Annotated in this window: 48 protein-coding genes and 1 pseudogene (2 of these 49 cut by a window edge); 46 read left to right on the top strand and 3 right to left on the bottom strand. The window is 39.0% G+C overall.

The window, feature by feature from the left end:
- The 10 genes in view from priA to rpe are tightly spaced (at most 30 nt apart) and all read left to right on the top strand, a layout consistent with a single transcriptional unit that may run on beyond the window.
- A protein-coding gene (priA, locus tag DW963_RS07815) for a replication restart helicase PriA (RefSeq protein WP_117914842.1) crosses the window boundary here: on the top strand, positions 1–1,070 show its 3' end. The gene continues 1,147 nt to the left of window position 1, outside the view; 1,070 of the gene's 2,217 nt are visible here — the last part of the coding sequence; its start codon lies beyond the left edge, outside the window; it ends in the stop codon at positions 1,068–1,070.
- Positions 1,071–1,086: 16 nt separating this feature from the next.
- On the top strand, positions 1,087–1,560 hold the full coding sequence (gene def, locus DW963_RS07810; protein ID WP_022097799.1) for a peptide deformylase: 474 nt from the start codon (positions 1,087–1,089) through the stop codon (positions 1,558–1,560).
- Between the two features lie 20 nt (positions 1,561–1,580).
- Positions 1,581–2,528 carry a methionyl-tRNA formyltransferase gene (gene fmt / locus DW963_RS07805; protein WP_055286138.1) on the top strand — a complete coding sequence of 316 codons (948 nt, stop codon included), beginning with the start codon at positions 1,581–1,583 and terminating at the stop codon, positions 2,526–2,528.
- 12 nt (positions 2,529–2,540) lie between these two features.
- Complete coding sequence (locus DW963_RS07800; protein WP_022097801.1) at positions 2,541–3,281, top strand: zinc metallopeptidase; 741 nt, start codon at positions 2,541–2,543, stop codon at positions 3,279–3,281.
- Positions 3,274–4,578: a 16S rRNA (cytosine(967)-C(5))-methyltransferase RsmB gene (rsmB, locus tag DW963_RS07795; protein ID WP_117914841.1), complete on the top strand. Its 1,305-nt coding sequence runs from the start codon at positions 3,274–3,276 to the stop codon at positions 4,576–4,578. Before DW963_RS07800 ends, rsmB begins: the two co-directional genes overlap by 8 nt.
- Positions 4,579–4,580: 2 nt before the next feature.
- Entirely contained in the window at positions 4,581–5,633 is a 1,053-nt protein-coding gene (gene rlmN / locus DW963_RS07790) for a dual-specificity RNA methyltransferase RlmN (protein WP_117914839.1), read from the top strand.
- Positions 5,611–6,333, top strand: coding sequence for a Stp1/IreP family PP2C-type Ser/Thr phosphatase (locus DW963_RS07785; RefSeq protein WP_117914838.1), 723 nt, complete (start codon positions 5,611–5,613; stop codon positions 6,331–6,333). The genes rlmN and DW963_RS07785 overlap by 23 nt, the downstream gene beginning before the upstream one ends.
- 16 nt (positions 6,334–6,349) lie before the next feature.
- Positions 6,350–8,260, top strand: a complete 1,911-nt coding sequence (pknB, locus tag DW963_RS07780; RefSeq protein ID WP_117914836.1) for a Stk1 family PASTA domain-containing Ser/Thr kinase — start codon at positions 6,350–6,352, stop codon at positions 8,258–8,260.
- An 18-nt stretch (positions 8,261–8,278) separates the two neighbouring features.
- Positions 8,279–9,169: a ribosome small subunit-dependent GTPase A gene (gene rsgA, locus DW963_RS07775; RefSeq protein ID WP_117914834.1), complete on the top strand. Its 891-nt coding sequence runs from the start codon at positions 8,279–8,281 to the stop codon at positions 9,167–9,169.
- A 30-nt stretch (positions 9,170–9,199) separates the two neighbouring features.
- Positions 9,200–9,868 (top strand): ribulose-phosphate 3-epimerase, encoded by a 669-nt coding sequence (gene rpe / locus DW963_RS07770; protein WP_117914878.1) that lies wholly within the window; start codon positions 9,200–9,202, stop codon positions 9,866–9,868.
- A gap of 19 nt (positions 9,869–9,887) precedes the next feature.
- Here the strand turns inward: rpe and ychF are convergent, their stop codons facing one another.
- On the bottom strand, positions 9,888–10,985 hold the full coding sequence (ychF, locus tag DW963_RS07765; protein ID WP_117914832.1) for a redox-regulated ATPase YchF: 1,098 nt from the start codon (positions 10,983–10,985) through the stop codon (positions 9,888–9,890).
- 360 nt (positions 10,986–11,345) lie between these two features.
- Between ychF and mraZ the strand changes: the two genes are divergently transcribed.
- The 14 genes from mraZ (at position 11,346) to hemW (ending at position 27,245) form a co-directional block, all read left to right on the top strand.
- On the top strand, positions 11,346–11,783 hold the full coding sequence (gene mraZ / locus DW963_RS07760; RefSeq protein WP_117914876.1) for a division/cell wall cluster transcriptional repressor MraZ: 438 nt from the start codon (positions 11,346–11,348) through the stop codon (positions 11,781–11,783).
- A gap of 21 nt (positions 11,784–11,804) precedes the next feature.
- The gene (gene rsmH, locus DW963_RS07755; RefSeq protein ID WP_117914830.1) at positions 11,805–12,740 is read left to right on the top strand and encodes a 16S rRNA (cytosine(1402)-N(4))-methyltransferase RsmH; all 936 of its coding nucleotides are present in this window, start codon (positions 11,805–11,807) and stop codon (positions 12,738–12,740) included.
- Positions 12,741–12,761: 21 nt separating this feature from the next.
- Positions 12,762–13,277: a septum formation initiator family protein gene (locus DW963_RS07750; protein WP_158567470.1), complete on the top strand. Its 516-nt coding sequence runs from the start codon at positions 12,762–12,764 to the stop codon at positions 13,275–13,277.
- A 41-nt stretch (positions 13,278–13,318) separates the two neighbouring features.
- Positions 13,319–15,253 carry a peptidoglycan D,D-transpeptidase FtsI family protein gene (locus tag DW963_RS07745; RefSeq protein ID WP_117914826.1) on the top strand — a complete coding sequence of 645 codons (1,935 nt, stop codon included), beginning with the start codon at positions 13,319–13,321 and terminating at the stop codon, positions 15,251–15,253.
- 71 nt (positions 15,254–15,324) lie between these two features.
- The gene (locus tag DW963_RS07740; protein ID WP_117914824.1) at positions 15,325–17,091 is read left to right on the top strand and encodes a peptidoglycan D,D-transpeptidase FtsI family protein; all 1,767 of its coding nucleotides are present in this window, start codon (positions 15,325–15,327) and stop codon (positions 17,089–17,091) included.
- Between the two features lie 48 nt (positions 17,092–17,139).
- Positions 17,140–18,492, top strand: a complete 1,353-nt coding sequence (gene murD / locus DW963_RS07735; protein ID WP_117914822.1) for a UDP-N-acetylmuramoyl-L-alanine--D-glutamate ligase — start codon at positions 17,140–17,142, stop codon at positions 18,490–18,492.
- Between the two features lie 14 nt (positions 18,493–18,506).
- On the top strand, positions 18,507–19,670 hold the full coding sequence (locus DW963_RS07730) for an FtsW/RodA/SpoVE family cell cycle protein (protein ID WP_286169178.1): 1,164 nt from the start codon (positions 18,507–18,509) through the stop codon (positions 19,668–19,670).
- 25 nt (positions 19,671–19,695) lie between these two features.
- Entirely contained in the window at positions 19,696–20,412 is a 717-nt protein-coding gene (locus DW963_RS07725; RefSeq protein WP_117914820.1) for a cell division protein FtsQ/DivIB, read from the top strand.
- Between the two features lie 79 nt (positions 20,413–20,491).
- Complete coding sequence (ftsZ, locus tag DW963_RS07720; RefSeq protein ID WP_117914818.1) at positions 20,492–21,661, top strand: cell division protein FtsZ; 1,170 nt, start codon at positions 20,492–20,494, stop codon at positions 21,659–21,661.
- Between the two features lie 142 nt (positions 21,662–21,803).
- Positions 21,804–22,670, top strand: a complete 867-nt coding sequence (locus DW963_RS07715) for a sigma-E processing peptidase SpoIIGA (protein ID WP_158568661.1) — start codon at positions 21,804–21,806, stop codon at positions 22,668–22,670.
- Positions 22,671–22,712: 42 nt separating this feature from the next.
- On the top strand, positions 22,713–23,453 hold the full coding sequence (sigE, locus tag DW963_RS07710) for an RNA polymerase sporulation sigma factor SigE (protein WP_117914874.1): 741 nt from the start codon (positions 22,713–22,715) through the stop codon (positions 23,451–23,453).
- A 54-nt stretch (positions 23,454–23,507) separates the two neighbouring features.
- Positions 23,508–24,284, top strand: coding sequence for an N-acetylmuramoyl-L-alanine amidase family protein (locus tag DW963_RS07705; protein WP_117914814.1), 777 nt, complete (start codon positions 23,508–23,510; stop codon positions 24,282–24,284).
- Positions 24,284–26,098, top strand: coding sequence for a translation elongation factor 4 (gene lepA, locus DW963_RS07700; RefSeq protein WP_117914812.1), 1,815 nt, complete (start codon positions 24,284–24,286; stop codon positions 26,096–26,098). The genes DW963_RS07705 and lepA overlap by 1 nt, the downstream gene beginning before the upstream one ends.
- Positions 26,088–27,245 carry a radical SAM family heme chaperone HemW gene (gene hemW, locus DW963_RS07695; RefSeq protein ID WP_117914810.1) on the top strand — a complete coding sequence of 386 codons (1,158 nt, stop codon included), beginning with the start codon at positions 26,088–26,090 and terminating at the stop codon, positions 27,243–27,245. Before lepA ends, hemW begins: the two co-directional genes overlap by 11 nt.
- Positions 27,246–27,298: 53 nt before the next feature.
- Here hemW and DW963_RS07690 read toward each other — a convergent pair whose 3' ends face one another.
- The gene (locus DW963_RS07690) at positions 27,299–28,090 is read right to left on the bottom strand and encodes a helix-turn-helix domain-containing protein (protein ID WP_117914809.1); all 792 of its coding nucleotides are present in this window, start codon (positions 28,088–28,090) and stop codon (positions 27,299–27,301) included.
- Positions 28,091–28,363: 273 nt separating this feature from the next.
- Between DW963_RS07690 and DW963_RS07685 the strand changes: the two genes are divergently transcribed.
- The 15 genes from DW963_RS07685 (at position 28,364) to DW963_RS07615 (ending at position 47,996) form a co-directional block, all read left to right on the top strand.
- Entirely contained in the window at positions 28,364–30,106 is a 1,743-nt protein-coding gene (locus DW963_RS07685; RefSeq protein WP_353652790.1) for an ammonium transporter, read from the top strand.
- A gap of 277 nt (positions 30,107–30,383) precedes the next feature.
- Entirely contained in the window at positions 30,384–33,944 is a 3,561-nt protein-coding gene (gene nifJ / locus DW963_RS07680) for a pyruvate:ferredoxin (flavodoxin) oxidoreductase (RefSeq protein WP_117914805.1), read from the top strand.
- A 201-nt stretch (positions 33,945–34,145) separates the two neighbouring features.
- Complete coding sequence (locus DW963_RS07675; protein WP_117914804.1) at positions 34,146–34,544, top strand: hypothetical protein; 399 nt, start codon at positions 34,146–34,148, stop codon at positions 34,542–34,544.
- A gap of 58 nt (positions 34,545–34,602) precedes the next feature.
- Positions 34,603–35,337, top strand: a complete 735-nt coding sequence (locus tag DW963_RS07670; RefSeq protein WP_117914802.1) for a Pr6Pr family membrane protein — start codon at positions 34,603–34,605, stop codon at positions 35,335–35,337.
- A 210-nt stretch (positions 35,338–35,547) separates the two neighbouring features.
- The gene (locus tag DW963_RS07665; protein ID WP_022097827.1) at positions 35,548–37,284 is read left to right on the top strand and encodes an ABC transporter ATP-binding protein; all 1,737 of its coding nucleotides are present in this window, start codon (positions 35,548–35,550) and stop codon (positions 37,282–37,284) included.
- Between the two features lie 67 nt (positions 37,285–37,351).
- Positions 37,352–38,317 (top strand): porphobilinogen synthase, encoded by a 966-nt coding sequence (gene hemB / locus DW963_RS07660; RefSeq protein ID WP_117914800.1) that lies wholly within the window; start codon positions 37,352–37,354, stop codon positions 38,315–38,317.
- Positions 38,318–38,358: 41 nt separating this feature from the next.
- Positions 38,359–39,633 (top strand): glutamate-1-semialdehyde 2,1-aminomutase, encoded by a 1,275-nt coding sequence (gene hemL, locus DW963_RS07655; RefSeq protein ID WP_117914798.1) that lies wholly within the window; start codon positions 38,359–38,361, stop codon positions 39,631–39,633.
- Positions 39,634–39,657: 24 nt separating this feature from the next.
- A complete protein-coding gene (gene hemA, locus DW963_RS07650; RefSeq protein WP_117914796.1) occupies positions 39,658–40,875 on the top strand; it encodes a glutamyl-tRNA reductase in 1,218 nt (405 codons plus the stop codon).
- Between the two features lie 8 nt (positions 40,876–40,883).
- Positions 40,884–41,879 (top strand): hydroxymethylbilane synthase, encoded by a 996-nt coding sequence (gene hemC, locus DW963_RS07645; protein WP_286169175.1) that lies wholly within the window; start codon positions 40,884–40,886, stop codon positions 41,877–41,879.
- Entirely contained in the window at positions 41,813–42,517 is a 705-nt protein-coding gene (locus DW963_RS07640; protein WP_286169174.1) for a uroporphyrinogen-III synthase, read from the top strand. Before hemC ends, DW963_RS07640 begins: the two co-directional genes overlap by 67 nt.
- Positions 42,518–42,796: 279 nt before the next feature.
- Entirely contained in the window at positions 42,797–43,729 is a 933-nt protein-coding gene (gene cysK / locus DW963_RS07635; protein WP_117914792.1) for a cysteine synthase A, read from the top strand.
- Positions 43,730–43,879: 150 nt separating this feature from the next.
- The gene (locus DW963_RS07630) at positions 43,880–45,295 is read left to right on the top strand and encodes a spore germination protein (RefSeq protein ID WP_117914790.1); all 1,416 of its coding nucleotides are present in this window, start codon (positions 43,880–43,882) and stop codon (positions 45,293–45,295) included.
- Between the two features lie 132 nt (positions 45,296–45,427).
- Positions 45,428–45,742, top strand: coding sequence for a helix-turn-helix domain-containing protein (locus DW963_RS07625; RefSeq protein ID WP_012738998.1), 315 nt, complete (start codon positions 45,428–45,430; stop codon positions 45,740–45,742).
- The gene (locus tag DW963_RS07620) at positions 45,739–47,046 is read left to right on the top strand and encodes a type II toxin-antitoxin system HipA family toxin (protein ID WP_117914788.1); all 1,308 of its coding nucleotides are present in this window, start codon (positions 45,739–45,741) and stop codon (positions 47,044–47,046) included. The genes DW963_RS07625 and DW963_RS07620 overlap by 4 nt, the downstream gene beginning before the upstream one ends.
- A 2-nt stretch (positions 47,047–47,048) precedes the next feature.
- Positions 47,049–47,996, top strand: a complete 948-nt coding sequence (locus DW963_RS07615) for a DMT family transporter (RefSeq protein WP_117914786.1) — start codon at positions 47,049–47,051, stop codon at positions 47,994–47,996.
- Positions 47,997–48,181: 185 nt separating this feature from the next.
- On the opposite strand, the pseudogene dnaK reads toward DW963_RS07615, so the two are convergent.
- A pseudogene (gene dnaK, locus DW963_RS07610) lies at positions 48,182–49,925 on the bottom strand (molecular chaperone DnaK).
- A gap of 169 nt (positions 49,926–50,094) precedes the next feature.
- On the opposite strand from dnaK, the gene aroC reads away from it, so the two are divergent.
- The 7 genes from aroC to serC form a co-directional block, all read left to right on the top strand.
- Positions 50,095–51,195: a chorismate synthase gene (gene aroC / locus DW963_RS07605; RefSeq protein ID WP_117914784.1), complete on the top strand. Its 1,101-nt coding sequence runs from the start codon at positions 50,095–50,097 to the stop codon at positions 51,193–51,195.
- Positions 51,196–51,206: 11 nt separating this feature from the next.
- Positions 51,207–52,343: a tRNA guanosine(34) transglycosylase Tgt gene (tgt, locus tag DW963_RS07600; protein ID WP_117914782.1), complete on the top strand. Its 1,137-nt coding sequence runs from the start codon at positions 51,207–51,209 to the stop codon at positions 52,341–52,343.
- A 112-nt stretch (positions 52,344–52,455) separates the two neighbouring features.
- Positions 52,456–52,743 carry a preprotein translocase subunit YajC gene (gene yajC, locus DW963_RS07595; protein WP_012739004.1) on the top strand — a complete coding sequence of 96 codons (288 nt, stop codon included), beginning with the start codon at positions 52,456–52,458 and terminating at the stop codon, positions 52,741–52,743.
- A 136-nt stretch (positions 52,744–52,879) separates the two neighbouring features.
- Entirely contained in the window at positions 52,880–53,962 is a 1,083-nt protein-coding gene (gene leuB / locus DW963_RS07590; RefSeq protein ID WP_022097842.1) for a 3-isopropylmalate dehydrogenase, read from the top strand.
- Positions 53,963–53,998: 36 nt separating this feature from the next.
- Positions 53,999–55,672, top strand: a complete 1,674-nt coding sequence (gene ilvD / locus DW963_RS07585) for a dihydroxy-acid dehydratase (protein ID WP_022097843.1) — start codon at positions 53,999–54,001, stop codon at positions 55,670–55,672.
- 50 nt (positions 55,673–55,722) lie between these two features.
- Entirely contained in the window at positions 55,723–57,405 is a 1,683-nt protein-coding gene (ilvB, locus tag DW963_RS07580; RefSeq protein ID WP_117914780.1) for a biosynthetic-type acetolactate synthase large subunit, read from the top strand.
- 73 nt (positions 57,406–57,478) lie between these two features.
- A protein-coding gene (gene serC, locus DW963_RS07575) for a 3-phosphoserine/phosphohydroxythreonine transaminase (RefSeq protein ID WP_012739008.1) crosses the window boundary here: on the top strand, positions 57,479–57,671 show its beginning. Its footprint extends 908 nt past the window's final position; 193 of the gene's 1,101 nt are visible here — the first part of the coding sequence; the start codon lies at positions 57,479–57,481; the stop codon falls past the right edge of the window.

The following is a 57,671-nucleotide window of genomic DNA, read 5'->3' as shown; positions in this document are numbered from 1 at the left end:
TTACACTTGACAGCCGGGCGGGAAGCGGAGGGCTTCCAGCGGTTGACATTGTTGATCTGAGAGAAGAATTAAGGCTTGGAAACAGGACGATATTCAGCAACAGGTTAAGAGAACTGATGAGTGACAGACTTGCAAAGCATGAGCAGATAATGCTTTTCCTTAATAAGAGAGGCGTGGCTGGCTTTATATCATGCCGTTCATGCGGAAAGGTTATGAAATGCCCGCACTGTGATGTTTCACTTACGGAGCATGCGAATGGAAGGCTGATGTGTCATTACTGCGGATATACAACACCTAAGATAACTGTATGTCCTTCATGCGGTTCAAGATATGTTTCGGGCTTCAGGGCAGGAACAGAAGGTGTTGAAGCACAGGTTAAGAAAACATTTCCACAGGCGAGAGTGCTAAGAATGGATATGGACACTACAAGAGGCAAGGATGGACATGAAAAGATTCTGTCGGAATTCGCCAATGGTAATGCGGATATTCTTATTGGAACTCAGATGATTGTTAAAGGACATGATTTTCCAAATGTAACGCTTATGGGAGTGCTTGCGGCAGACATGTCACTTTATTCCAGTGATTACAGGGCTTCTGAGAGAACTTTCCAGCTTCTTACACAGGCGGCTGGAAGGGCAGGAAGAGCAGAAAAAAGCGGCAATGTAGTTATACAGACTTATACGCCGGAGCATTTTAGTATTGTTAGTGCGGCTAATCAGGATTATAATGCTTTCTATGAGCAGGAAATTGCTTACAGAAAGCTGTGTGGATATCCGCCGGCGGATAATCTTATGAAGATTATGTTATCTTCACCAGATGAGATGTTATTGACAAAGAGTGCAGCGTGGGTTAAAGCATTTGTGGATAACAACTGTAAGTATAAAGGACTTATGTGTATAGGTCCGGCAGATGCACCTATATATAGGATTAAAGATGTGTATAGTAAGATAATCTATGTAAAACATAAAGACAGGGAAGTTCTTAACAGTATACATGAAAAGCTTGATGTTAATATTGTTGGAAATCAGGCTTTTAAGAATATTAATGTACAATACGATATTAATGGATGATTGCGAGGAGGAATATATGGCAATAAGAAATATTAGAACACTTGGAGATGATATACTAAGAGCCAAGGCAAAAGAGATTACAGAGATGACACCAAGAATTGAAGAGCTTATTGATGATATGTTTGATACAATGTATGAGGCTAACGGTGTAGGTCTTGCAGCACCTCAGGTTGGAATCAGAAAGAGACTTGTTGTTATTGACTGTGGAGATGATCCTATTGTTCTTATCAATCCTGTTGTATTAGAGACAAGCGGAAGTCAGACAGGGCTTGAAGGATGCCTAAGTGTACCTGGAAAGACAGGTGAGGTTACAAGACCTAATTATGCCAAGGTTAAGGCTCTTAATGAGAATATGGAAGAGATTATAGTAGAAGGAGAGGAGCTTCTTGCAAGATGCCTTCTTCATGAGATTGACCATCTTGATGGTATAATGTATGTTGATAAAGTAGAAGGAGAACTTCTCTCTACAGATGACATTGAAGAAGAATAATTAATGAAAAGGGGAACAGAATGCGAGTAGTATTTATGGGTACACCCGATTTTGCTGTAGGGACACTTAAAGCAATAATCGAAGCAGGACATGATGTGGCAGCAGTTGTTACACAGCCTGATAAGCCAAGAGGAAGAAGCAAATCACTTGTTTTCTCTCCAGTTAAGGAGGAAGCTGTGGCGCATGGAATCACAGTGTTACAGCCGGAGAGAGCAAGAGATGAAGCATTTGTAGAAGAATTAAGAACATATAATGCAGATGTAATTGTTGTCGTTGCATTTGGACAGTTACTGCCGGCAAGTATTATTAACATGCCAAGATACGGTTGTATCAATGTTCATGCATCACTTCTTCCTAAGTACAGAGGTGCATCGCCAATCCAGTGGGCAGTTATTGATGGCTGTGAGTATTCAGGTGTTACAACCATGAAGATGGATGAAGGCCTTGATACAGGAGATATCCTGATGGTTGAAAAGGTGAAGCTTGATGCTAAAGAGACGGGCGGAAGTCTTTTTGACAGATTAAGTGATGTCGGTGCGCATCTTTTGGTTAAGACACTTGAAGGACTTGAAGCTGGAACTATTACTCCTGTTAAGCAGGATGATTCAGAAAGCACTTATGTAAAAATGCTTCATAAGTCATTTGGTAAGATGGATTTCAATAAGAGTGCAGCTGAACTTGAAAGACTTATAAGAGGACTTAATCCATGGCCTAGTGCATTTACTTATATAGACGGTAAAATGTTAAAGATATGGGATGCAGATGTTGCAGATAATATCAGTGAAGTACAGACAGAAGAAGTTAAGCCGGGACAGGTTGTTACGGTAGGAAAGAACACATTTACAATAGCCTGTGGACAGGGGTATTTAGTTGTTAATGAGGTTCAGTTAGAAGGTAAGAAGAGAATGGACAGTGGTTCGTTCTTAAGAGGCAACCAGTTAGAAGCAGGTGTAATGTTAGGAGAATAAGCAGAATCTTAAATGGTTCAGAAAAGAGGTATTATGGTAGCTTTATATGGTTATTATGGATATGGATATTACTATGATCCAATGTACATTCTGATAATAATATCATGCGTTATTGCACTGATAGCACAGGTAAAGGTAAAAAGCACATTTAACAAGTATTCCAAGGTGTCATCTTCAAAAGGAATGACAGGCGCAATGGTCGCAGAGCAGCTTTTAAGAAGCCAGGGAATATACGATGTATCTATTCAGAGAGTATCAGGAAGCCTGACAGATAATTATAATCCAAGAAATAAGACACTTAACCTGTCAGATTCTGTTTATAATTCAACATCTGTTGCTGCTATCGGAGTTGCAGCCCATGAAACAGGACATGCAATACAGCATGCTTACGGATATGGTCCTTTAAGCTTCAGAACAGCACTTTTTCCGTTAGCCAGTGTCGGTTCGCAGGTATCATGGATACTTATTGTGCTTGGACTTATATTTGGCTCAACTAATATACTTATAGATATTGGTATTCTTATGTTCAGTCTGGCAGTACTTTTCCAGCTTGTAACATTACCGGTTGAGTTTAATGCTTCGGCAAGAGCATTACAGCTTCTTGAATCAGAAGGATTCCTATATGGAGATGAGAACAGACAGGCAAGAAAAGTGCTTTCAGCAGCAGCCATGACATATGTTGCGGCAGCAGCCACAGCAATTTTACAGCTTTTAAGACTGATTTATTTATTTGGAGGAAGACGCCGTGACTGATTCGGTGAATTTAAGGGCAGTTGTACTGGATATACTTATGGAAATCAATGAGAAGGGTGAATTTTCACACCTTCTCATTAATAATGCACTGACAAAGTACCAATATCTTGATAAGAATAAGAGAGCATTTATAAGCAGATTATCACTAGGAACGATTGAGAACAGAATTGAACTTGACTATATAATAGACCAGTTTTCAAAGACTCCTGTAAGAAAGATGAAACCACTAATAAGAAATATATGTGAAATGTCTGTATACCAGATAATATATATGGATAATATTCCGGATTCAGCAGTGTGCAATGAGGCTGTAAAACTGGCTGTAAAACGTGGATTCACAGGGCTTAAGGGTTTTGTGAACGGAGTCTTAAGAAACATTGCAAGAAATAAGGATAATATTACATATCCTGACAGGAATAAGGATATTGAACAGTACCTTTCTGTAAAATACTCAATGCCATTATGGATAGTTAAAATGTGGCACAGTCAGCTGGGCATTGATAAGACCGAGGAAATTCTTGCAGGTTTTAAGCAGGAAAAAAAGACTTATGTAAGATGTAACACAGCAAAGGCACCAGTTGAAGAGATAAAGAAGATTCTTTTACAGGAAAACGTATCTGTGGCAGATGTTGAAGGTATACCATATGCTTTAGAGATTAAGGACTATGATTATATAGCCGGACTTAAGAGTTTCAGGGATGGTCTGTACCAGATACAGGATATAAGTTCCATGACAGCAGGATATATGACTGGATTTAAGGCTGGTGATACAGTAATTGATGTGTGTGCAGCGCCGGGAGGAAAGAGTGTTAATGCTGCAATAAGTGTTGGCACTGATGGTAAAGTATACTCAAGGGATGTATCAGATTATAAGGCTGGTCTTATTGATGAAAATGTATCAAGGCTCGGACTTAATAATATAGAAGTCCAGGTAAAAGATGCACTTGTTATGGATGAATCCATGAAAGAGAAGGCAGATGTTGTTATAGCAGACCTTCCATGCTCAGGACTCGGCGTTATGGGAAGAAAGCCTGATATCAGATATAATATAACAGAGGATAAGCTGATTTCATTAAAGAAGCTGCAACAGAGCATACTTTCTGTAGTACAGGCATATGTTAAGCAGGGCGGTATAATGATGTACAGCACATGTACAATTAATTCAGAAGAGAATGAAGCCAATGCTGACTGGTTATGCAAAGAGTATGGCTTTAAGAAGATAGAATCCAGACAGATTCTGCCGGGAAAGAATGGCGGAACAGATGGATTCTTTGTTGCAAAACTTAGGAGAGAATAGACATGACAGATATTAAGTCACTTAATTATGACGAACTTGTAACATATATGGCTGGATTTGGTGAGAAGAAGTTCAGGGCTTCGCAGCTATATCAGTGGATGCATGAAAAACTGGCAGACAGCTTTGATGAATGCACCAACCTTTCCAATGCATTAAGGCAGAAGTTAAAGGAAACATCAGAATATGTATGCTTAGAGCCTGTCAGGGTACAGCGTTCCAAGCTTGACGGAACAGAAAAATATCTGTTCAGATTAACGGATGGTAATTATGTTGAAAGTGTACTTATGAAATATCATCATGGTAATTCAGTATGTATATCCTCACAGGTCGGATGCCGTATGGGATGCCGTTTCTGTGCATCTACACTTAACGGCAAAGTCAGGGATTTAAAGCCATCTGAAATGCTTGACCAGATATACAGAATACAGAAGATTTCAGGTGAGCGAGTAAGCAATGTTGTAGTTATGGGTTCAGGAGAGCCAATGGATAACTATGATAATCTTATTAAGTTCATAGAACTTCTCAATGATGAGAGAGGGCTTAATATAAGCCAGAGAAATATTACTGTATCATCATGTGGAATAGTACCTAAGTTAAAGGAACTTGCTGACCTTAAGCTGCAGATTACTCTTGCAATTTCACTTCATGCGCCTAATGATGAACTAAGAAAAACAATGATGCCTATAGCTAACAAATATTCAATAGAAGAGATAATGGATGTATGCAGGTATTATATAGAATGTACAGGCAGAAGAATCTCATTTGAATACAGTCTTGTTAAAGGTGTCAATGATTCAATGGAATGTGCAAAGCAGTTGATTGAACTTGTTAAGGGTATGAACTGCCACGTTAATCTTATACCTGTTAATCCTATCAAGGAGCGTGATTATAAGCAGACAGGTAAGGATGAAGTGTACGCATTTAAAAATAAACTTGAAAAGAACGGAATAAATGTTACAATTAGAAGGGAAATGGGCAGAGATATTGATGGTGCCTGTGGACAGTTAAGGAATAAGTATATGGAGGATGTTGATGAAAGCAACGGCGATTACTGATATAGGCAAGACGCGTGCCGTTAATCAGGATTATATATATACATCTGTTGACAGGGTTGGATGCCTGCCTAATCTGTTTATTGTAGCAGATGGAATGGGTGGTCATAAAGCTGGTGATACAGCTTCACGATTTACAGTTGAAACTATTAAAACTCTTATAGAACAATCACAGGAAAAAGATGCAATATCTGTTATTAATGATTCGGTTAAGATGGTTAATAGTCTGCTTTTACAGAAGGCATCTGAATCAGAGGATTATTACGGTATGGGAACAACGCTTGTTATTGCGACCATATATGATAATGTATTAAGGGTTGCTAATGTAGGAGACAGCAGATTATATGTAATAGATGACAATGATATAACTCAGATAACAAGAGATCATTCACTTGTTGAAGAGATGGTTCTTGCAGGACAGTTAAGTAAAAGCGAGGCAAGAACACATGCCAGAAAGAATGTCATAACAAGGGCAATCGGAGGAGAGGAACAAGTTGAACCAGAGATGTTTTCAATAGATATCAAAGAAAACAGCAAGATTCTTATGTGTTCCGATGGTCTTACCAATATGCTAGAAGATGCAGAAATATTAAGCATAGTAAGGAACAATGATAATATAGAAGATGCGGCGAGACTGCTTATTGACAGAGCAAACGAGAATGGCGGCAAGGATAATATTTCAGTTATAATTGTAGAACTGTAAGTGAAAGGGATAGGTTATGTTAAGAAAAGGAATGTTTTTAGCTGACAGATACGAGATAATCGAGCAGATTGGCACAGGCGGAATGTCAGATGTTTACAAAGCGAAGTGCCATAAACTCAACAGATATGTTGCTATTAAGGTTATGAAGTCAGAGTTTAGTGAAGACAAGACATTTGTATCTAAGTTCAGGGCAGAGGCACAGTCTGTAGCAGGATTTACACATCCTAATGTAGTTAATGTATATGATGTCGGCGATGAGAACGGAATATACTATATTGTAATGGAACTTGTAGAAGGAATAACTCTTAAGAAGTACATTGAGAAGCGAGGCAAGCTTCCGTTCAAAGAAGCAGTAAGCATAGCAATTCAGGTTGCTAATGGTCTAGATGCAGCACATAAGCATCATATTGTTCACAGGGATATCAAGCCTCAGAACATTATTATATCTAAGGAAGGCAAGGTTAAGGTTACAGACTTCGGAATTGCCAAGGTTGCTTCATCAAGCACAATCAATTCATCTTCTACAATGGGCTCTGTTCATTATATTTCGCCAGAACAGGCAAGAGGTGGATATTCAGATGAGAGAAGTGATATATACTCACTTGGTATTACAATATTCGAGATGTTAACAGGAACTGTTCCTTTTGACGGGGATTCTACAGTTGCAGTTGCTGTACAGCATATTCAGGATGAGATACCTGCTCCTTCTACAGTGGCAGCAGATATTCCGGTCAGCATTGATAAAATAGTCCTTAAGTGTACGCAGAAGAAGCCTGACAGAAGATATCAGTCAGCAGCAGAGCTTATAACAGATCTTAAGAAGTCACTTGTTATGCCCGATGAAGATTTTGTTGTAATGGCTCCTATGTATGCAGCTTCTGGTACAGCAGCATCAGTTACAGCGGATGCACTTAATGCCAAAGAAGTCAGGGCAGAAGAGGAAGATGACATATTATCAGATGATGACGATATGTTCATTGAAGATGATGATAATAAAGAAGAAACAGAGAATAATATAGAAGAATCTGAAGAAGATGATGATGTAGATATTGATGATGAGAGTAATGATAAGCTTGATCTTATAATGAAAATAATCGGTATCGGAATTGCTGTTATTATTCTTATTGTCACAATATTTGTTATTGTCAAGCTTGTTGGAAGTACAAGATCTTCTAAGAATGATAATACAGAGACAACTTCAAGCATTGAAGAAACAATATCAACAGAAGCAGGTAAGAATACAGTAACAGTTCCTAAGGTTGAGGGCATGACTAAGGATGATGCTGTTAAGGCTCTTAATGAGGTAGGACTTGGTTATAAGCAGGTTGTACAGAGCTCTAAGACAGTTGCCAAGGATACAGTTATATCACAGGGAACGAAGGCTGGTGCCAAGGTTGCCAAGAATACACAGATTATACTTACTATAAGTGGTGGAGAAGATGTTGTTAATACAACAGTTCCATCAGTTACAGGAGAAACAGAAGATGATGCCAGAGAAAAGCTCGAAGCAGCAGGATTTAAGGTTACAGTAGATTATGATTACAGCAGCACAGTTGCAGAGGGCAAAGTAATTAAGGCTTCTCCATCAGGAAGTGTTGCAAAGGGAACAACAGTTACAATTACTGTAAGCCGTGGAAAGCAGATTCAGAATGTTACAATGGCTAACCTTGTTGGAATGACAGAGTCAGACGCAAGTCAGTGGCTTCAAAATAATGGACTTTCTGTTTATACTATATATGATGATTCAAAGGGTGAGTATGGTAAGGTTATAGCATGTAAATATTCAGAAGGAACTTCTGTTCCAGAGGGAACAACAGTTACAATTACTGTAAGCCATAAGCCGGAACCTACAACAAAGGCTACAGAGGCACCGACTAAACCTTCAGAAGCAACATCACAGCCATCTTCAGATGCAGCACAGAATTAATCAGGTATAATTATTTATATGCAGGGAAAGATAATTAAGGGTATCGCTGGTTTCTACTATATACATGTAGAAGCCAACGGTATTTATGAATGTAAGGCAAAGGGAATATTCAGGAACCGTCACATTAAGCCGCTTGTTGGTGATAATGTGGAGATTGAGGTTATTGATAAGGATAATTTCAAAGGAAATGTGGTGGATATTCTCCCAAGAAAGAATGAATTAATAAGACCGGCTTCTGCTAATATCGACCAGGCAATGGTTATATTTGCAGTAAAGACACCAGAGCCTAATTTTAATCTCCTTGATAAATTCATCCTTATGATGAATTATCAGGATGTGCCAACAGTTGTATGCTTCAATAAAGAAGAACTGGCGGATGATGAATATAAGAATGAATTAAAGAAGAAATATGAAGGCTGTGGCTGTGAGTGCATATTCATAAGTGCAAAGAATAATATTGGCATTGACAGGGTAATGGAAGTGCTGAAAGGAAAGACTACAGTTCTTGCAGGTCCATCAGGAGTCGGCAAGTCGACACTTACCAATCTGCTTATACCGGAAATGGAGGAGCAGGAAGAAGTCAGCCAGACAGGTGAAGTGAGCAGGATAGGACGTGGAAGGCATACTACGAGACATTCCGAAATCTATAATATATGCACAGAAACATATATATGTGATACGCCGGGATTTACATCACTTAATCTTCCGGATGTTGAGAAAGAAGACTTGAGATTCTATTTTGAAGAATTCACACCATTCGAGGGACAGTGCAGATTCAATGGCTGCATGCATGTGAGTGAACCTGGATGTGCGGTAAAACAGGCAGTCGAAGATGGAATTATCAATTATGACAGATATAAGTCATATACAGATATATTTGAAGAAATAAAGAACAAGAAGAAGTACTAAATGTACTTGAAAACAGAAAGGTTGTTAATTATGAGTGGTTTAAAGAAAATTTTGTCACCATCAATATTATCGGCAGACTTCAAGAAATTAGGAGAAGAGCTTGAAACAATTGATAAGGCAGGAGCTGAATATGTTCATGTAGATGTTATGGACGGACTTTTTGTAAAGAGTATTTCATTCGGAATGCCGGTTATTAAGTCAGCAAGAAGTGCGACTGACAAGGTTTTTGATGTACATCTTATGATTGAAGAGCCTATAAGATATATAGAAGACTTTGTTAAGGCAGGAGCTGATATAATTACAGTTCATGTTGAAGCGTGTAAGGATGTTGTCGCTACATTAGAAAAGATTAAGGAATGTGGCGTAAAAGCAGCTATAACACTTAATCCTCCGACACCGGTATCAGCAATTGAGCCTTATCTTGATAAAGTAGATATGGTTCTTGTAATGAGTGTTAATCCAGGATTTGGGGGACAGAAGTTCATACCGGAATCACTTGATAAAGTAAAAGAAATCAGAAGATTATTAGATGCCAGGGGATTAGATACAGATATTGAGATTGATGGTGGAGTGAATGCCGGGAATCTTGCATCGGTTCTTGAGGCAGGTGCTAATGTGATAGTAGCAGGTTCAGCAATCTTTTCTGGAGATGTAGCTGATAATGTTAAAAAGTTTAAAGAAATAATGGGCGCGTGGTAAAACCACACGCCCATTAATATTATACGTTGAATCTGAAAAGAATTACATCGCCATCTTTAACGACATACTCTTTACCTTCCATTCTTACAAGACCTTTCTCTTTAGCTCCGTTATATGAACCACAATCAAGTAAATCCTGATAGTAAACAACTTCTGCTTTAATGAAGCCTCTTTCGAAATCACTGTGAATCTTGCCGGCAGCCTGAGGAGCTTTAGTTCCCTTAGTGATTGTCCATGCTCTTGTCTCTGTCTCACCTGCTGTTAAGTAACTGATAAGACCAAGGATACGGTAGCTTGCTGCGATAAGCTTATCAAGACCTGAAGAACTTATACCAAGGTCTTCAAGGAACATCTTCTTCTCATCTTCGTCTAATTCAGAAATTTCCTGCTCAATCTGAGCACAGATAACGAATACTTCACAGTTATCCTTCTTAGAATATTCTCTTACTCTTGCAACATATTCATTGTCAGCACCATCATTAGCAAGGTCATCTTCTGATACATTAGCTGCAAAGATTACAGGCTTAGCTGTAAGAAGATTGTATTCCTTCATGAAAGCTTCTTCATCTTCATCCTGACATTCAAAGTTTTTGGCTAAATTACCTTCCTCAAGGAATGCCTTAAGTCTTTCAAGGAGGTCACATTCTTTAGCAATATCCTTGTTGTTATATGAAGCACGCTTCTGCTTAGCGAGTCTTCTGTCTAATACTTCAATATCTGAGAAAATAAGCTCAAGATTGATAGTTTCAATATCTCTTATTGGGTCAATAGAACCATCAACATGAACGATGTTAGAATCTTCAAAACATCTTACAACATGAACGATAGCATCAACCTCACGGATGTTGGCAAGGAACTGGTTTCCAAGACCTTCACCCTTAGATGCACCTTTAACAAGACCGGCAATATCAACGAATTCGATAACAGCAGGTGTTATCTTGGCTGAATTATATAAAGCGGCAAGCTTGTCAAGTCTGTCATCCGGAACTGCAACTACACCGACATTAGGATCGATAGTACAGAAAGGGTAGTTAGCTGACTCTGCTCCTGCCTTAGTAAGTGAATTAAAAAGGGTACTTTTGCCGACATTAGGCAAACCCACGATACCAAGCTTCATAATAGAATCTCCTCATTATTTATTCTTATGATTATTCGTTCTGGAAGTCTTTAAAAACATAAAAAGAATCCAGTACAAAATAATATTATACAAAAATTTTCCTTTAAAAACAACACATAATTTATTTATTAAAATAATTTATATATGAGTATGAGAATATAACCATATATTGTGTTAATAATGATGAGAAAACACTATATAAGCAATCAAAACAAGAAACGGAGAAAAAGACTGTTATTAACTGTTTTCTGACATTAAATAAACTAAAAAAAGGCTTGTTTTTTATACACTTTAAGTATAAAATTGACCTTAAAGTGGTGGAAAGTGGAGCCTAATGGTAGAAAGTGGGGTGCGATAGTTATGTTGATGGGCGAATACAACCATACAATAGATGCTAAAGGCAGACTAATCGTACCAGCTAAGTTCCGTGAGGTTCTGGGAGATGAATTTGTGGTTACCAAAGGTCTTGATAACTGCCTGTTTGTTTACCCGAATGATGAATGGCAGAAATTTGAAGAAAAGTTACAGACATTACCACTTACCAATAAGAATGCAAGACAGTTTACAAGATTTTTTCTTGCAGGAGCAGCAAGCGTAGAGGTGGATAAGCAGGGCAGAATACTTCTTCCATCAGTTTTACGTGAATTTGCAGGATTAGAAAAAGATGTAGTTTTAGTGGGCGTTGCAAGCAGAATAGAAATATGGAGCAAGGACCGCTGGATGCAGAGTATCAGTGCCTATGATGATGATATGGATGAAGTAGCATCTAATATGGAGAGCCTTGGATTCTCTATATAATATGCAGACATGAGGTTTATTATGGAATTTAAACACAAATCAGTTCTTTTAGAAGAGACAATTGACAATCTGAATATTAAACCTGATGGAATCTATGTTGATGGAACACTTGGTGGAGCCGGGCATTCATATCAGATAGCAAAGAAACTTACCGATGGTGGCAGACTAATAGGTATAGATCAGGACGCAGATGCAATTGCGGCTGCAACAGAAAGACTTAAAGAATATGAAGAACGCGTAACAATAGTAAGAAATAATTATTGCAATATGGACAAGGTTCTTGATGAACTTGGAATTGATAAGGTAGATGGAATACTTCTTGATATCGGAGTTTCATCTTATCAGTTAGATACAGCAAGCAGAGGATTTACCTATAATGTAGATACTGCACTTGATATGAGAATGGATCAGAGACAGGAGATGACAGCTAAGGACCTTGTTAATACATACAGTGAAATGGAACTTTTCAGAATCATAAGAGATTATGGAGAGGACAGATTCGCCAAGAATATTGCCAAGCATATAGTTGCGGCAAGAAAAGAGAAGCCTATAGAGACAACATTTGAACTGAATGAGATAATAAAGGCTTCGATTCCAGCCAAGGTGAGGGCAACAGGCGGTCACCCATCAAAAAGAACATATCAGGCTATCAGAATTGAACTGAACAGAGAACTTGATGTCTTAGAGAATTCAATTGATATGATGATAGACAGACTTAATCCAGGCGGACGTCTCTGCATCATAACATTTCATTCACTTGAGGACAGAATAGTTAAGGCAAGATTTAAGAATAACGAGAACCCATGTACATGTCCACCGGACTTCCCGGTATGTGTATGTGGTAAAAAATCAAAGGGGAAGGTTATAACAAGAAAACCTATAGTCCCAAGTGATGAGGAACTTAATGAGAACCAGCGGTCGAAAAGCTCTAAACTGAGAGTGTTTGAAAGAATCTAGAACATATGGGAGGGGAAAGTTTTGGAGAATAGAAGCAGAGTAGTAAACAATAGAACGAACAGAACTAATAAAACTAACAAAGCAGCCGAATACCAGTATGGAAGTGCTGTAAGAAAATTACAGGCAGTGCCTGAGGTTCGTACATATGAACCAAAGAGACGTGATGAGGAAAGAGAGCAGGAGAGAAGATTAAGAAGAAGAGAGATAAGAAGGAATAACAGAGTTAATCTTATCTATACAACGGTTCTTGTATCCTGTGCAGCAGCTGTATTTGCAATCTGCTACCAGTATCTTAATGTGCAGTCAGCAATTAAGACTAATAGTCAGACAGTTGTAGAATTACAGAACCAGCTTAACTCATTAAAGGCTGAGAATAACAGCCATGAGTCTGAGATTAATGCAGGCATAGATTATGATGCAATATACGATACAGCAGTCAACGAACTTGGTATGGTATATCCAAGCAGAAGCCAGGTTGTTGGCTATGACTCTAAAGAGAGTGAATATGTAAAGCAGTATAAGGATATTTCCAAATAACTATAATGTGTGGCAGTGTGATATAAAGGATTGATAAATTTATGGACAATACCAGCGAAGCAATAAGAAAGAAAAAAATGCGCCGTAAGCGTGCTATGCTTAAGAGAACACACAGAAGAATAAATGTAGCATTTATAATAGTTTTCGTAATGCTTCTGGCTCTCGGAGTCAGGATATTTATGATTAATTATACACATGGAGAGGAGTATTCACAGGCGGTACTTAACCATCAGACATATACTTCAACAACTATTCCGTATATGAGAGGCAACATTACATCAAGTGATGGAACTATCCTTGCATATAGTGAGAAAGTGTATAATCTCATACTTGATGTTAAGAGTGTTACATCAGAGGATGGAAAGTACATTAACAATACTATTGATGCTTTGGTTAAATGCTTTAATCTTGATAGAGATAATATTAAGAAAGTAATTAATGATAATCCTACAAGCCAGTATCAGAAACTTCTTAAGGAACTGACATCAGATGAGATAGCTGAATTCAATGAGCTTAAAGCACAGAAGAACAGCAATATATATGGTGTATGGTTTGAGGAGAGCTATGTGAGAAAATATCCGTTCAGTACACTTGCGTGTGATGTTATAGGATTTTCATCCAATGTCAATGGTGGTGAGCTTGGCCTTGAAAGCCAGTATGATGATGAACTTTCAGGAACAGACGGAGTTACATACAGCTATGTTGATGAAGACCTTAACGCAGTAGAGACAACTAAGGCAGCAGTTAATGGTAATAATATTATTACAACAATTGATTATAATGTTCAGTCCATAATAGAGAAATATATGGTTGCGTATAATCAGGAAAAACCATCTAAGAATACAGCGATTGTTGTTATGAATCCTAAGAATGGCGAGATTCTTGGAATGGCAAGTTATCCACAGTTTGATCTTAATAATCCGAGAAATCTTGAAAATGTATATTCTGCGGAGCAGTTAGCTTCAATGTCTGATACAGATATAACTAACTCATTATATCAGCTCTGGACTAATTACTGTGTATCACAGTCATATGAGCCGGGTTCAACTTATAAGCCATTCACTATTGCAGCGGGTCTTGAAGAAGGCGTTGTACATGATGGGGATACATATGAATGTAAGGGATATGAGTATGTCGGACCTGACATGATTAAATGTCATTCATACTCTTCAATAGGAAGCCACGGTGTGCTTACATTGTCGCAGGCACTGGAAAATTCATGTAATCCATACATGATTAATATTGCGATAAAACTTGGTAATGTAAGGTTTGCACAGTATCAGAAAATGTTTGGATTTGGTGCAAAAACTGGTGTAGACCTTCCAGGTGAAGCAACAGGTATTATGTATGATGAGAATAAGATAACTACGATAGATGCAGCAACCAATTCATTTGGACAGAATATCAATGTTAACATGATTCAGATGATTTCAGCATATAGTTCACTTATTAATGATGGTAAGTATTATCAGCCACATATTGTTAAGAGAATAGAATCGGCTAATGGAGAAGTTGTTAAAGAAAATTCGCCGGTTCTTGTAAGACAGACGGTAACAGCTTCAACATCAAAATATCTCAGAAAATATCTTGAAAATACAGTCGAGTTAGGAACTGCACATAAGGCTTATATAGAGGGGTATTCAATTGCGGGAAAGACAGGTACTGCACAGAAGATACCAAGAGCTGACCTTAAGTGGGTTATCTCATTTATAGGGCACGCTCCGGCAGATGATCCTAAGTTTGCAATATATATTGTTCTTGATGAACCTGATGGAACGACTGGTACATCAGGGAGTACATCAGATGCACTTATCCTTGCAAAAGATATTTTGACGGAGCTGATGCCTTATATGAATGTGTATAAGGACACGGATGAGCCATATGTTGATCCGGGAAATGCACCAGAGGAATCAGGTGTTTCAGATGTTCCAGTTACATCAGCAGAGAGTAATACATCAGGCAATACGGACAATTAAGTAATAATAAGTAGAATAACCCTGCTTTGCTTCTCATAAAATGTAGAAGACTAAAGCGGGGTTATTTATTAATGAAAGATGGTATGGGATTTGGGTGGCTTAATACTGGTCACAGAAAAAAACTGGTATTTATGATAGTAGCAGTATTACTTGTCAGTATTTTTGAGTGTGTCAGACTGGGAATTATTATGACAGCAAAGTCTGAGTATTATATGCAGAAGGCAGATGAACTTCACCAGCGTGAGAGAAAGATAAAAGCTAAGCGGGGAAGAATACTTGACAGGAACGGGACAGTGCTTGCAGCCAATGAAGTTGTATGTACAGTTTCTGTAATACACAGCCAGATAGAAGATGAAGAGAAGGTGATAAAAGTTCTTGCTGGTGAGCTTGATATAGATGTGGAAGAAGTTACAAAGAAGGTTAAGAAGGTATCTTCCATGGAATATATTAAGACAAATGTGGCAAAAGAAATAGGGGATGAAATAAGAAAATATAATCTTGCTGGTGTCAAGGTTGATGAAGACTATAAGAGAGTATATCCGTATGATGAACTGGCATCCAAGGTGCTTGGCTTTACAGGTGCTGATAATCAGGGAATACTGGGTCTTGAAGCCAAGTATGACACATATCTGGCAGGCACTAACGGACAGATTCTTACGTTGTCTGATGCAGGTGGGATAGAGATAAAGGGCAGTTATGAAGATCGTGTTCTCCCGGTTGACGGACTGGATCTGTATACAACACTTGATGTTAATATACAGAAATATGCAACCCAGCTTGCGTGGGAGACAATGGTCAAGAAAGAGGCAAAACAGGTAAGCATAATTGTAATGCGTCCGGATAATGGCGAGATACTTGCTATGGCAAATGTTCCTGAATATAACCTTAATTCTCCGTATGAGCTTAATTATGAACCGGACGAAGAAGATGCACAGAAGGATAAGATGGATCTTCTTAATAATATGTGGCGGAATTTCTGCATTAATGATACATACGAGCCGGGTTCAATATTTAAGACTGTTACAGCAACAGCGGCACTTGAAACGGGCGTGGTGGGTTTAAATGATTCTTTCACATGTTCAGGTGCAACGGTTGTTTCTGACAGAAGAATAAGATGCCACAAAACAACAGGGCATGGAACACAGGATTTTACACATACAGTGTATAATTCGTGCAATCCGGCATTTGTTGAATGGGGCAGAAGAGTCGGTACTGATAATATGTATCTGTACATGGGTAAGCTTGGACTTCTTGCAAAGACAGGTATAGATCTGTCAGGAGAGGCAGGAACGATTATTCATAAGCAGGAAAATGTAGGTGCGGTTGAGCTTGCCACAATGTCATTCGGACAGTCTTTCCAGATAACACCTGTTCAGATGTTAAGAGCTGTTTCGGCGATTGTAAATGGAGGAAGACTTGTTACACCACATTTTGGACTGTATACAAGTTCATCTGACGGTTCAGTGGTAAATGAATTTGCATATTCAACACAGGATGAGGCAATATCATCTCAAACGAGTGAAACGATGAAAAAGATTCTTGAGGGAGTAGTGTCAGAAGGCGGAGGAACGAAAGCGTATATTGATGGCTATTCAATAGGGGGAAAAACAGCAACATCACAGAAGCTGCCAAGAGGTTCAGGAAAGTATATTTCATCATTCATAGGCTTTGCTCCAGCTGATAATCCACAGGTTATAGCCATGTGCTTAATTGATGAACCGAAAGGCGTATATTATGGAGGAACAATTGCAGCTCCTGTTGTTAAGACACTATATGAAAATATATTGCCGTATATTGGCATTGAGAGGACAGTTCAACTTGAAAAAAACGATGATTGATAGTAATATATTTTAGTATACATTTTGTATGAAAGGAAGTAAACGACGATGGATTTAAAGAATAAGACGGTAATGGTCGTGGGAACAGGTATAAGTGGTATTGGAGCCGTAGACCTTTTGAATAAAGTTGGTGCTGACTGCATACTGTATGATGGCAATGAAAAGCTTGACAGACAGAAGGTGCAGGAGAAGTTAGGAGATAACAAGGCAGAGATTATCATTGGAGCATTTGATGAGGCACTTCTTTCCAGGATAGACCTGCTTGTAATAAGTCCGGGTGTTCCTATTGACAGTTCGATAGTGCTTACATTTAAGAATGCCGGTATTCCTGTATGGGGCGAGATTGAGCTTGCATATAATTATGATAAGGGTAAGATTATTGCAATTACAGGAACTAACGGAAAGACAACAACTACAGCACTTGTTGGACAGATAATTGCTGCATATAATGAGAAAACATTTGTCGTTGGTAATATAGGCAATTCATATACAGGTGAAGTGTTAAAGACAAGTGAGGATTCATATACAGTTGCTGAGATAAGCAGCTTCCAGTTAGAGACAGTACATGAATTCCATCCGATTGTATCTGCAATTCTTAATATTACACCTGACCATCTTAACAGACACCATACAATGGAATGCTATGCATGGACCAAGGAAAGAATAAGTGAGAACCAGACTAAGGCAGATACATGTGTGCTTAATCTTGAGGATAAGTATCTTACAGACTTTGCACCTGAGTGTAAGGCTGATGTTGTGTGGTTTTCAAGTGAAAGAAAGCCATCAGTCGGAGCATATGTAGATGGTGAGATGATTAAGTATACAGATGGAACTAATGATTATGACATGTTGAATGTTCATGACATGAATCTTTTAGGAAAGCATAACTATGAAAATGTATGTGCAGCAATTGCAATGACTAAGGCTGCCGGAATTCCTGATGATATTATAATAGAACAGGTTAAGAAATTTAAGGCTGTTGAACACAGAATTGAATACGTTGCAACCAAGAATGGCGTTGATTACTATAATGATTCCAAGGGAACTAACCCAGAGGCAGCAGTTAAGGCTATTGAAGCTATGATTAAGCCTACAATTCTCATCGGCGGAGGTTATGATAAAGGCTCAGAATTCGACCTTTATGTAAAGGCGTTTAAGGATAAGGTTAAGCTTCTTGTACTTATAGGACAGACAAGTGCCAAGATTGCTGATACATGTAAGAAATACGGCTTTGAGAATATTGAATATGCTGATTCAATGGAACAGGTAGTAGATATATGTGCTAAAAATGCGGTAAGTGGAGACGCGGTTCTTTTATCTCCTGCATGTGCAAGCTGGGGAATGTTCGATAATTATGAACAGAGAGGAAGAATATTCAAGGATCTTGTTAATAATCTGTAAAAAGGCGGTGCTATATGCCGGGGAATAATAGAAATAATAAGAATAGAAGAACGAGAAAAAAAGAAAAACAATACGGATTTTACTTTGATTATACGCTTCTGTTTGTACTGGTATTCATAGTTGGATTTGGTCTTACCATGATTTACAGTACGAGCTCATATACGGCTCAGATTGAAGAAGGTGATCCTGAGTTTTATTTCAGGAAACAGCTTATATTTACAATACTTGGCCTGATTGTTATGGCATTTGAAACGAAATTCTTTGATTATCATTATTTTAAAAAGTTCGGACTTGTAATATATTTCGTGGGTCTGGCCTGCATGTTTCTTTTAAAGACACCTCTTGGTATTACAAGAAATGGTGCAACAAGATGGATCAGGATTCCAGGAGGACAGTTCCAGCCGGCAGAGCTTGTTAAGATTGGAACCATTGCGATGACGGCGTGGCTTATTATAAGGGCTGGACAGAATATCAAGAAATTCAGGACAGTTATTGTAATATGTATTATTGCAGGAATTTTACCGGCAGGGCTGGTGTATCTTTTGTCATCTAACTTAAGTAGTGCACTCATTGTCGCATTGATATCGGTTGTCATGACATTTGTAGCTTATCCTGGATATAAGATATATATTATACTGACAGGACTTGCTGCAGCGGCATTTACCGGATTCTATTCATGGATCAAAAGAATGGCTGCGTCAGGCAATATGACAGGTAAATTCAGACTTAATAGAATACTTGTATGGCTTAATCCAGAAAAGTACATTGATGATAAGGGATATCAGACTGTTCAGGCTTTGTATGCTATAGGTTCAGGCGGATTATTTGGAAAAGGACTTGGAAAGAGTCTCCAGAAGCTTGGCTACATACCTGAATCACAGAATGATATGATATTTTCAGTTATATGTGAGGAACTAGGACTGTTTGGCGCTTTCTGTCTTATTGCACTTTTTGTGGTTATGTTATGGAGAATTAATCATATAGCGCAGAATGCACCTGATCTTTATGGCTCAATGCTTGCAGCTGGTGTATTTGCACATATTGCAATACAGGTAATACTTAATATTGCAGTAGTAACTAACACAATACCTAATACAGGTGTGTCACTTCCGTTCATCAGTTATGGAGCACGTCGGCGGTATTCCTGTTCGCAGAGATGGGTGTGGTGTTTAACATAAGTAGTCAGATTAAGTTGGAAAGATAATGGGTAAGAAGAAAAGAAAGAAAGCATTAATTATCATTATTATAATTTTTGCCCTGGCTGGAACAACAGCTGGTGTTACATATAAGGTTTTTGAGGCTGAAACAATAGAGTTTGTCGGCTCTGTACACTACTCTGATGACGAACTTAAAAAGTATATATTCGGTAGCAGATATGTCAATGTTCTGTATTATAAAATGTTTGGGAAAAAGGATAACAAGATACCTTTTATCCAGAAATATGATGTAGAGACTGACTGGCCTGATAAGTTGTATGTTACAATATACGAAAAGGCTATAGTTGGTTATGTAAAATACATGGGATGTAACATGTATTTTGATAAAGATGGAATAGTTGTAGAAAGTTCAACGGATGTATACGAGAATGTGCCTGAGATTGATGGACTGAAGTTTGATTCAATAGTGATTAACAATAAACTTGATGTAGGTAATTCAGAAATATACAATACGATACTTGATCTTACACAGAGCTTTGATAAGTATGATATTAATGTGGATAAGGTGTATTTTGATGCCTCTTATAATATTACGCTTTATATGGGCGACGTTAAGGTAAGCCTTGGAAACAGCAAGGATTTTACGGACAGGCTTTTTGAATTGAAACAGTTGTCAGCAAGATTCGGAACACTTAAAGGAACACTGTATCTTGATGATTATAATGGTGATGAAAGTTCTATAATTTTTAAACGTGAAAAGTAAAAAAACGGTTGATATTTTACACGAAAGATTATAATATATTATGTAGTGCAATTTTCAGATATTAAAGGAGGCAGCAACCTTGTTAGAGATAATGACTAATGACCAGGAGTCATCAGCAAAGATTATAGTTGTTGGTGTAGGTGGAGCAGGTAATAATGCAGTTAATAGAATGATAGATGAGAATATTGGAGGAGTTGAATTTATCGGTATTAATACTGATAGTCAGGCACTTACTTTATGTAAGGCTCCAACAGCTATCCAGATTGGTGAAAAGCTCACTAAGGGACTTGGAGCGGGCGCACAGCCTGAGATTGGTGAGAAGGCAGCAGAGGAGAATGTTGAAGAACTTACACAGGCAATTAAAGGTGCTGATATGGTATTCGTTACCTGTGGTATGGGTGGCGGAACCGGTACAGGTGCAGCTCCAGTTGTAGCTAAGATTTCCAAAGATATGGGAATTCTTACAGTTGGTGTTGTTACTAAACCTTTCAAGTTTGAAGCAAGAACAAGAATGGCTAATGCTGAATCAGGAATTGAGAAGCTTAAGGAGAACGTAGATACACTTATTGTTATTCCGAATGACAAGCTTTTAGAGATAGTAGACAGAAGAACAACTATGCCAGAGGCATTAAAGAAGGCTGATGAAGTGTTACAGCAGGCTGTTCAGGGAATTACAGACCTTATTAATGTACCGGGTCTTATTAACCTTGATTTTGCTGATGTTAAGACTGTTATGGTGGACAAGGGTGTTGCACATATCGGTATCGGTACAGCTACAGGCGATGATAAGGCTATAGAAGCTGTTAAGCAGGCTGTTACAAGCCCACTTCTTGAGACAACTATTGAGGGTGCATCTCATGTTATCATCAATATCTCAGGTGATATCAGTCTTATTGAAGCTAATGAAGCTGCAAGCTACGTTCAGGAACTTGCAGGAGATAATGCTAACATAATCTTTGGTGCTATGTATGATGAGAGCGTTACAGATCAGGCTACAATCACTGTTATTGCAACAGGTCTTGAAGATGGTAACGTTAATAAGGCTATGGCAGGATTTGCAGGTATGGCACAGGCAACAAGACCAACTGTTAATGTAAAGCCACAGTATACATATTCACAGCCAGCTAGAACATCTTCTGTATCAAATGATGTTCCACTTCCAGGACTTAAGCAGCCATCACCTGTTACACCACAGGTTAAGGACAGAGGAATCACAATTCCAACATTCTTACAGAAGAATAAGAAGTAATAATTTAATATAAGTATATTTAACACCGTCAGTCTGCTGGCGGTGTTTTTTTGTACCCACTCTGTCGTTTTGACAAATTTTGCATATCATGTCGTATATAATTCCACTTGTAACAAAGAAACAGATTCAAAACAAGGAGGTGATGTACGAAACGGTTATATATGCAGATGTTCTGTTTGGAATAAACTTTGTGGCAAACCTGTGCGTGCTGCTTATAACAGACTGGATATTTAAATTTTCTGCCAGAATATCCAGAATGATTATTTCTGCCACTTTAGGAGCTGCATGGGCTGTCATATGCGTGTGTATTCCACTAAGATTTGCACTGCTTGAAAAGTTCATTACATATGGTCCGGTAACATTAATCATGGCAATTATAATGCTTTCGGGAAATAAGAACTTTAAGCAGAAAACATCAAAACAATTAAAGCTTTATATGAGGAATCTGTTGAAAGCAGGTGCAGGAATGATTCTTACTGCACTTTTTGCAGGTGGGATAATGCATTGGTTAAAGTACACATTTGCAGGGTATTTTATTGAAAATGTAATTCTGTCTGACAGTGAGCTTGTAATCTTTCTTACTGTGACGGTTATAGTTGTTGTCATTGTGCTTAAGACACTTAAAACTATCAGGATAACAGATGGTTTGAAAAGACACATTGTGATTGGCGTAGCAGAACGGGAATTTGAAATGGACGCAATAATTGATACAGGCAACAGCCTTATTGATTATGTTGGGAAAAGACCTGTTACAGTGGTTGAAAGAACGTATTTCAGCGATATTCTCAGTGACATAGATAACTTACAAAAGCTTGGATATCATCTGATTCCATATAACAGTGTGGGAAATTCAGGTGGGATGATGGAAATCATAACAGCAGATTATATACATATATACGAGGGAGAAAATGTTGTGAAAAGGGAGCATGCGGCTATAGGCATGTCTCTTAGGCAGATTAATAAGAATGGGGATTATCATGCCCTTTTGGGGAAGGACATGATTATGTAGAAGAATCGGAAGTTTGAAGAAAATAAAAGGATGGATAGAAATATGGTAGTAAAGGTTGCAATGGCGGATCATTTTCAGTTTAAGGTAATGCCTTCTATAAAGAATTTTTGTTTATTAAAGCAGGGTGACGTACATTATATAGGTGGGACAGATATATTGCCGGCACCACTTGGGGCAAGTGAGGAACAGAACGCAATAGAAGCACTGGGGACAGCTTCTGATGCTGAAGCAAAACACACTCTGATAGAACATAATTTAAGACTGGTAGTATATATTGCGAAGAAATTCGACAATACCGGGGTTGGAGTAGAGGATTTAATATCAATTGGAACAATAGGACTTATCAAGGCAATTAATTCGTATGATAAAGACAAGAATATCAAACTCGCGACATATGCCTCAAGATGCATAGAAAACGAGATTCTTATGTATCTTAGAAGAAACAGTAAGATTAAGGCGGAAGTCTCAATAGATGAACCTCTTAATGTTGACTGGGATGGCAATGAACTGCTGCTGTCAGATATTATTGGAACTGACGAGGATATTATATATAAGGATATTGAGACAGAGGTCGAGTGTAAAATGCTTAAAAGAGCTATAAATCAGCTTCCGGAGCGTGAAAGAATAATAGTTGATTTAAGATTTGGTTTAAGCTCAGAGAATGGAGAGGAGAAGACACAAAAAGAAGTGGCTGACATGTTAGGTATTTCACAATCATATATTTCAAGGCTTGAAAAGAAAATAATGCGTCAGTTAAGAAAAGAAATGGTTAAAAGTTGTTGACATTTGCCCCTTCCTTATGGACAATAGTACAAGAAATATTAATGGAGTACTATAATGAAACATCGCAGAACATTTAGAATAGATAAATTATTCGGACTGGCTACACTTGTCTGCTTGCTGGTTATCACTTTAATGGTGTATAATGATTTCTTTAAGGATACTGTAAGTGAAGGAAACGTTATTGGCAAGGAAACCGAGAGTGAAACCAGAACAAGCGGATATCTTAACGATAATAAGAATGTTGAATCTAAAAGGGCGTCTTCAAAGGCTGTAGTCTGTCTTGATCCATCAAAAGGTGGAAAGGATACGGGTGTGTCGTCATCAGGCAGGAAGGAAAAGGATATAAATCTTGAAATGGCTCTTGATATTAAGTCAAAGCTTGAATCAGATGGGATTGAGGTTGTCATGACAAGAACATCAGATAGGGATGTTACAGACGAAGAACGTGTAAAGATATGTAATTCGTCAAATGCATATATATGTGTGTCGCTTAGAATGAATTCATATAATGCAGATACATCAGTTTCCGGTGCTGAGAGTTATATTTACACGACAAAGCCTGTTGAGGCAGCAGAACTTTCAAGGATTATTCTTAAGAGCATTGAAAAAAGTACTGGAATTAAGAATCGTGGAGTGAAAACCGGTACAGTTGCAGATGCAAAGGATAATTATTATATTAACGCCCATAGCAAATGTACAAGCACAATAATAGATATGGGCTTTATAACTAATGTGTCAGATTTAAAGAAAGTAACAACTGATAAAACTAAGACAGCACAAGCCATAGCAGATGGCATAAAAGATTATTTAAAACAAGCGGGGTTATACTAATGGCAGGAATTAATCAGAAGAACATAAGAAATTTTTGTATTATTGCACATATTGATCATGGTAAGTCAACACTGGCTGACAGAATTATTGAAAAAACCGGACTTCTCACATCAAGAGAGATGCAGGAACAGATTCTTGATAACATGGATCTTGAGAGAGAAAGAGGAATTACAATTAAAGCACAGACAGTAAGAACTGTATATAAGGCATCAGATGGACAGGAATATATATTTAATCTTATCGATACTCCAGGACATGTCGACTTTAATTATGAGGTGTCAAGAGCACTTGCGGCCTGTGATGGTGCAATACTTGTAGTAGATGCCGCACAGGGAATTGAGGCACAGACACTGGCTAATGTATATCTTGCATTGGACCATGACCTTGATGTATTTCCGGTAATTAATAAGATAGACCTTCCAAGTGCAGAACCTGAAAGAGTTATTGAAGAAATTGAGGACGTTATAGGAATCGAGGCACAGGATGCACCGCTTATATCAGCCAAGAACGGAATTAATATTGAAGAGGTTCTTGAACAGATTGTAACTAAGATTCCGGCACCATCAGGAGATGCTTCCGCACCACTTTCAGCACTTATATTTGATTCGTTATATGATGCATATAAAGGTGTTATCATATTTGTAAGAATCAAAGAGGGTACTGTCAAGAAGGGTACTAAGATAAGAATGATGGCAACTGGAGCTGTGGAAGAGGTCGTTGAGGTTGGATATTTCGGTGCAGGCCGTTTTATCCCATGTGATGAGCTTACAGCCGGAATGGTTGGTTATATTACAGCAAGTATCAAGAATGTAAGAGATACAAGAGTTGGTGATACAGTTACTGACAATGACAGACCGTGTGCAGAGCCGCTTCCGGGTTACAAGAAGGTTAATCCTATGGTTTACTGCGGACTATATCCGGCAGATGGTGCTAAGTATCAGGATCTGAGGGATGCACTTGAAAAGCTGCAGCTTAATGATGCAGCCCTGCAGTTTGAGCCGGAGACATCTATTGCACTCGGATTTGGCTTCAGATGTGGATTCTTAGGACTTCTTCATTTAGAGATTATACAGGAGAGACTTGAAAGAGAATATAATCTTGACCTTGTAACAACAGCACCGGGCGTTATATATAAGGTTCACAAGACTAACGGAGATGTAATTGACCTTACTAATCCGTCTAATATGCCGGATCCTTCTGAAATTGATTATATGGAAGAGCCTATGGTAAGTGCTGAGATTATGGTTACAACAGAATTCGTCGGACCTATTATGAAGCTTTGTCAGGAAAGACGGGGCATATATAATGGAATGGAATATATTGAGCAGACAAGGGCACTGCTTAAGTATGACCTTCCTCTTAATGAGATTATATATGATTTCTTTGATGCACTTAAATCCCGCTCAAGGGGTTATGCGTCATTTGATTATGAGATGAAGGGCTATGAACGCTCTAAGCTTGTCAAGCTTGATATTCTTATCAACAAGGAAGAGGTTGATGCACTTTCATTCATTGTATTTGCGGGTAATGCTGAGGAGAGAGGCCGTAAAATGTGTGAGAAGCTCAAGGAAGAGATTCCAAGACAGCAGTTTGAGATTCCTATTCAGGCAGCTATCGGAAGCAAGGTAATTGCAAGAGAAACTGTCAAGGCACTCAGAAAAGATGTACTTGCAAAATGTTACGGTGGTGATATCTCAAGAAAGAAGAAACTCCTTGAGAAGCAGAAGGAAGGAAAGAAGCGTATGCGCCAGATTGGTAATGTAGAGATACCACAGAAGGCGTTTATGAGCGTATTAAAGTTAGATGATGAATAAAACATATGAAAAAGGGATATATATACATATCCCTTTTTGTGTACACAAATGTATATATTGTGACTTTCTGTCTGCTCCGGCTGGTGATGCTGTAAAATATGCTTACACTAAGGCACTTATTAATGAAATCAGAAATACAGCAGATGGGCAGGTAAAAGATAAGATAACATCCATATTCTTTGGCGGAGGTACTCCGTCTGTACTGCCTGATGGCTGTATAGCTGATATATTAACTACTGTAAGAGATTGCTTTGATATCTCGGATGATGCCGAGATAACAATGGAATGTAATCCGGGAACAGTTAATGAAAGCAGGCTTTCAGAATACAGGAAGGCAGGCGTTAACAGGTTAAGCTTTGGCTTACAGTCTGCTGATAATAATGAATTAAAAATGCTTGGGCGAATACACACATTTGAACAGTTTATGGAAAGCTTCAGACTGGCAAGGGCTGCAGGCTTTAATAATATTAATGTTGACCTTATGTCTGCTATTCCGGGGCAGACTGAAAAGTCACTTAATAATACATTTGACATGGTGACAGCATTACAGCCAGAGCATATATCGGTATATAGTCTTATTCTTGAAGCTGGTACATATCTTGCTGATAATATTGATAAGTTTCCTCCCATTCCTGATGAGGATGAGGACAGGCGCATGTATTATATTACTAAGGAAAGACTTTACAGTGCAGGGTATGAGAGATACGAAATCTCTAATTACAGCAGACCGGGTTACGAATGCAGGCATAATCTGCTGTACTGGAACAGAGGAGAGTATTATGGATATGGATGTTCGGCAGCAGGTTTAATTGGAAATGTCCGGTATTCTGATATAAGAGATGTTAACAAGTATATAGAGTTTAATGGTGATATAGGAAAACTTCATGAAAATATTGAAATACTGACTAAAGAAGATGCAATGGAAGAATTCATGTTTCTTGGACTAAGAAAGATGGCAGGGATTGACATGAATGATTTTCAGAACAGATTCGGAATGCCGATTGAAAAAGTCTATGAAAAAGAGATAGAGAGCAATATTAATAAGGGACTTTTAACAAGACAGGCAGATATGTTGAAGCTATCAGAATATGGCATTGATATATGCAATACAGTTATGAGTGATTTCATATTAACTGATGGTGATTAATAAAAAGAGGTGGCAGTCTGACAGAACGGAGACTGTCACCTCTTTTATGGATATTAAAAATTCTTAATAAGTTTTATGTACTGCTTAGGAGTGGTTCCTGTAAATGCTTTGAATTCCCTCTGGAAATGAGCCTGGTCTGAATAACCGGTACCCTCGATAAAGAAGCTGTTATCGCGGTCTGGATTGGTAATTATCTCAGCCAGAACATTCTGGAATCTGTACATTTTGATAAAATCCTTAGCTCCGATGCCATAAACTTTATTGTAAAGTCTTGATATATGTCTTACAGAATATTCTGATTCTGCAGATAATTCTGCAACAGTACCGGCACCGGAATATATAAGGTTATTGAGTTCCTTAATGCTTTCAGAAACAGGACAGAAGGTCTTGCAATCTGTAACAAATGTTTTAAAAAGTGTAATTCTGTCTTTAAATGTTAAAGATTTGTGGAAATCTTTAACTAACTGCAGCTCATATGAGTCAGGCACCGGTTCATAACGGAATACATTATCTGTTATGTTCACAGGGTAGGTCTTAGCATTACAGCCTTTATTAAAGTAACAGCCTGTATTGTCGAATCTTACTCCAAAATAGTGGTCAAATACGTTAAGAGAAAGTTCTGTGAGCTTATTCTGGCTGCCTGCACAGATGAATTCCGATTTGTCATTGCCGTCGTTGTAACATATTATCCATTCTGTAGTGTATGAAGGAATAAAAGAAATTGTAAAGTTATCAGGCATACCGCTTTTATCAGCTTCGTAAAAGGACATATGCTTAGATGACTTAGTATCAGTAAGTACTTTGTTGTACATGTCAATTCCAAATGGCTGTATCATATGTTTCATAAATTATCTCCTCTAAAAGTTTATTTATTAAAATATTATTAAGAAAAAATTAAAAAGTCAACAAAAATGTCCGATTTTTTCAATAATTATTGAAAATGGCGAGTATAATAGGCAACATAAATTAAACAGCGATGTACACAAAGGCGTGTAAGCAGTTTGGGAAAACTGCCTGCACGCCTTTTTTTGCATTCTGTTTAATCAGGTACAGAACCTGATCAACTCTGTTACCGGCAATTAAATTAAAATGAATTTCTGATTAGGGAGGAAATGGTTATGCAAGAGATTTTATCAGCGGTAGATGCCGAATTATTCGGTGTGTGGTTCCTTATAGGTGCAGCTCTTGTTTTCTGGATGCAGGCAGGTTTTGCAATGGTAGAAACAGGATTCACAAGAGCAAAGAATTCAGGTAACATTATTATGAAGAATCTGATGGACTTCTGTATTGGTACAGTAATGTTCGTTCTTATTGGATTCAGTTTCTTATTAGGTGAGGATTTACTTGGTTTTATTGGAAAACCTGGTTTTGATATCTTTACAGCTTACAAAGATTTTGATTTTTCTAGTTTCGTATTTAACTTAGTATTCTGTGCTACAACAGCTACTATTGTTTCAGGTGCCATGGCTGAGAGAACAAAGTTCTTATCATATTGTGTATACTCAGCAGTTATCTCAGCACTTATCTATCCAATAGAAGCTCACTGGATCTGGGGCGGCGGCTGGCTTGCACAGTTAGGCTTCCACGATTTTGCAGGTTCTTGTTGTATTCACATGGTTGGTGGTATTGCAGCTCTTATTGGTGCTAAGATTCTTGGACCTCGTATTGGTAAGTTTGAAAAGGATGCTAATGGTAAGGTTATAAAGGTAAATGCTTTCCCAGGACACAACATTCCACTTGGTGCACTTGGTGTATTTATTCTGTGGTTTGGCTGGTATGGATTTAACGGTGCAGCAGCAACAACAATCGAAGACTTAGGCTCTATTTTCCTTACAACAACAGTTGCTCCTGCAGTAGCTACAGTAACATGTATGATATTCACATGGATAAGATATGGTAAGCCTGATGTTTCAATGTGTTTAAATGCTTCACTTGCAGGTCTTGTTGGTATAACAGCTCCTTGTGATGTAACAGATGCATTTGGTGCAACAATGATAGGCATTGTTTCTGGCCTTTTAGTAGTATTCGGCGTATGGCTTCTTGACTACAAGCTTCATGTTGATGATCCTGTAGGTGCTGTAGCAGTACATATGATGAATGGTATCTGGGGTACAATTGCTGTTGGACTTTTTGCAACAAGCTCAGCTCCTGGATATGCAATTGCCCTTGAAGGCGGAACAATTAAGGGCGAAGGCCTTTTCTATGGTGGTGGATTCACACAGTTAGGACTTCAGTTATTAGGATTTGTATCAGTTGCAGCATGGGCAGCTGTATGCATGGTGATTGTATTCACAGTAATTAAGGCTACTATCGGACTCAGAGCTTCTAAGGAAGAAGAAATCAGAGGTCTTGATATTATGGAGCATGGCCTTTCAAGTGCTTATGCCGGATTTGAATTTGGTGGTATGGACTTTGTTGACGGGGATGTTGATGTAATCGGTTCAGAATCAATGGATGCTTCAGTACCTGCTCTTGTTAAGACATCTGATGCAGGTGATGGCAAGAAGATTACTAAGGTTGAGATTCTTATGAAGCAGGAGAGATTCGAGAGATTCAAGAAGGCCATGAACGATATCGGAGTTACAGGTATGACAGTTACACAGGTCCTTGGATGTGGTACACAGAAGGGTGCTCCTGAATATTACAGAGGTGTTCCAATGGATATCCAGCTTCTTCCTAAGACACAGGTTGAGATGGTAATATCTTCAGTTCCTGTAATGGATGTTATCAATGCTACAAGAAAGGCTCTCTATACAGGTCATATCGGTGATGGTAAGATTTTTGTATATGATGTTGAGGATGTAGTAAAGGTAAGAACCGGAGAATCAGGTTATGATGCACTTCAGGGTGAAGATGATTAATATAATGGTATAGTAATAAAATGTAGTAATAATAAGAATAAGTAAATCGTGTAATTGGACTTTTCCGATGCTTGGACATTGGAAAAGTCCAGTTTTTAATGGCATTGTATTCATTTTAATAATGAAATAAGCATGAAATCTCACATTTATGCCTTTACTTTTGGGAATAAAGATAATAAAATATTAAGTAGTATGTAGGGACGTATAATGTATATCTGGTTATTTATAGCTGGTACATTTATGCCGCCTAAATTTTCTTAAGGAGGAAATATTTATAATGGCAAGACAGAAACATTCTATGGATGGTAATACAGCCGCTGCACATGTAGCTTATGCATATACAGAAGTTGCTGGTATCTATCCAATCACACCATCAAGCCCGATGGCAGATTATGTTGACCAGTGGTCAGCAGCCGGAAGAAAGAACATTTTCGGCAGTACTGTTAAGGTAGTTGAGATGGAATCAGAGGCTGGTGCTGCAGGTACAGTTCATGGTTCTTTAGGTGTAGGTGCGTTAACAACAACATTTACAGCTTCACAGGGCCTTTTACTTATGATTCCTAATATGTATAAGATAGCTGGTGAGCAGCTTCCATGCGTATTTGACGTATCTGCCCGTACAGTATCATCACATGCATTGAACATCTTTGGTGATCATTCAGATGTATACGCATGTCGTCAGACAGGTTTCGCAATGCTTTGTGAAACTAACCCACAGGAGGTTATGGATCTTTCTCCAGTAGCTCACTGTGCAGCACTTGAAGGAAAGACACCTTTCCTTAACTTCTTTGATGGTTTCCGTACATCACACGAGATTCAGAAGATTGAAGAGTGGGATTACGAAGATCTTAAGGATATGTGCCCAATGGATGCAGTTGAAGAATTCAGAGCACACGCTCTTAATCCTAATCATCCATCAGCTCGTGGTTCACATGAGAATGGTGATATCTTCTTCCAGCACAGAGAGGCTTGTAACTCAGTTTATGATGCTCTTCCAGCAGTAGTTGAGAAGTACATGAACAAGGTTAACGAGAAGCTCGGTACTAATTATGGATTATTTAACTACTATGGTGCACCAGATGCAGAGCGAGTAATCATCGCTATGGGTTCTGTTAACGACGTAGTAGAAGAAGTTATTGATTACCTTACAGCTAAGGGTGAAAAGGTTGGTCTTGTTAAGGTAAGACTTTACAGACCATGGTCATCAGAAGCTATATTAAAGGTTATTCCTAAGACTGCTAAGAAGATTGCTGTACTTGACAGAACAAAGGAGCCAGGTTCTCTTGGTGAGCCTCTTTTCCTTGATGTTGCTACAACACTTCGTGAAGCAGGACTTAACGACATCACATTAGTTGGTGGCAGATATGGTCTTGGTTCTAAGGATACACCACCTTCATCTATCTTCGCTGTATATAAGGAATTAGAGAAGGATGCTCCTAAGAGCAGATTCACAATTGGTATCGTTGATGATGTTACTAACCTTTCACTTCCAGAAGTTAAGCCAGCTCCAATTACTTCAGCTGCTGGTACTAAGGAATGTAAGTTCTGGGGTCTCGGTGGAGATGGTACAGTAGGTGCTAACAAGAACTCTACTAAGATTATCGGTGACCACACAGACAAGTACATCCAGGCATATTTCCAGTATGATTCTAAGAAGACAGGTGGTATCACAATTTCTCACTTAAGATTTGGTGATAACCCAATTAAGAGTCCATATTACATCAATCAGGCTGACTTCGTAGCATGTCATAACCCAGCATATGTTACACAGGGTATGAAGATGGTACAGGATGTTAAGCCAGGCGGAGTATTCATGATCAACTGCCAGTGGACAGATGAAGAATTAGGACATCATCTTAACGCTGAAGCTAAGAAGTATATTTATGATAACAAGATTCAGCTTTACACAATCAATGCCATTGATAAGGCTATCGAAATCGGTATGGGTAAGAGAACTAACACAATCTTACAGTCTGCTTTCTTTAAGTTAGCTGATGTAATGCCTATCGATGATGCTATTAAGTTCATGAAGGAAGCTGCTAAGAAGTCTTACTCTAAGAAGGGTGATGCTGTAGTAGAGATGAACTACAAAGCTATTGATGCCGGTGTAGATGCTATACATAAGGTAGAAGTTCCAGATTCTTGGGCTAATCCAGAAGCAGATGCTCCTAAGGAAGCTAAGACAGGACGTCCAGAAGTTGTTAAGTTAGTTAATGATCTTCTTGAGCCAATCTCTAAGATGGATGGTGACAGCCTTCCGGTTTCAGCATTCAAGGATTGCGCTGATGGTCAGTTCGAAACAGGTGCTTCTGCATATGAGAAGAGAGGAACAGCAGTTATGGTTCCTGAGTGGGATCCAGCAGCCTGCGTTCAGTGTAACAGCTGTGCATTTGTTTGTTCACATGCAACAATCAGACCATTTATTCTTTCAGCTGATGAAGTTACAGCAGCTCCAGCAAACATCAAACTTGCAGATTCTAAACATGCTGTAGATACAACTATGAAGTATACAATGTCTGTATCTCCATTAGATTGTATGGGATGTGGCGAGTGTGTTACTGTATGTCCTAAGGCAGGAGAAGCTATTAAGATGGTTCCACAGGAATCTCAGTCAGCTGAGCAGCCTGTATTTGATTACCTCGTTGCTAACGTTGGTAAGAAGGAAATCAAGCCAGCACTTGTTGAAACTCCAATCGGTTCTCAGTACAACCAGCCATTACTTGAATTCTCAGGTTCATGTGCAGGATGCGCAGAGACATCATATGCTAGATTAATTACACAGTTATTCGGTGAGCAGATGTACATTTCTAATGCTACAGGTTGTTCTTCTATCTGGGGTAACCCAGCTGCTACTTCACCATATACAGTAAACAAGGATTCTAAGAAGGGTCCAGCTTGGTGTAACTCATTATTCGAGGATAATGCTGAGCATGGTTTAGGTATGTATATTGGTCAGAAGTACATCAGAGAGCAGGCTATTGAGATGATCGAAGAGATGGCTGCATCTGATAAGGCATCTGCTGAGTTTAAGGCAGCAGCAGCTAAGTACATCGAGACTAAGGATGATACTAAGGCTAACACACCAGCTACAGAAGCTCTTGTTGCAGAGTTAGAGAAGGCAGCTGCAGATGGTTGTCCAACAGCTCCACAGGTATTAGCTAAGAAGGATTACCTTGCTAAGAAGTCTGTATGGATCTTCGGTGGTGATGGATGGGCTTACGATATCGGTTACGGCGGATTAGACCACGTACTTGCTTCTGGTGAGAACGTTAACGTTATGGTATTCGATACAGAAATGTATTCTAACACAGGTGGACAGGCTTCTAAGGCTTCTAACATCGGTGAGGTTTGCCAGTTCGCTGCAGCAGGTAAGGAAATCGGAAAGAAGAGTCTTTCTGAAATCGCTATGCAGTATGGTTATGTATATGTAGCTCAGATTGCTCTTGGTGCTAACATGGCTCAGGCTCTTAAGGTAATCAAGGAAGCAGAGGCTTACAACGGACCATCACTTATCATTGGTTACGCTCCTTGCGAACTTCACGGTATCGCTAAGGGTGGTATGAACCACTGCCAGGATGAGATGAAGAAGGCTGTTAAGGCTGGTTACTGGAACCTCTTCTCATTCAACCCAGCACTTAAGGCTGAAGGAAAGAATCCATTCACACTTACATCTAAGGAAGGTGATGGATCATATCAGGAATTCCTTAATAACGAGGCTCGTTATACAAGACTTGTTAAGCCATTCCCAGAAAGAGCTGAGAGACTCTTTGCTAAGTCTGAGGAAGTTGCTAAGGAAAGATATGAGCACCTTCAGAAGTTAGTTGAACTTTACAAGTAATTAATATACAGCTTAATAAAGTGTATGATTGCTCCCGCAGGGCTTGTTCCTGCGGGAGTTTTTTCTTTTTGTGAGTGGAATTAAGTATTGATATATAAAATGTGTATGTAAATGTGCAAACTATTCTGGAAAGTGTTTCGTATATATAAATAGAAAAGGAAAGCGGAGAGTGACATGGAAAAAGTCTAAAAGGAGGGGCGTATGAAAAGAAAAAATATTAAAATAATAGCAGGAATTGTTTTATTTTTAGCATTTGCGGGAATTGGTGCATATGTAATAATCAGTACTTCAAAACAGGTGGTCAATATTGACCTTAGTGGATATGACAAGATGACAATAATGTGCGGAGGTAATGGTAAAGAGATAACACCAGATGAGGAACAGAGGACACAGATTATTGAACTGGTTAAAAACATGAATCTTACCGCAAAAAAGTTTCCACATACTAAGGGCTGGAGTTATAGAATAACTTATTATAAAGAAGGAATAGCCAATAATATTGTGCTTGCAGGCAGGGTAGAATGGAATGGAGCAGAATATAAGACAGACGAAGATTCGTATAAAAAGCTGATTGAATACATAGATATTTTGTATAAATAACTTGATAATCAAACTAATATATATTATAATTCGAGAATCAAATAATTGGAGGTTCAAATTGGATAACAAGATATTAGACAGGAAAAGATTGATTACAAGTATTATTTTTAAGGTGGTATCGCTTATTGCCTCAGTGTATGGGCTGATATTTACAATTGACAGCATTATGTCATTCACATTTTTTACAACACTTTCTAATGTGGCACTTGATATTGTGCTAGTAGTATTTATTGTGTTGGATGTGATGTTGCTTGTTACGGGAAAAGATTATAAGAATAATAGATTATATATGCTCAAGTTTCTTATGACGCTTTCAATTACACTGACATGTCTGGTGTATATGATTATTCTTGGACCTACGTCAGATGATGGTCTTATTGGTGCTTATCTTCATAATCACGCAGGAAGCCTTGGCGTACATCTGATTGGACCAGTATTTGCAATAGCAGATTTTCTTATATTTGATAAAGGATTTAAAGCAAGAAAGATATATGCAATATACGCGGTTATACCACCGCTTTGCTATGTGGGTTTTGTATACATACTTGCAGCACTTGGGGTTAGGTGGTATGACACAATGACGGCACCATACAACTTTCTTAATTATAATGTGCCAACAGGCTGGTTTGGATGGGATTTAAGCCAGATGGGTTCAGAGTCGCTAGGAATAGGTGTTGTATATATGATTGTGGTTCTGCTGCTTATATTTATTGGAATAGGACTTTTATATCTTGCAATTAACGGAGCAGGCAGAGGAGCTAAGGCACAGAAAGCAGAACTTGTGAGCGAGTAGCCGGATAGAGGTATTGAAAATGTGATTTAGAAGTTGCGATATAGAAGAACGTACAATTTATAATAGAATATAGAAGGTTAAAAATGTCCGGCATGCGATTTAAAATGAATCGCATGCCGGACATTTTACATACTTTTTCATTGTCTTACTTTGTGTTATAATATCGGGCAGGAATTGAAGAAGATTAAATATAGAAAACAGGAGAAGATTATGAAAGAGAATCTTAAGAAGCTGGCTAAATACTACAAGCCGTATTTAGGCACATTTATACTTGATATGATACTGGCAATGATGTCAGCGGCGGTGGCACTTGTGATACCACTTGTTGTAAGGTTCATTACATCAAAGGTCGCATATATGAGTGCCAATGAAGCACTTTCAAGAATTATGATTATTGTTGGAGTGCTGTTTGTGCTTGTATTGATACAGTGGGGCTGCAACTACTATATATCTAATTATGGACATGTAATGGGCGCAAAGATTGAGTATGACATGAGGGCAGAGATATTCAATCATTATCAGAAGCTGTCATATTCATTCTATGATGACCAGAAGGTTGGACAGTTATTGTCAAGAATAACATCAGATTTATTCGATATTACAGAGCTTTTGCATCATGGACCTGAGAATATAACTATTTCACTGATTAAGATAATTGGTGCATTATGCATATTAAGTTCGATTGACTTAAGACTTACGATTGCTGCATTTGTACTGATTCCTTTTATGCTTGTGTTTGCGTATGTGCTTAACAAGCGCATGAAGAGGGCATTTAAGAGAAACAGGGTAAGAATAGGTGAGATAAATGCTCAGATAGAAGATAATCTGTCTGGAATAAGGGTTGTTAAGTCATTTGCAAATGAGGATATCGAATGTGAGAAGTTTAAGAAGGGAAATGACTTGTTCCTTGAATCTAAGAGAGACAGCTATCATTATATGGGAATGTACAATGCGGGACTTACTGCATTTACAACAATGATAAATGTAATCGTAATCGCAGCAGGCGGTATTGGAATTGCAAAGGGCTGGGTAAATATCACGGATTTCGTTACATTTTTACTGTATATAAATATTTTTACGGAGCCAGTTAAGGTGCTTATTGATTTCACAGAGCAGTTCCAGAATGGCTATTCGGGTTACGAAAGATTTTTAGAGATTCTTTCAGTAGAGCCGGAAATAGCTGATAAGCCTGACGCAAAGGAACTTACTGATGTGAAGGGTGCAATAACATTTGAAAATGTGTCCTTCAGATATAAGGACGGCGTGGACGAGGTGCTTTCCGGGGTTAATCTGTCAGTAAGACCGGGAGAATATGTTGCACTTGCAGGTCCTTCGGGAGTAGGAAAGACAACACTCTGCTCGCTTATTCCAAGATTTTATGAGGTGACGGGCGGTTCGATTAAGATTGATGGAACAGATATCAAAGATGTTACACTTAAAAGCCTGCGTGACCATATCGGAGTTGTACAGCAGGATGTGTATCTGTTTATGGGTACAATTAAAGAGAATATAAGATATGGAAAGCCTGATGCTACGGATGAAGAAGTAATTCAGGCGGCAAAGCTTGCAAATGCGCATGATTTTATCATGAGCTTTGAGAACGGATATGACACAGATATCGGACAGCGCGGAGTCAAATTGTCAGGCGGTCAGAAGCAGAGACTGTCAATTGCAAGAGTATTCTTAAAGAATCCGCCAATTCTTATATTTGATGAGGCGACATCAGCACTTGATAATGAGAGTGAGCAGATTGTACAGGAATCACTTGAGAAGCTGGCTAAGAACAGAACCACATTTGTAATAGCGCACAGACTTACAACTATTGAAAATGCGGAGGAAATCCTGATGCTTACTGACGAGGGCATCAAGGAGAGAGGAACTCACGAGGAGCTTATGAAGCTTGATGGTGAGTATGCAAGAATGGTTAAGATACATAGTAGGACATAACATACCAGTTTACAATGTTTATATGCAATGCTATTATATAGGAAACGTTGGAAGGAAGATGATAATCATGGACAGAACAAGAAGATTAAGAATGAATGCGACATTAAGAGATATGGTAAGAGAGAATCATGTAAGGGTGGACGAACTTATATACCCTGTATTTGTTACGGAGGAGAACGATGTAATACAGGAAGTACCATCAATGCCGGGAATATGTCAGTATTCGCTTGACCATGTTCTTGAAGAAATCGGACGTGCTGTAGAGGTTGGAATTAAGGGGATTCTGCTTTTTGGAATACCTGTACATAAAGATGAGGTCGGAAGTGAGGCATATGACGAGAAAGGTGTTGTGTGCAGGGCAATACGCCTTATTAAGGATGCTTATCCACAGCTTGTAATTATGGCTGATGTGTGCCTGTGTGAGTACACCTCACATGGACACTGCGGACTTGTAAAAGACGGAGTTATATTAAATGATGAGACTTTGCCGCTTCTTGCAAAGGCGTCAGTTGCTTATGCTAAAGCGGGGGCAGATATAATCGCACCAAGTGACATGATGGATAAGAGAGTTGAGGCAATCAGAAATGCACTTGATGAGGCAGGATTTATAAATATTCCTATATGTTCATACAGTGCCAAATTTGCATCAGGATATTACGGACCGTTCAGGGATGCCGCACATTCAGCACCGGGATTTGGTGACAGAAAGACATATCAGATGGACCCGGCTAATGGAAAAGAAGCGTTAAGGGAAGTTGAAGAAGACATATTAGAAGGTGCAGACATGATTATTGCAAAGCCGGCACTCGGATATATGGACGTTATGAAAGAGATAGCGCTTAACTTCAATATTCCAATTGTCGCTTACAATGTAAGCGGTGAGTATGCGATGGTTAAGGCAGCAGCAATAAATGGCTGGATTGATGAGAAGAAGATTGTAATGGAGAATATGACAGGCTTTAAGAGAGCCGGAGCTAAGATGATAATAACATATCATGCTATAGATGTGGCAAAATGGTTAAAGGAAGAGTAACATTTTTAGCAGTATTAAATTAAGCAGGAGGAGCTGGTTTTATGAATGAAGAGATGTCAAGGGATTTATATGATAGAGCAGTAAAACATATGCCGGGTGGTGTAAACAGTCCTGTCAGGGCATACAAGGCAGTTGACAGAGTGCCAAGATTCATAGCTTCTGCCAAGGGAGACAGAATTACTGATGTAGACGGGAATGAAATGATTGACTACATATGTTCATGGGGACCGGGAATATTAGGCCATGCACATGACAGAGTAATTGCAAAGGTTAAGGAAGCTGCGGAAGCAGGCCTTACATATGGTGCACCAACCAAGAGAGAAGTTGAGATGGCAGAGCTTATATATGAGCTTATTCCTACAATGGAGGTGAGTCGTCTTGTAAGCTCAGGAACAGAAGCCGTTATGAGCGCAATCCGTGTGGCAAGAGGCTACACCGGAAGAGACAAGATAATTAAGTTCAGAGGCTGTTATCATGGACATTCTGACGGACTTTTAGTAAAAGCCGGTTCAGCAGCACTTACAACATCAGTTCCGGACAGTGCAGGAGTTCCTGCAGATTACACTAAGAATACACTTGTAGCAGAGTACAATGATTGCGATTCTGTGAAGGAGCTTTTTGATAACAATAAAGATGAAATAGCTGCGGTAATAGTTGAACCTGTTGCAGCTAACATGGGAGTTGTGCTTCCAAGACATGGATTTCTTGAATTCTTAAGAGACATAACTAAGGAGAATGGAAGCCTTCTTATATTTGATGAGGTAATAACAGGCTTCAGACTTTCAATTGGCGGAGCGCAGGAGTACTTTAACATAAAGCCAGACCTTACAACTCTTGGAAAGATTGTAGGTGGGGGTATGCCAGTCGGCGCATATGGCGGACGTGCTGATATTATGCGAATGGTAAGTCCTGACGGCCCTGTATATCAGGCAGGAACATTGTCAGGCAATCCAATTGCAACAGCAGCAGGCTTAGAGACTTTAAGAATCTTAAGAGATAATAAGGATATATACGACAGACTTGAGACTAAGACAAAGCGTATTGCTGACAGTGTAAGAAAATGTGGAGCCGGAAGGGTATCGGTTAATCAGATTGGTTCACTTATGAGCATATTCTTTACATCAGATGCAGTTGAAGATTATGACAGTGCAGTAAAGTCAGACACTAAGAAGTATGCAGAATACTTTGGACATATGCTTGATAACGGAATATACATTGCACCATCACAGTTTGAAGCAATGTTCGTATCAGACGCACACACTAATGAGGATATCAACCGTACAATAGAGGTTATGGAAGAATTCTTCAGGAAATAATTCGGATAGTAAGTGGGAATACAGATGCAGTTAGGATATGTAGGAATTAATTATAAGAATACAGACCTTTCAGTAAGGGATAAGATTACATTCACAGACAGCGGGATAGCAGACTTTATGCAGCAGGCAGAGGAAGCAGGTGTGAACCAGTGCATGTGCCTTTCAACATGCAACAGATGCGAAGTGTTTTATCTGTATGAGGATGAAACATTTGTACAAGTAATGTCCGATTTATTCAATGATTATTTTGGACTTACAGATACTAAATTAGCCGGTGTCAAATGTGGTGAAGAAGCACTGGTATATCTGTTTTGCATAGCCGCCGGACTTGAAAGCATGGTGCTTGGAGAGGATCAGATACTAGGCCAGTTAAAGGATGCGGCAGACCTTTCAAGAACGCTTGGACACAGCGGGAAAGAGCTTAATTATATAGTAAGAGAAGCGGTAAGCTGTGCAAAGCGGATTAAGACAGAGTACAAGGTAAGTGAAAAACCGGTATCTGTATGCTATGTCGGTATTCAGGAGTTAGACAGAGTATGCGGCATATCAGGAAAGCACGCGCTTGTTATAGGAAGCGGCAAAACAGCGGCTCTTGCCATAAGATATCTGGCAGAATATGGCGCTGATGTAACAGTGTGTTCAAGAACTTATCAGCATGCGAAGGCGTTGCTTAAGGAATTTCCAGATATTCAGGTTATTGCATATGATAAGAAAACAGAAGCACTTAAAAGCAGTGATATAGTTGTCTCAGCGACTTCATCACCTCATCTGGTGATTAAATGTGCTGAATTATCAGGGGGTAAAAAGATGACACTTCTTGATCTTGCTGCACCAAGAGATATAGAAAAATCGGCAGGTGACATTTTTGGAGTTACTCTTATTGACCTTGACAGGATAGGTGGGATTGTGAAGTCTAATCAGAACGAGAGGGCACATTTGCTAAAGGAAAGCCAGTGCGTGATTGATGAGTATATAGAGGAAACAAAGAAATGGCTCACATCAAGCAGAATGGATACAACTATCCAGTCGCTTGGCAAAAAATGTGATGAGATAGTACAGGACAGCTATGATTATCTTAACCGCAAGATTGACCTTTCAGACCATGACAGGGTAATCTTAAAGAAGATTCTTAAGTCGTCATTACACAGATTGTTAAAAGAACCGATTGAAGAATTGAAAAATGTGGAAGAAAATGAACAGCAGCAGTATAAAGATATGGTTGAGAGACTGTTTGGCTTGTAGGGAGGATTATGCATTACAGAATAGGAACGAGAGGTTCGAAGCTGGCACTTGTCCAGTCGGAATATGTTAAGAGAAGAATGGAAGAGGCGTATCCTGAGGATACATTTGAACTTGTTATAATTAAGACAACAGGCGACAAGGTTACGGATAAGCCGCTTGCTGCGATTGGAACTAAGGGGCTTTTTGTAAAGGAGATTGAGGAAGCGCTTCTTTCAGGCAGCATTGATATGGCGGTTCACAGCATGAAGGATATGCCGGCTGAATGTGCGACTGGACTTACATTTGCAAAGGCGTGGAAACGAGAGGATTGCAGAGATGTACTTATATTAAAGACTGCAGGAGGTTTTTCAGAACTTCCTTCCGGTGCGATTATAGGCACTGGGAGCCTCAGGCGTGCATGCCAGCTTGCAATGCTGCGTCCTGATATCCAGTTTACTGCTATCAGAGGAAATGTTGATACAAGAATTAACAAACTTATGGACGATTCATACGGACTTGATGGAATTGTGCTTGCGGCAGCAGGACTTAACAGACTTGGCAGGTCATCGGAGATAACAGAGTACCTTGACCCAGAGGTCGTTATTCCGGCACCGGCACAGGGAGTTCTTGCAATTGAGACTGCAGAGGTGAATACAGAACTTCTTGATAAGATAAATGCTTTGTCAGATGATAATTCTGATAGAGAAGCTGTTGCTGAAAGAACATTTTTAAGATTAACAGGCGGCGGCTGTCATGCCCCGGTTGGCGCACACTGTGTGACAAAGGATAACGGTGACCTCGAATGGTTGTGTTATTTGGTAATGATGATTGCAGCAGGATTCTTAGAATTGAGGTTACAGGAACTGACAGTGAGGCGGTTGGCCACGAAGCAGCCCGTATGCTTGGATTGGAGTAGATTGTGGGTAAATACATATATACATATATTGAAAACGGACAGATGTACGATAAAAGCCCTTCCCTTGCAGAATTACTTGCAAAGGAGGGGCTTTCCTGCGAAAAAATAGTGACTGGCAAGATTGATTATATTCATGTGGAGAATCTTTTGGAAAAGATAAAAGATGCACAGTGGCTTGTGTTTACAAGTAAAAATGCTGTGGCTGGGTTTGCTTATAATATGGGGGAGATGGCTTGTGAAGGCGAGCCGGATTGTGATGGTGCGTTGAATGGAGACAGTGTTGAAGCTTTTGATGTGAGGAGCGGGCTTCCTGACGGTATTAAGATCGCGGTAGTCGGCAATAAAACTAAAGAAGCTCTAAGAACGGCATGCGGTTTTGAGGCAGACTTTGTATCATATAAATCTACAGGCTTGGAACTTGGAAGGAGTCTGATGAATATTGCAGCCGGCAAGATTGTATATCTGTGTGCCGAAGTCACAAGCGGTTCACTTGAGGAAGCTATGAAGGAGTATGAAAACTTAATTAAGATTCCAGTATATAGGAATGAATATGTTGATACATATGCAGAGTACGGAATGAAAGATTACAGTGATGTCTCAGGAATAGCTGTTACAAGTGGCAGTAGCGGTGAGAGAATAAAATGGCTGATTGACAAGCTTGGCGAGTCATGTGAAGTCCAGTGTATAGCATTGGCCCTGCCTGCAGCAGAAAGCTTGTTGAGGCGGGTGTGCCGGAGGGGCGGATAATTGAAGCTTGTGAGCATAGTTATAGCGGGCTGGTGGAAGCGATTAAGAAGTCAGCGGGGAAGCCGGAAGCGGGAATTGGACGTTAGAGCGGAGAGCGGAATACACATGATTTAAAAAAGAAAAATAAAAAAGTACTGTACAAATCAAAATCATTGTTCTATAATAACATACAAACATGGTATGTTTATGTATTACATAAACATAACACCAGATTCATGAAATGTTTTCATGAATTGATATTAGAAAATGTGGAATAATACCACAAGAAAAGAGGATTGTATGGGAAAGATATATAAATCAGCAGCAGACTTAATAGGTAACACACCACTTGTAGAAGTCGGACATATTGAAGAGAAGTTTGGACTTAAAGCAAGAGTACTTGTTAAGCTTGAATATTTTAATGCAACAGGAAGCGTTAAGGACAGAGTTGCCAAGGCAATGATTGAAGATGCTGAGGAGAAAGGTATTCTTAAGCCAGGCGCAACAATTATTGAGCCTACATCTGGCAATACAGGAATCGGACTTGCTGCTATTGCAACAGCAAAGGGTTACAGAACAATAATAGTTCTTCCAGAGACTATGAGTGTTGAAAGAAGGAATATAATTAAGGCATATGGTGCAGAGATTGTACTTACTCCTGGCTATAAGGGAATGACAGGTGCTATTGCCAAGGCAGAAGAATTAAAGAATGAGATTGAAGGAAGCATGATTGCTGGACAGTTTGTTAATCCTGCTAACCCGGATGCACACAGAAGAACAACTGGTCCTGAGATATGGAATGATACAGATGGAAAAGTTGATGCATTTGTTGCAGGTGTTGGTACAGGTGGAACAATTACAGGTGTTGGTGAATATCTTAAGTCTAAGAATAACAAGATTGAGATAATTGCAGTTGAGCCTGCAACTTCACCGGTACTTTCACAGGGCAAGCCGGGACCACATAAGATTCAGGGAATTGGAGCAGGCTTTGTTCCAGAAATTCTTAACACTAAGATATATGACAGCGTAGTTCCAGTTGATAATGATGACGCATTCGAGTATGCCAGATTGATATCACACACAGAGGGAATTCTGGTTGGAATATCGGCAGGTGCAGCACTTTATGCAGCAATCGAGTGGGCTAAGAAACCAGAGAACGAAGGCAAGACAATCGTTGCACTGCTTCCGGACAGCGGCGACAGATATTACTCAACATCACTTTTTGAGAACTAATAGCAGAATAAATGTGTCAAATGTGGACATTCTATAAGGGCAGGGCGTAAGTCCTGCCCTTTTCGTGCTTTGAAGGGATTTAGCGGCAATATGGGATATCGAAAGGTGCTTTAAAGTGTGGGTGAAAATGTGCCAGTGAAAGGAGTAAGCATGACTGATTTTACAACTAACATAGACATGAATGTCCGCATGATGAATGAAAAGTTAAGAGTGGACAGAAATTTTGACATTCTGCAAAGAGATGTATTAATAGGTGGTAAGAGAACACATTTTTACTTTATAGATGGATTCGTACAGGAAGAAACAATTGAAAAACTGGTGCAGTTTTTTTATTCATTGAAAGAATCGGACATAAAGGATATAGATACATTCTTAGAAGTCGGAATGCCGTATACAGAGATTGAAAAAAACGGACATTACGACGAAGTGGAGAAGGCATTTCTTTCAGGACAGACAGTCATGATAATAGATGGCTTTGATGAATGTATACTTATTGACTGCCGCACTTATCCGATGCGTTCAGTTACAGAGCCTTACAAAGACAAGGTTCTGCGTGGCTCAAGAGACGGATTTGTTGAGACACTTGTGTGCAATGCGGCACTTTTAAGAAGAAGAATAAGGGATAGCCGTTTTTCAATGGAAATGTATACTGTAGGGGAACGCTCCAGGACAGATGTTGCTGTGTGCTATATTGATGATAAGGTTGATAAGAAGCTGCTTGAAAGAATTGAGAATCTGATAAGCAGCATAGAGGTTGAGGCGCTCACTATGAATATAGAGAGCCTTGCGGAATGTATGTTTAAGGGAAAATGGATTAATCCGTTTCCTAAGTATAAATATTCCGAAAGACCCGATACCGCTGCAGCAGCACTTTTTGATGGAAATATAGTTATTATGGTAGATACATCACCTGCAGTAATGATAATTCCAACAAATGTATTTGATATAATAGAAGAAGCAGATGATTTTAATTTTTCGCCAATGATAGGAACTTATATAAGACTGTCGAGGTTTTTCTTTACATTGCTGACTGTTTTTCTTACACCTGTGTGGCTTTTGCTTGAAAGCAATCCACAGTGGGTGCCTGAATGGTTGAAATTCATAACGATAAGTGAGGATATAACGGTTCCGGTTATATTGCAGCTTTTTATTCTTGAACTTGCAGTTGACGGGCTTAAGCTGGCGGCGGTCAATACGCCAGGAATGCTGTCGACACCTTTGAGTATTCTTGCCGGTATTGTTGTGGGAGAATACGCTGTGGAGTCCGGGTGGTTTAATTCAGAATCGCTTCTTTATATGGCAGTTGTAACGGTTGGAACTTACTCACAGGCAAGTTTTGAGATGGGATATGCATTAAAATTCATAAGAATAGTCAATCTGATTCTGGTGCAGTTCTTTGGAAGAATCGGACTTCTGGCAGGAGCCATATTTGCGATAGTGCTTGTATGTTTTAACAGGACAATATCAGGAAAAAGCTACATTTATCCGGTGATACCTTTTAACAGCCAGATGTTTAAAAGAAAAATTCTTCGGGTACGACTGCCGCACAAAATAAAAAATAACTAGCAATATATGGCGTATTAAGCATTAAAATATGGTTTAACACGCCATATATTGCTAATTAATTGCAAATGTGATACAATACAAAAAACATTTGAATAAGATATATAAGATTTATGGATTTGGAGATGTTTAATTATGATTAGTGATTATGAGGAAGTTGTTATCAGGTTTAAGGCATATAGGATAAGTTATCCATTAACACAGAAAGAACTTTCGGATAAATCAGGCGTTTCATTAAGAAGTATTACTCGGTTTGAAAGTGGAGAAGATATAAGTCTTGTTAATTTTATGAAATTAATGAATGCGATGGAGCTTATGAATAATTTCGTGAATGTGATACCAGATATGAACAACCGGCCATCATCTTATTTGAAAAATGTTAAAACAAGGCAGAGAGCATCTGCAAAAAGAAAAGCAGATACTGGATTTAAATGGGGGGAAGATGAATGATAAATACAGCGGAGGTAATGCTTTGGGGCACAAGAATTGGAATAATTCATATGAATGAAGCAAATGGGGTTGTTGCATTTGAATATGATAAAGATTTTTTAAAGAGTAATATTGAGGTATCACCTATACATATGCCATTATCAGAAAGAGTGTATGAATTTCCGGAACTTGCAAGGACAGCATTTCATGGAGCACCTGGATTGGTAGCGGATTCGCTTCCAGATAAATTTGGTAATAAAATTATAGACAGATGGCTGGCTGAGCAGGGGAAATCAATTAGTGAATTTAATGTTATAGACAGACTGTGCTATACAGGAAAAAGAGGTATGGGTGCATTAGAATATATACCAGCAACAAGTCCGTTTGACAGTACAATAGAGGATGTTAATATATCGAAAATGGTAGAGTTTGCATCTGATGTATTATCTGATAGAAAAGATAAGCTGATTAATCTGAAAGATAATGCTGGATATAGCCAGCTTGTGCTATTGGGAACATCTGCAGGTGGTGCAAGAGCAAAGGCGCTGATTGCATGGAATGAAGATACGGGAGAAATAAAAAGTGGACAGATTAATGCTGGTGATGGATTTGAATACTGGCTTATGAAGTTTGATGGAGTATCTAAAAATGGGGATCATAATCTGGAAGATTCAGTAGAATATACAAGAATCGAATACGGATATTATCTTATGGCAAAAGCAGCGGGGGTAATTATGAATGAATGCCGTCTGCTTGAAGATGCCGGATATGCACATTTTATAACTAAACGTTTCGATAGGAACAATAATAAAAAAATTCATATGCAGACATTAGGAGCAATTTCACATATAGATTACAATATTCCGGGATTATGCAGTTATGAACAGGCAGCATATTATATGAATAGACTAGGTATACCATATTCAGATGTGGAACAATTTTATAGAAGAATGGTTTTTAATGTTATTCTGATTAATCAGGATGATCATGTAAAAAATGTTTCTTTTCTGATGGATAAGAATGGTGTCTGGAGATTGTCACCAGCATATGATGTCACATTTGCATATGACAGCAGCAATATGTGGTTGAAAGCACATCAGATGCTTATAAATGGAAAAAGTTCAGATATAAGTTATGATGATTTGATAAAATGTGGAATAAACATGGGAGTAAGCAAGAGAAAATGTGATGCAATAATATCGTATATAGAAGATGTTGCAAAAAGATTTTCGGATTATATGGATATGGCAGGTGTCAGGGAGAAAACCTGTCAGATTATGAATGACATTATAATTAGCAATAATATTAGAAAAACAGGAGATTAATCATGGAAAAAACAAACGAGAAAAAAGATTTTTTACAGAAAACATTGGTGGTGTGCGCTCTTGCACTTGTGTGTACATTCCTTTGGGGAAGCGCATCACCATGTATCAAATTAGGATATGCGCTGTTTAAGATACCGTCAAGTGAAACATGGACACAGGTATTATTTGCAGGAACAAGATTTGTGCTGGCAGGAGTACTCACAATCTTAATTGGAAGTATTCTTAACAGAAAAATGCTGCTTCCAACGAAATCAAGTGTACCAAGTATAGTAAAGCTTGCAATGTTCCAGACAATTCTGCAGTACATATTCTTCTATATCGGACTTGCACACAACAGCGGAGTAAAGGCGTCAATAATTAACGGTTCTAACACATTTTTCGTAATACTTGTATCAACAATTATATTCAGACAGGAAAAGCTGAATCTGAAGAAAATTATCGGCTGTGTGATTGGTTTTGCAGGTGTTATCGTAGTCAGCATGAATGGACAGAAAATCGACATGAACTTAAGCATTATGGGTGACGGAAGTCTGTTCTTATGTGCGTTGTCATATGCATTTTCATCATGCCTTATGAAGAACTATTCAAAGAAAGACAATCCGGTAATGTTGAGCGGTTATCAGTTCATATTCGGTGGAATAGTAATGATTATATTAGGACTTGTGATGGGCGGTAGAATTACACACGTGTCAGTATCAGCAATACTAATGTTATTCTATCTCGCATGCATATCAGCCGTAGCCTACTCAATATGGGGAATACTGTTAAAGCATAACCCGGTATCCAAAGTGGCAATCTTCGGCTTCACCAATCCTGTATTCGGAGTCCTTCTTTCAGCATGGTGGCTTGGAGAAGGAAGCAGAGAGCTTGGAATAAATGCATTAATAGCGTTAGTATTAGTGTGCATAGGAATCTGTATAGTTAATGTGAAGGGAAAAGCGAGAGGATGAAGTCCAAAAAGTGCGTCATAGCGCGACGGATTGGATTTTAAAGTAGTGGAGAGACATGTTGAAGTCCAAATAAACGAATTGGCACGCCTATTTTGGACTTCAACAAGGCCGCACAGCAGAAAAAAGTCCAATCTACCGAGCAGCCTAAAGCACCATTAAATGAAAGTGTCATATCTGGCACTTCACTACCTGACAGCCTCTTTAAGTGCTTCCGAAGCCTCATGCATGGAAGCTGCTTTCTCCTCATTAAGCTTGTCAATAGGAGCTTTAGATATAAGCTTGCCAAGATGTCCAATCTGAGCCTTAACATTCTTTTTCTTATCCTTCTCCCAGACCTTTTTATTGGCGGCAAGTGCGTTGTTAGCCTCGTTAAGAGTCCGTACAGCATCTTCCCTTATATCAATAAAACTCTGGTATGCTTCATCCTGCTTGCTGTAGACTTCGGCTTCCCAGCGGGCTTTTGCAATCTCTTCTTCGGTCATGTTAGAGCTTGAAGTAATAGTAATGCTCTGTTCCCTTCCGGTACCTAAATCCTTTGCAGATACATTGACAATACCATTAACATCAATGTCAAATGTTACTTCAATCTGTGGGACTCCTGCCATCGCACGCTTAATACCGTTAAGACGGAAGTTGCCAAGCAGTTTATTGTCTCTTGTAACTTTCGTTCACCCTGAAAACCTTGATATCAACGGATGTCTGGAAATTGCCGGCAGTAGTAAATATCTGGCTGTGTCTTGTAGGAATGGTAGTGTTTCTTTCAATAAGCCTGCTTGCAATTCCACCCATAGTCTCAATAGAAAGAGACATTGGAGTTACATCCATAAGTATGATTTCAGAAGCAGCAGAACCGGCCTGAAGCTGGTTTCCAAGCTTGCCACCTTGAACGGCAGCACCAAGGGCTACACATTCATCAGGATTAAGATTTCTTGATGGCTCTTTTCCCATAAGCTGTCTTACCTTATCAGCAACAGCAGGGATTCTTGTAGAACCACCAACCAATAAAACCATATTAATGTCTGTCTTGGAAAGACCTGCATCATGCAGTGCATTCTCAACAGGGGTGATTGTTCTGTCTACAAGGTCAGCTGTAAGCTCATTAAATGTCTGTCTTGATAAAGTGATATCAATGTGGTGCGGTCCGTCCTTAGACATAGCTATAAAAGGAAGATTAATATTAGTTGTCACAGAAGAAGACAGCTCCTTCTTTGCTTTCTCAGCTTCTTCCCTTAAACGCTGCATTGCAGAGGCATCCTTTGAAAGATTGATACCGTCACTTATCTTAAACTGCTCGACAAGATAATTAACTATTCTTTCATCGAAATCATCACCACCTAAGTGATTGTCACCTGAAGTTGCAAGAACTTCAATGACATTATCACCGATATCGATAACAGACACATCAAAAGTTCCACCACCTAAATCATACACAAGAACCTTCTGTGCTGTACCATTGTCAAGTCCGTACGCGAGAGCGGCAGAAGTAGGCTCGTTGATAATTCTTAATATGTTAAGCCCGGCAATCTTACCGGCATCTTTAGTAGCCTGTCTTTGTGCGTCAGTAAAATAGGCAGGCACAGTTACAACAGCGTCTGTCACAGGCTGTCCTAAGAAATCCTCGGCATCCTCCTTTAACTTCATAAGTATAAATGCAGAGATTTCCTGGGGGGTATAATACTTTCCGTCAATCTTCTTGCGATAGTCCGTACCCATGTGTCTCTTGATAGAGAATATAGTTCTGTCAGAGTTGACGGCAGCCTGTCTCTTTGCTGCATCACCAACAATAAGTTCCTTTGATTTCGTAAAGGCTACAACAGAAGGAGTTGTGCGGTAGCCTTCTTTGCTGGTGATGACAGTAGGCGTATCACCTTCAATAACAGCCACACAGCTGTTAGTTGTTCCTAAATCAATTCCTATAACAGTTCCCATAATAAACTCCATTCAATATATTGATACATTTATTTTACCATATAAAATACATTTGACTATTAAGAAAAAAATAAAAATAAGAAAAAATTAATAAATTGGGGTTTTGCTTGATGATATATATTTTTATATGTTAAAATAAATCCTATTGAAAAGATGAGGAGAATATATTATGGCAGGTTCAGTGTTTGGAAATATATTTAAGGTATCAACATGGGGAGAGTCGCATGGAGAGGGACTTGGAGTTGTAATTGACGGGTGTCCTGCAGGTCTGTCTCTTTGTGAGGAAGATATTCAGGAGCAGCTAGACAGAAGAAAACCAGGTCAGTCAAAGTTTACTACACCAAGAAAGGAAGATGATGAGGTACATATTCTTTCAGGTGTATTTGAAGGCAAGACTACCGGGACTCCAATATCACTTGCAGTATATAATAAGACACAGAGGTCTGCTGACTATTCAGAGATAGCTAATTATTACAGACCGGGACATGCTGATTATACATTTGACGAGAAATTCGGATTCAGGGATTACAGAGGCGGAGGAAGAAGTTCTGGAAGAGAAACTATCGGAAGAGTTGCAGCCGGTGCAATCGCTATGAAGATTCTTAAAGAGCTTGGAATTAATATTACAGCATATGCTAAAGAAATCGGTGGAATTGGCATTGATTATGATAAGTTTGATATAGCTGAAAGAGATAATAACGCATTTAACATGCCTGATAAGGAAGCTGCAGAGAAGGTTAAGGCTTTTGCAGAGAGCAAGATGTCAGTTGGAGATTCAATCGGTGGTGTCATTGAATGCAGGGTTACAGGCATGATGACTGGAATTGGCAATCCTACATTTGAAAAGCTGGATGCTAATCTTGCCAAGGCAATAATGTCAATCGGGGCCGTCAAAGGCTTTGAGATTGGAGACGGGTTTGAAGCGGCTAAAGTTACAGGAAAGTATAATAATGATGAATTCGTAATGAAGGATGGCAGGGTTGGCAAGCTGACTAATCACAGCGGCGGAGTGCTTGGTGGAATAAGTGATGGTGATGAGCTTGTGTTCAGGGCAGCGGTAAAACCGACACCTTCAATTAGTGCTTTGCAGGAAACTGTTAATAAGCAGGGCGAGGATATCGAGGTTTCAATCAAAGGAAGACATGACCCTATGATAGTTCCAAGAGCAGTTGTTGTGGTTGAAGCTATGACAGCACTTACACTTGTTGATCTGATATTTGACAATATGACGGCTAGAATGGACAGAGTTAAAGAGTTTTACAGAAAATAAAAGGAGCAGATATGTATAAAATTTTAAAGACGGATGGCAGGGCAAAAAGAGCAGAGTTCACAACAGTACATGGAACTGTGCAGACACCTGTATTTATGAATGTCGGAACAGTTGCGGCCATTAAAGGCGCAGTTGCGACAACTGATTTACAGCAGATAGGAACGCAGATAGAATTATCTAACACTTACCATCTTCATGTAAGACCGGGAGATAAGATTATTAAGCAGCTTGGAGGACTTCATAAGTTCATGAACTGGGATAAACCGATTCTTACAGATTCAGGTGGATTTCAGGTATTTTCACTTGCAGGACTCCGTAAGATTAAAGAAGAAGGCGTTACTTTCCAGTCACATATTGACGGTCATAAGATATTCATGGGACCAGAGGAAAGTATGCAGATACAGTCTAATCTTGGCTCAACAATTGCAATGGCATTTGACGAATGTGCGCCGGCAAAGGCTGACAGAAAGTATATCCAGAATTCTGTTGACAGAACATACCGCTGGTTAGAGCGTTGCAAGAAAGAGATGGCAAGACTGAACTCACTTCCTGATACGGTTAATCCTGATCAGATGCTTTTTGGTATAGATCAGGGTGGCGTATTTAATGATATAAGAATTGACCACGCCAAGAGAATATCAGAGTTAGATCTTGATGGTTATGCAGTAGGCGGGCTTGCTGTTGGTGAAACACATGAGGAAATGTATGATGTACTTGATAATGTAGTGCCATATCTTCCAAAGGACAAGCCGACATATCTTATGGGAGTGGGAACACCTGCCAATATATTAGAGGCAGTGGACAGAGGAATTGATTTCTTCGACTGTGTATATCCTTCAAGAAACGGTCGCCATGGACATGTGTATACTAAGTTTGGAAAGATTAATCTTTTTAATGCAAAGTATGAGACAGATACAGCACCAATTGAAGAAGGCTGTGGATGTCCATGCTGTCAGAATTACTCAAGAGCATATGTAAGACATCTTCTTAAGGCTAAGGAAATGCTTGGAATGCGTCTTTGTGTTCTTCATAATCTTTACTATTACAACCATCTCATGACAGACATAAGGGCTGCGATTGAAGAAGGAAGATATGCAGGCTTCAAGGAAGAGGCATTATACCAGATGAAGACATATGATAAGCAGTAATGCTGTATGTTTATAAATATTTTGTTAAAAATACATTTTGAGGTAGACAAGCAGCTCTCAATTATGTATTATATGTTAAGTTTGAAAGAGACATTTTTAAGGAGGAGTATCAATGAATATTGCTATCATAGTTTTTTATGTCGTAATTATTGGTGCAATGATGTATTTCATGGCAATCAAGCCACAGAAGAAGGAACAGAAGCGTCAGCAGGAACTTATGGATTCTATGGAAATCGGTGATTATGTTCTTACAACAAGCGGTTTCTATGGTGTTCTTATCGATATATCAGATGATGATGTAATCGTAGAATTTGGTAACAACAAGAACTGCCGTATCTCAATGCAGAAGAAGGCTATTGCTCAGGTTGAGAAGCCATCAGACAGCACATCAGCAGAATAATTTAATGTAATTAATTTAAGCAGGATTCCTGATTAGACACATTTGTCTGGTCAGGAATCCTTTTTTTATTGAAAATGTTGTGCAAATGTTATATCATATTAAATTGAATTATCATATGAAAAAGGGGTAAAGGTTTATGGAAAGCAGAATAACTTTAATTCCAGGTGATGGAATAGGACCGGAAATCGTCAGAGAAGCTGTGAAAGTGCTTGACAGTGTGGCTGACAAATATGGTCACAAGTTCGATTATACCAGGATTCTTATGGGTGGATGCTCAATTGATGAGTATGGCGTTCCACTTACAGATGAAGCAGTAGCAACAGCTAAAGCATCTGATGCAGTACTTCTTGGAGCAGTTGGTGGCAATGTGGGTAATTCCAAGTGGTATGATGTTGCACCCAATTTAAGACCAGAAGCCGGACTTTTAAAGATTCGTAAGGAATTAGGACTTTTTGCTAATTTACGTCCGGCATATCTTTATGACGAGCTTAAGGCAGCGTGTCCATTAAAGGAAGAAATAATCGGTGATGGATTTGATATGGTTATTATGAGAGAGCTTACAGGCGGCCTTTACTTTGGTGATAGATATACTAAGGAAATTGACGGATTGGAGACAGCTGTTGATACACTTACATACAATGAAGAAGAGATCAGAAGAATTGCAATTAAGGGATTTGAGATTGCGATGAAGAGAAGAAAGAAAGTAACAAGCGTTGATAAGGCAAATGTTCTTGATTCTTCAAGACTCTGGAGAAAGATTGTACATGAGGTTGCAAAGGATTATCCGGAAGTTGAAGTTTCAGATATGCTTGTAGATAACTGTGCTATGCAGCTTGTTATGAATCCCGGACAGTTCGATGTTATTCTTACAGAGAACATGTTTGGAGACATATTATCAGATGAGGCAAGTATGATAACAGGTTCAATCGGAATGTTATCAAGTGCAAGCCTTAATAAGACTAAGTTAGGTCTTTATGAGCCAAGCCATGGTTCAGCACCTGATATTGCAGGAAAGAATGTTGCTAATCCAATTGCTACAATTCTCAGCGCAGCCATGATGTTAAGATACTCACTTGATCTTGACAAGGAAGCAGATGCTATTGAAGCAGCGGTGGCAGCCGTTTTAAAGGAAGGTTACAGAACAACTGATATTATGTCAGAAGGATGCACACTTGTAGGAACTGACAAGATGGGTGACTTAATCGCAGAGAGAGTTTAATACATTTAAATAATACATATATTAAGGAGATAATCTATGATAAGTGATAACGCCAGAAGTGGTATGCAGCAGGCACCTGCACGAAGCCTTTTTAATGCACTTGGCTTCACAGCAGAAGAGATGAAGAAACCTATGATTGGTATTGTAAGCTCTTATAATGAGATAGTACCAGGTCATATGAATATTGATAAGATTGTAAATGCAGTTAAATTAGGAGTTGCTGAGGCAGGCGGTGTGCCTGTAGTATTCCCGGCTATTGCAGTGTGTGATGGTATTGCAATGGGACATGTCGGAATGAAATATTCTTTAGTAACAAGAGATTTAATTGCAGATTCAACAGAGTGTATGGCAATTGCACATCAGTTTGACGGACTTGTAATGGTTCCTAACTGTGATAAGAATGTTCCAGGACTTTTAATGGCAGCAGCAAGACTTAATCTTCCAACTGTATTCGTATCAGGCGGACCAATGCTTGCAGGTCATGTTAAGGGTAAGAAGAGAAGCCTTTCTTCAATGTTTGAGGCTGTTGGTTCATATGCAGCAGGAACAATGACAGAGGAAGATGTACTTGAGTTTGAGGAAAAGGTATGCCCAACATGCGGTTCATGTTCAGGCATGTACACAGCCAATTCAATGAACTGCCTTACAGAGGCACTTGGTATGGGACTTCGCGGCAATGGTACAATTCCAGCCGTATATTCAGAGAGAATCAAGCTTGCAAAGCACGCAGGCATGGCTGTTATGGATATGGTTAATAAGGGAATCACAGCAAGAGATATCATCACTAAGGATTCTATTATGAATGCCCTTACAGTAGATATGGCACTTGGTTGTTCTACTAATTCAATGCTTCACCTTCCGGCTATTGCACATGAGATAGGATTTGATTTCGATATCAAATTTGCTAACCCAATAAGTGAAAAGACTCCTAATCTCTGTCATCTTGCACCAGCAGGTCCAACATACATGGAAGACCTTAACGAAGCCGGCGGTGTATATGCAGTTATGAAAGAGCTTGCAGATATCGGACTTCTTAATACAGATTGTATGACAGTTTCAGGAAAAACAATCGGAGAGTGTATAGCAACAGCATACAACCGTAATCCTGAAGTCATAAGAACAGTTGATAATGCATACAGTAAGACAGGTGGTCTTGCAGTTCTTTCAGGAAATCTTGCACCAGACGGTTCAGTAGTTAAGCGTTCAGCAGTTGTTCCAGAGATGCTTGTACATGAAGGTCCGGCAAGAGTATTTGATTCAGAAGAAGATGCAATTGCTGCTATTAAGGGTGGTAAGATTGTTGAAGGTGATGTTGTTGTTATCCGTTACGAAGGACCTAAGGGCGGCCCTGGTATGAGAGAAATGCTTAATCCTACATCAGCTATTGCAGGTATGGGACTTGGCTCATCAGTTGCTCTTATTACAGATGGACGATTCTCAGGTGCAAGCCGTGGAGCTTCTATTGGTCATGTATCACCAGAGGCTGCTGTTGGCGGACCTATTGCTTTAGTTGAAGAAGGTGATATCATCAGCATTGATATTCCGGGACTTAAACTTGAACTTAAGGTTTCAGATGAAGAGCTTGCTGCAAGAAAGGCTAAGTGGCAGCCAAGAGAACCTAAGGTAACAACAGGATACTTAAAGAGATATGCTTCACTCGTTACATCAGGAAACAGAGGAGCTATTCTTAAAAGTTCAGCAGAAGAGTAATATTTAATATAATTATAAAAAGACATTAAAGAGAAATCAGGAGAAGATAAATGAAGTTAAATGGTTCAGAGATAATTGTTGAATGCTTGAAAGAACAGGGCGTTGATACAATATTTGGATACCCTGGTGGAGCTATTCTTAATGTATATGATGCTCTTTATAAGCATTCAGATGAGATAACTCATATTCTTACATCACATGAGCAGGGTGCATCGCATGCTGCTGATGGATATGCAAGAGCAACAGGTAAGGTTGGTGTATGTTTTGCAACATCAGGTCCTGGAGCGACTAACCTTGTAACAGGTATTGCAACTGCATATATGGATTCAGTTCCTATGGTTGCAATTACATGTAATGTAACAGTTCCTCTTCTTGGAAGAGACAGTTTTCAGGAGATTGATATAGCAGGTGTTACAATGCCAATTACAAAGCACAGCTATATTGTTAAGAATGTAAAGGATCTTGCCAAGACATTAAGAAATGCCTTCAGAATTGCCAAGGAAGGAAGACCGGGTCCTGTATTAGTTGATGTTACTAAGGATGTAACAGCAGCAGAGTGTGAGTACTCACCAAGAGTTCCAAAGCCTGTAGACAGAATTACATCAAGTATTAAGGAAGAAGATATTGACAAGGCTGTGGCACTTATTAAGAAAGCTAAGAAGCCATATGTATTCGTTGGTGGTGGAGCAGTTATATCAGAGGCATCTGATGAACTTAAGAAGTTTGTTGAGAAGGTTGATGCACCGGTATGTGACTCACTTATGGGTAAGGGCGCATTTGACGGATCTAATGAAAGATATACAGGAATGCTTGGTATGCATGGTACTAAGACATCTAACTACGGAGTTTCAGAGTGTGATCTTCTTATCGTGGTTGGTGCAAGATTCTCAGACCGTGTTACTGGAAATACTAAGAAATTCGCTAAGAATGCAAAGATTCTGCAGTTTGATGTTGATGCAGCTGAGATTAACAAAAATGTCAGGACAGATGCACATGTACTCGGAGATGCTAAAGAGATTCTTAAGAGAATCAATGATAAGTTAGATAATCAGGACCACTCAGACTGGATGGAACACATCAAGTCTTACAAGCTTGATTATCCTATGAGATATAACAGAGATATTCTTAACGGACCTCTTATCATGGAGAAGATATACGAGATTACAAATGGCAATGCAATTATTACAACAGATGTTGGACAGCATCAGATGTGGGCTGCACAGCATTATAAGTTCAAAGAGCCAAGAACACTTCTTACATCAGGCGGACTTGGAACTATGGGTTATGGTCTTGGTGCATGTATAGGTGCCAAGGTTGGACGTAAGGATAAGACCGTTGTTAATATTGCAGGTGATGGCTGCTTCCGTATGAATATGAATGAAGTTGCAACAGCAACCAGATATAACATTCCTGTTATTGAAGTTATATTTAATAACCATGTACTTGGTATGGTCAGACAGTGGCAGGATCTTTTCTATGGCAAGAGATATTCAGCTACAGTTCTTGATGATCAGGTGGATTTTGTTAAGGTTTCAGAAGGAATGGGAGCCAAGGCTTACAGTGTTGATACAATAGAGGAGTTTGAGAAAGCATTTAAAGAAGCAATCGAACTCAATATTCCATGTGTTATTGACTGTCATATTGACAGAGAAGACAAGGTATTCCCTATGGTTTCACCGGGGGCTGCAATCTCAGAGGCATTCGACAGAGAAGACCTTAATAACAAGAAATAATTCATATATTGACTTTAATGTGATAAAGGACTAAAATAGTTCTTAATATTTTATATTTTAGGAGGAAGAAAAGGTGAGTAGAGTTTATAACTTTAGCGCTGGTCCAGCTGTTTTACCAGAGGAAGTACTCAAAGAAGCAGCAGATGAAATGTTAGATTACCAGGGAAGCGGTCAGTCGGTAATGGAAATGAGCCACAGATCCAAGGTTTATGACAACATCATCAAAGAGGCAGAGAAGGATTTAAGAGACCTTCTTAACATCCCAG

This window comes from Eubacterium sp. AM46-8 (assembly GCF_003466705.1).
GTDB lineage: Bacteria > Bacillota > Clostridia > Lachnospirales > Lachnospiraceae > Lachnospira.
Note: the sequence above shows the minus strand (reverse complement) of the source record. Positions and strands in the feature narration are given on the sequence as shown.

What these genes read in the sequence shown, in the direction of transcription:
- def (WP_022097799.1), top strand. Translation starts at nt 1,087, where the DNA reads ATGGCAATAAGAAATATTAGAACACTTGGAGATGATATACTAAGAGCC.
- fmt (WP_055286138.1), top strand. Translation starts at nt 1,581, where the DNA reads ATGCGAGTAGTATTTATGGGTACACCCGATTTTGCTGTAGGGACACTT.
- DW963_RS07800 (WP_022097801.1), top strand. Translation starts at nt 2,541, where the DNA reads ATGGTTCAGAAAAGAGGTATTATGGTAGCTTTATATGGTTATTATGGA.
- rlmN (WP_117914839.1), top strand. Translation starts at nt 4,581, where the DNA reads ATGACAGATATTAAGTCACTTAATTATGACGAACTTGTAACATATATG.
- DW963_RS07785 (WP_117914838.1), top strand. Translation starts at nt 5,611, where the DNA reads ATGAAAGCAACGGCGATTACTGATATAGGCAAGACGCGTGCCGTTAAT.
- pknB (WP_117914836.1), top strand. Translation starts at nt 6,350, where the DNA reads ATGTTAAGAAAAGGAATGTTTTTAGCTGACAGATACGAGATAATCGAG.
- rsgA (WP_117914834.1), top strand. Translation starts at nt 8,279, where the DNA reads ATGCAGGGAAAGATAATTAAGGGTATCGCTGGTTTCTACTATATACAT.
- rpe (WP_117914878.1), top strand. Translation starts at nt 9,200, where the DNA reads ATGAGTGGTTTAAAGAAAATTTTGTCACCATCAATATTATCGGCAGAC.
- ychF (WP_117914832.1), bottom strand. Translation starts at nt 10,985, where the DNA reads ATGAAGCTTGGTATCGTGGGTTTGCCTAATGTCGGCAAAAGTACCCTT.
- mraZ (WP_117914876.1), top strand. Translation starts at nt 11,346, where the DNA reads ATGTTGATGGGCGAATACAACCATACAATAGATGCTAAAGGCAGACTA.
- rsmH (WP_117914830.1), top strand. Translation starts at nt 11,805, where the DNA reads ATGGAATTTAAACACAAATCAGTTCTTTTAGAAGAGACAATTGACAAT.
- DW963_RS07745 (WP_117914826.1), top strand. Translation starts at nt 13,319, where the DNA reads ATGGACAATACCAGCGAAGCAATAAGAAAGAAAAAAATGCGCCGTAAG.
- DW963_RS07740 (WP_117914824.1), top strand. Translation starts at nt 15,325, where the DNA reads ATGAAAGATGGTATGGGATTTGGGTGGCTTAATACTGGTCACAGAAAA.
- murD (WP_117914822.1), top strand. Translation starts at nt 17,140, where the DNA reads ATGGATTTAAAGAATAAGACGGTAATGGTCGTGGGAACAGGTATAAGT.
- DW963_RS07730 (WP_286169178.1), top strand. Translation starts at nt 18,507, where the DNA reads ATGCCGGGGAATAATAGAAATAATAAGAATAGAAGAACGAGAAAAAAA.
- DW963_RS07725 (WP_117914820.1), top strand. Translation starts at nt 19,696, where the DNA reads ATGGGTAAGAAGAAAAGAAAGAAAGCATTAATTATCATTATTATAATT.
- DW963_RS07715 (WP_158568661.1), top strand. Translation starts at nt 21,804, where the DNA reads ATGTACGAAACGGTTATATATGCAGATGTTCTGTTTGGAATAAACTTT.
- sigE (WP_117914874.1), top strand. Translation starts at nt 22,713, where the DNA reads ATGGTAGTAAAGGTTGCAATGGCGGATCATTTTCAGTTTAAGGTAATG.
- DW963_RS07705 (WP_117914814.1), top strand. Translation starts at nt 23,508, where the DNA reads ATGAAACATCGCAGAACATTTAGAATAGATAAATTATTCGGACTGGCT.
- lepA (WP_117914812.1), top strand. Translation starts at nt 24,284, where the DNA reads ATGGCAGGAATTAATCAGAAGAACATAAGAAATTTTTGTATTATTGCA.
- hemW (WP_117914810.1), top strand. Translation starts at nt 26,088, where the DNA reads ATGATGAATAAAACATATGAAAAAGGGATATATATACATATCCCTTTT.
- DW963_RS07690 (WP_117914809.1), bottom strand. Translation starts at nt 28,090, where the DNA reads ATGAAACATATGATACAGCCATTTGGAATTGACATGTACAACAAAGTA.
- DW963_RS07685 (WP_353652790.1), top strand. Translation starts at nt 28,364, where the DNA reads ATGCAAGAGATTTTATCAGCGGTAGATGCCGAATTATTCGGTGTGTGG.
- nifJ (WP_117914805.1), top strand. Translation starts at nt 30,384, where the DNA reads ATGGCAAGACAGAAACATTCTATGGATGGTAATACAGCCGCTGCACAT.
- DW963_RS07675 (WP_117914804.1), top strand. Translation starts at nt 34,146, where the DNA reads ATGAAAAGAAAAAATATTAAAATAATAGCAGGAATTGTTTTATTTTTA.
- DW963_RS07665 (WP_022097827.1), top strand. Translation starts at nt 35,548, where the DNA reads ATGAAAGAGAATCTTAAGAAGCTGGCTAAATACTACAAGCCGTATTTA.
- hemB (WP_117914800.1), top strand. Translation starts at nt 37,352, where the DNA reads ATGGACAGAACAAGAAGATTAAGAATGAATGCGACATTAAGAGATATG.
- hemL (WP_117914798.1), top strand. Translation starts at nt 38,359, where the DNA reads ATGAATGAAGAGATGTCAAGGGATTTATATGATAGAGCAGTAAAACAT.
- hemA (WP_117914796.1), top strand. Translation starts at nt 39,658, where the DNA reads ATGCAGTTAGGATATGTAGGAATTAATTATAAGAATACAGACCTTTCA.
- hemC (WP_286169175.1), top strand. Translation starts at nt 40,884, where the DNA reads ATGCATTACAGAATAGGAACGAGAGGTTCGAAGCTGGCACTTGTCCAG.
- DW963_RS07640 (WP_286169174.1), top strand. Translation starts at nt 41,813, where the DNA reads ATGTACGATAAAAGCCCTTCCCTTGCAGAATTACTTGCAAAGGAGGGG.
- cysK (WP_117914792.1), top strand. Translation starts at nt 42,797, where the DNA reads ATGGGAAAGATATATAAATCAGCAGCAGACTTAATAGGTAACACACCA.
- DW963_RS07630 (WP_117914790.1), top strand. Translation starts at nt 43,880, where the DNA reads ATGACTGATTTTACAACTAACATAGACATGAATGTCCGCATGATGAAT.
- DW963_RS07625 (WP_012738998.1), top strand. Translation starts at nt 45,428, where the DNA reads ATGATTAGTGATTATGAGGAAGTTGTTATCAGGTTTAAGGCATATAGG.
- DW963_RS07620 (WP_117914788.1), top strand. Translation starts at nt 45,739, where the DNA reads ATGATAAATACAGCGGAGGTAATGCTTTGGGGCACAAGAATTGGAATA.
- DW963_RS07615 (WP_117914786.1), top strand. Translation starts at nt 47,049, where the DNA reads ATGGAAAAAACAAACGAGAAAAAAGATTTTTTACAGAAAACATTGGTG.
- aroC (WP_117914784.1), top strand. Translation starts at nt 50,095, where the DNA reads ATGGCAGGTTCAGTGTTTGGAAATATATTTAAGGTATCAACATGGGGA.
- tgt (WP_117914782.1), top strand. Translation starts at nt 51,207, where the DNA reads ATGTATAAAATTTTAAAGACGGATGGCAGGGCAAAAAGAGCAGAGTTC.
- yajC (WP_012739004.1), top strand. Translation starts at nt 52,456, where the DNA reads ATGAATATTGCTATCATAGTTTTTTATGTCGTAATTATTGGTGCAATG.
- leuB (WP_022097842.1), top strand. Translation starts at nt 52,880, where the DNA reads ATGGAAAGCAGAATAACTTTAATTCCAGGTGATGGAATAGGACCGGAA.
- ilvD (WP_022097843.1), top strand. Translation starts at nt 53,999, where the DNA reads ATGATAAGTGATAACGCCAGAAGTGGTATGCAGCAGGCACCTGCACGA.
- ilvB (WP_117914780.1), top strand. Translation starts at nt 55,723, where the DNA reads ATGAAGTTAAATGGTTCAGAGATAATTGTTGAATGCTTGAAAGAACAG.